Origin of the sequence: Janthinobacterium sp. SUN206, assembly GCF_030587305.1 — a bacterium.
Taxonomy (GTDB): Bacteria; Pseudomonadota; Gammaproteobacteria; order Burkholderiales; family Burkholderiaceae_D; genus Janthinobacterium; species Janthinobacterium kumbetense.
This window is the reverse complement of record NZ_JAPWIB010000001.1, coordinates 1,371,003-1,425,318: the sequence shown is the minus strand read 5'-3', so window position 1 is coordinate 1,425,318 and position 54,316 is coordinate 1,371,003. Positions and strand designations below refer to the sequence as shown.

The following is a 54,316-nucleotide window of genomic DNA, read 5'->3' as shown; positions in this document are numbered from 1 at the left end:
GTACCGAGGATATTGGCGGAGCACGACAGGTCGACGGGAAAGACATTGCTTTCGGTGCTTCCGTAGCCGCTCCAGTGGCGCGCAGCGTTGAGCGCCCACGTGGCGATGGTTTGGACACGCTGATTGCCGGTACGCTGCAGGCGAACGGAAAAGCTGCAGGTAGCGCCACGCAGCAAGATGCCGATGCCGGCATGCTGATCCCCATGGCATTTGGCGGCAACAATCTTGCCGGTGAAATTCATGTTGCCACCGCCTGCCGCGCGCATGCCGGGCCACACCTCGATTTTGAGAGCGAGACATTCCTGGTTCAGCAGGTGGCGTATCCAATCCAAAACGCTACCCGCGGCAAGGATCAAAACGGCCTGGGTATCGGCGACGCCGGCGCACCGATGTACACGCTAGACAACGGGTCGCAACACGGCGTGGCGCTCGCGCCAATCGCCTTTAGCAGCAAGGACTACGGTGGCGACGCCTGCTACGACCTGTCACCGACGCTACGCGCTGGAAACCACGCCGGCAGTCATGCCAACTCCGGCATCCCACCGGCTATCGCCTTCGACGCGCGCCAGGATTGCGTGAGCAGTACCAGCGTCTTTGGCGCTCTGGGCACGTCCAGCCCGCAAGCGCAGGCGGTCTGCGTCACCGGCGACATCACCCACACTCTTAAGGCGGAAGGCTTCGATGCTAGCGAGGATGGCACTGGGCGCGGGCAGCCAATTGTGGCTGCATTCGCCGAGAATAGCCGCGCCGAAATCCGCCTGGAAGGTGGCGACGGCAGCCGTACTGGTGCGCTGTCGACCGGCGGCGGCAAGCCTGGCCAAGGCACGCCAATGGTGCTGGCGGGCATGGCAGTCCGCCGTCTCACGCCCCGCGAATGCGAGCGCCTGCAGGATTTCCCTGACGACTACACCCTCATTCCGTTTGGCCGCGCTATCCGCGCGGAAAAGCTTGATCAGGACTGGATCAAGTATCTGATACGCGGCGGCGTGATGACACGCGACCAGGTTGCACGCGCAGCAGCCGACGGCCCGCGCTACAAGGCTATCGGCAACAGCTGGGCAGTGTCGAATGTGGCTTGGCTCGGCCACCGCATTGATGTCGCTATACGCGCCAACTTAGCGCATGAGCGCGAAATTGCGAGGTTGGCATGAATTTATCGCAATATATTCAGTTGACGCGTGATTTCGTTATCGACCGCCTTACTGCGGTCGGAGTCGTTGCTGGCATGGGGCGGCAGTTCGAAGCGAGTCCAGTCTATGACGGGCTGCCGATCCTCAACCACTCGATACGTGGCATACCACTTGCCGTCGATTGCAAAAATCATGGTATGCGCAACTCTTTTCCCATTGATCGAATGCGATACGACAAGTTCATTTTTTTCTGCCCACTCCAGCGCGTGCATGAGAGCGGCGGAATCCGCCATAGCCTCGTCTTGGCTGCTGCGCTTGACTGCGCACGTGACATCACTAGCGCGAGCGGAGACTCGCCCGCGAAATCCATCGCCATCAGCGAACCAGCTAGACATCTGATCCATCTTGAAGGGGCGCTGAATGCCGTTTGGATTGTCTTTGTTTTCCATTTTGTCTCCAAATTTAAAGAGGGGATCCTATCATGATGTACGACTTGGCAAGAAGCGAACGTGCCCATATCGCAAATCAGTCCGCGCCCGCCTATTCGCTGATCCGTAAGGCCTGCAGCTGCGGCAACCGCACCACCGCCAAGCAGCTGACCCAGCACGGCAAATGCGCCGCCTGCGCGCTGGCGGCCATCCGCGCCGCGATCATGCCTAGCGACTTCGCCAAGCTGCAACACATGCTGGGCGCCGTGCAGCAATATCCGAAGTCCAAATGGGGCTGGCGCAACTATTTTGCCGCCGGCAGCGGCCAGCAGCTCGAGGCCATGCAGCGTCTGGTGGATGCCGGTCTGGCCACGGCCGGCCGTGCCGCCAACGAAATGACCTATTTCTATGCGACTCGCCTGGGTTGCAAAGCTGCTGGCCTCGACGCCGCTGGCATCAAGCGCGCGATGGAGGATTGAGAATGCCTACAGATACTCCAGCCAAATCCGTACGCCAGCTGACTCAATTTCCCCAAAGCAATGCCGTGGACCTTGCGCAGCGAGAGTGCAACATCACATTGATGGCAGTAGGAAAAATCGGCCACCAGCGCGCAGTTAATCCGTTAATTTGCGAGCTCAAGGTTGAGTGCATCGACAAGCTCTTTAATACTTGTCATCGCTTCAATATAGGCCTCACGCAGCGCGGCGGCGTATTGAACGGCGATCTGAACTCTTCCTGCAAGGTGATTCCTATGCAGGTCGTCATTAAATTTATCGGCAAGGTAGGTGCACTCTTCGATTTTCGCTACAAAAGTGTTATTGAGCCGCATGCTTTGCACAAAACTCATTGCCTTGGTGTAACCGACGACGATTTTCTGCCTCAAAACAGGATCAGGAATTTCACCCAACCTGTTGACGCATGCGCTGTAGATAGGGAATGGATGTTCGGTTGCCGGGACAATATAGCTGAAAAAATCGCCGGGCTGCAAGCCAAGGAGCAAGGCGCCATTTCGGGTATTGAACCCAGACACTACGATGGACATTTCGTCATTCAGGCTGCTAAGCAATTGCTTAATTCGAGCCTTTTCGGCCGCAGCCGCTTGCCTTATGGAGCTTCGTTGTTGCCAATAAGGCACCCATATCGCAATTCCGATTGCAATAATGGAGCCGATCGCCTGTACCCAGGCGGGGGTATTGGTGCTAGACCACGGAATAATGCAAAGGCCGTAACCACTCCCAAAGGAAAGCAGACCCAACGCGGCGAATTGAAAAAATGCTTTCATGAATTTCCTTGTGAATATTGGCAACATAATAACATGTCGCTCCTCTGGCGGACGGCATGAAGCGCTCCTCCATGAAGTCAGGCAAGCCCCTAGCGCGCACGCCATTCAAGCGCACCTCGCCCATGCCCAGCACCGGCATGCTCTCCATGCAGTCGCACCAGCGCACGGCGCCGAAGCGCAAGGCCGGCTTGAAGACCAAGGGCCCGCGTTCGACGCCGATCCGGCGCGCCGCGCGCGGTCAGGACTGCACGCTGCGCCTGGCTATCTGCAACTTCGACCCTGACACCACCGTGCTATGCCACAGCAATTTCCTGGCAGACGGGAAGGGCATGGGCCTGAAAGCGCCAGACACCGCCGCGGCGTTCGGCTGCAGCGCCTGCCACGACGTGCTCGATGGCCGGCGCCCGCGCCCGGTTGATCTGTCGCAGGTAGCCTTGGAAGCGGCCTTTCGCGCGGCCGTGAGCCGCACACACGAAATCTTACGGTCGGCGGGACTGCTTGATGCAGAGCCTGCCGCCACACTTAATTTGGAGCATCCATGAGTGCATTTAACGCTCAAGAACAGGCCGCAGTCACCGAAGCAGCCGAATGCGTCGTCATTGGTGATGCCAGGCTGTATCGCGCTGATTGCATCGCGCTGATGCGCACGCTGCCAGACAATAGTGTCGACAGCGTCGTAACCGATCCACCCTATGGCATTTCCTTCATGGGTAAGGCCTGGGATGGCGCTGACATCGTGGCGCGCACTGAGCGCCGGCGCGGCTTCGCATCGCATGCGCCAGACGCCGGTCCGAATGGCGGCCACAAGTCGATCGCAGCCGCAGCTGGCAAGTATGACCTCGCACCAGCCGCAATGCGTGCATTCCAGGACTTCAGCGAGGACTGGGCGCGTGAGGCGTTCCGCGTGCTCAAGCCAGGCGGCCACCTGCTGTCGTTCTCGTCTGCACGCACGTATCACCGCATGACGTCCGGCATCGAGGACGCCGGCTTCGAAATCCGCGATCAGATCATGTGGGTATTCGGCAGCGGCTTTCCAAAATCGCAAAACGTCAGCAAGGCGCTCGACAAGGCCGCTGGCGCCGAGCGCGCGGTGCTGAGCGAAGGGCGCGCGGTCAAGCGCATGATCCTCGGCGCCGACCAGGATGCGACCGGCAGCTGGACCAAAGACAGCGGGCGCGAGTATGTGCCGCAGGTGACAGCGCCGGCCACGGATGATGCTGCGCAGTGGGATGGCTGGGGCACCGCCCTTAAACCAGCGCACGAGCCGATCTGCGTAGCGCGCAAGCCGCTGGCCAAGGGGCATACCGTGGCGGCCAACGTGTTGGCACATGGAACCGGGGCAATCAACATCGATGCTTGCCGTGTCGAACCAACTGGCGAGAGTCGCGCGCGCATCGGTGAAGCATCTCACGGACAGCGTTACGCCGACGCCGGCGGCACCGACTTCGCCGCCACGCCTGGCGTCTGCGGCGGCGCGCAGGACGGTCGATGGCCAGCAAACCTTATTCACGATGGCAGTGCCGAGGTGGCGGCTCTATTTCCGGAGTCGACCAGCGGAGCGATGAGGGCAGGTACTCAGCGCGCATCGCAGGACGAGCCTGGTAGCGTCTGTTTTGGCACCTTCGGCGGCGGCGTTGTGAGCACTGATATAGCGGCCAGTACCGGCTCTGCCGCGCGCTTCTTCTACTGCGCCAAGGCCAGCCGCGCTGATCGCAACGCCGGCTTGGTCGACCCTGGCCCTCAGTTCAAGCACGGCGCCACGCTGCGCAAGATTGAGGACGCGCCGAAAACTGGCAACATTCACCCCACCGTCAAGCCCACCGACCTGATGGCTTACCTGTGTCGCTTGGTCACGCCACCCGGCGGAGTGGTGCTGGACCCGTTTATGGGGAGCGGGAGTACCGGCAAGGCCGCCATGCGCGAAGGCTTCCGGTTTATCGGCGTCGAGCTGTCGGCCGAGTACTTCCCGCTCTGCTTGGTCCGTATCCAACACGAGATCGACTCTGTCGCAGCCACTGGCGTCGTTGAACCGACACCGCAATTTGACCTGTTCTCGGAGGATGCATCGTGACGCGTATTAATTTCTGTAAATTCGTGCTGGACGCCATGCCCGGCACCAAAGCCGATATCGTCATCAAGTCAGGCGTCAGCCAGGCGGCAGTGCTGCGCTGGATTCGCTTGCTGCACGTTGATCGCAAGATTTACATTGCCAGCTGGAAGCCGCACCCGCGCGCCGGCGCCGCCATGGCCGTGTATGCCGTCGGCAACCTACCAGACGCGCCGTGCACTTTACCGCGCCTGACCAAACGCCAGATTCGCCTGCGCTTCGAGGCCAAGGCCAAGAAGGATGGCCGCTATGACTCGATGAAGGCGCGTTGGCGCAGCAAGTACTGGATCCGCAAGGCGGGCGCCGTGGGCGATCCGCTGGTGGCTGCACTGTTCGGCGCGGCGCGCGCACAGGAGGCTCGCTGATGGGCCGCATTCGTACTGTGAAACCGGAGCTGTTTAAGCACGAGGATCTGTTCGACCTGGAAAAGGAAACTGGCCTGCCTATCCGCACGGCCTTTATGGGGCTGTTCACCTGCTGCGATAAAGAAGGTCGGTTCAAGTGGCGCCCGCGCGCGCTCAAGCTCGACATCTTGCCATACGACGAACTTGATTTCTCACGCGTGCTTGACGCGTTGCTGACGCGTGGATTTGTAGTGAAATATGAGGTTGAAGGCGATTTTTTCGGCTTCATTCCGACATTTTCCAAGCACCAAGTCATAAATAACCGTGAATCTGACTCAGAATTGCCAGCGCCGGACGAATCCCTATATATATCAATGACTTCGACGCGTGCGGCACGCGTGGATGACGCGACAGTCACGCCCCTTAAGCATGCTCAAGTGGAAGGGAAGGGAAAGGAAGGGAAAGGAAGGGAAGGGGAACAGGAAGGGAAGGAGACTCTTGTCGAGCAAACCCAGCTCGACCCCGTGACGACGATCTTCGCGTTCTGGCAAAAAGTCATGGACTCGCCCAAGTCGGTTCTGGACGAAAAACGCAAGCGCCTGATCGTCAAGGCGCTCAAGGGCTACTCACCGGCCGACATTTGCAAAGCCATCCGTGGCTGCTCGAAAACGCCGCACAACATGGGCCAGAACGACAGCAAAACGAAGTACAACGGCCTGGGCCTGATCCTGCGCGATGCCGACCACATCGACCGCTTTATCCGCAACGATGCCGGCCAGGCCCGCGCCAGCGCCGGTAGCGAGACGATCGAGCAGACGAATGCCCGAGTGATGCGCGAGTTGATGGGCACGGCGCCGGCCGGCGACGTCATCGACATGGTGCCGGCATGAATACCGCCGACACGCCGCGTTTCATGCAGTTGCTGGCCGAGACGCTGGCCGCCTACGGCAAGCCGCTGCCGGAGCCTGCCATGGCTCGCGCCTGGCTGGCAAACCTTGAACCGTTCCCGCTGCCCACGGTGGCGGCCGCCTTGCAGGCCTACCGGGACGAGAACGGTGAGTTTGCGCCGGTACCGGCCGGCATCGCCAAGCGCTGCAAGCTCATGGACGGTCGCCCAGGTGCGGAGGAGGCCTGGGCCATCGCTTTGACCAGCCAGGACGAAATGGCCAGCGTGGTATGGACGACCGAGATCGCCGAGGCCTTCCGCATCTGCCGGCCAGTACTCGACTCCAGCGGCGCCATCAGCGCGCGCAAGCCGTTCCTGGAGGCCTACGAGCGCATCGTTGCGACGGCGCGCGCAGCACGGCACCCGGCCGAGTGGGTGGCGTCCGTGGGCTGGGACAAAACGCGCCACGTCGAGGTGCTGGGCAATGCGGTGAGGGCAGGGCTGCTGCCGGCGCCGGCCGTGGCGGGCCTGCTGCAGGGCAAGCAGGACCAGACAACGGACGATGCCGCGCGCGCGCAACTCGCTGCGATCAAAAAAATGATTGCTGACGGTGCTGCGGCGAAGGAGGTGGCGCGCTTGGAGGGCGTCGAGCAGCAACGCCTGGCGGACGAAGAATTCAAGCGGTCGACTGCCGAGCGTGTCCAGCTTTACATGGCCGGCGGCAGAAATGCAGCTGGCCCGGCAAGCGCGAATGCCGCTCATGATTTGCCAGAGGCACCGCCGCACTGCGCAAGGGTCATGGCCGCTACGAAGTGACGTACCCATCAGAAAAAACGGCTTAAAAGGCTTTAAATGAAAAATCAAGAAAACAAAATCGCAGCAAATGAACGCCTGGCCGAGTTGCTGGGCTGGTCCAACATTGTCGAGGTGGGCGGCGCCCTGGTCGGCACGCCGCCGGCGGGCGCCGCCGAAAGCCGCGGCCAAGCCATGGTGCCGGACTGGCTGGGTGACTGGACGGCGGCCGCGCCGCTGCTTGTGCAGTTCGAGATCCGCCTGACGCCCGCGTCGACGTGCGTCGATGCCAGCGGTTTCCTGGCGCGGTATCGGTGCTATCCGGACAGGGATGCTGCGGCGCGCGCCGCAATCGTCAAGGCGGTCACGCATCGCCTGGAGAAAGCGCGATGATGGCGCGTGGCTTGCAGGCACTGGGCCGCCTCAAGGTCGGCGCCATGAACAAGACCGAGGCCGCGTATGCGCAGACGCTGGAGCTGCGCAAGGCCTCTGGCGAGGTGGCCTGGTACAAGTTCGAGGGCCTGAAATTCCGCCTGGCCGACAACACTTTTTACACTCCGGATTTTGCCGTGCTGCTGGCTGGCGGCGCGCTGGAGGCGCACGAAGTGAAGGGCTACTGGCAAGAGGATGCGCGCGCGAAGATCAAGATCGCGGCCGATATGTACCCGCTGCGTTTCATTGCCGTGCAGGCACTGCCGAAAAAGCTGGGCGGCGGCTGGAAACTGGAGGAATTCTGATGGCTGCGAACAAGAAGCCGCGCAAGCGGTACGTCCCGAAGCCAGCCGTCCTGCCACCTGGCGCACGCCGCGACATTGCTTTCGAAATGCCAGGCTTCCAGGCCAGCGAGGCCATGGGCAAGGGCCACTTCCAGGAGCAGCACGTCTACGACCTGCTGAGCAACGCCGACATGGCGCGCCGCATTGCGCCAGCTGGCCATGCCATCCTGCCTGTGGCCCAGGCAATGGTCGAGGCGATTGCCGAGATCCAGGTACGCGCCCAGCGTACGGGCACCTTCGGCGTCAACGGCGACGAAATGCGCGTGCTGCGCGAGGGCGTCGGCAAGACGATGGTCTTCCTGCGCCGCGCGTCGAATGTCGAAATAGCGCGTGCTGGCTTGGCCGCCGTGCGCGAATTCAACCGAACCGGCGTGCTGCGGGTATGAGTGGCCTTGACGATTGGTAGGGCTGGCACAGGACAACAAAGGGTGTTAACGTTGACGTACGGAATGAAAGGGAATTCATGGGCTTCGCAGAAAAGTATATCGCATCGATCAACTCGTCCAACCTGAAAGACGATGAGCGGCATCACCTCACGGAGGCGCTTGCGGCTGCGGCACTGGCTGATCGGTCGGGCGCTGGCCTGGGCGCCTTGCTGTCGCGTGTGAAGTACGCGGACGGTGCAGCGCGCCAGCTCTTCGAAAGTGGCTCGTCGAATTTGGCTCAGCTGCTGCGCATCTGGACTGCGGCTGTAGCTGAGAAAGGACGTTCACGGGGGTGGGTGAAGGCGAATACTGCATGGGACCAACAGGCTGCCCAGGCACTATATCGACGCGTTGCCCACGCTTCACTCGCACACTGGCTTGACGGCAAGTGCGACTGCTGTCACGGCACTGGCGTGACAACAAATCGTCAGTTCTGTGTGCCATGCAAGGGTGGCGGCAAGGGGAAAGTGGAATGCGCAGGCGGGTTTGAGCGCGAGCGTATTGTGGACATGGTCAGCGAATTGGAGGGGCTGGTGCAAACGCATCATGCTCGTGCGAGTCGACGGTTGAAAAGTATGTGAACTACGGATTTTTTTGGTTGCTATCACTTTTAAAATGGACATGCTTAAAAGTATTGAGTAGACTTGTATTTTTGACAGAATTTTGGAATGCAAAATGGAATTTACGACGGCCGTAAGCGTGGTGAGATTAGGTAAGGCCAGCTATGACCAACGTCATATTATTCAGAAATATTGGACTGTCTTGAAGGCTTGGTTCGATAAGGGTGAGACTCAAATTTTAGTGACAGGTCACAGCGGTGCAGGGAAATCGGTTCTGACTGGGCAACTTCACGGAAGTGCTCGGGATCTGTATTATGAAGCGCCATCGGAGTCACAGACGGTTGAGGTTGAGGCCATTACAATTGGTGAATGGACAAAACTTGTTAGAGTTCTTCCGGGGCAAAAAGGACGGCGGACAGCTGGTGAGATCGACTCGCTTCAGGAAAATGAGTCGCTTGACGGGGTGATACACGTTGTGGATTTTGGGTATGTCGCACCGCGCGATCCAGTAGTTGCTCAAGCACTTGTGGAGGAAGATGGAATAGTCACGCTTCAAGAATTGAGGGAGCGTAACTTAAAGCTTGAAGTTGAGGATCTAAAGGATTTGATTGCAAGCATCCGAAGATTGCATCATCAGCATAAAAGACCTAAATGGCTAATAATTGCGGTTAATAAAGTAGACCTTTATCCCACTGAGAGAAGTATGGCTTTGGCGCACTATCATAGCAAAGGTACATCTCCCTTCTCAAAAGCACTTCGAGAGTTGCAGCAAGAGATTGGTGAGAATAATTTAGCAATTTACGTTGTTGAAGTTTGCTCTCATGAGGCGGACTTTATTTGGAATGGTTTTAATGTTCCTTCTGCGTTGGCCCCAAGGGAAGATAATACTATTTTGCGTAACTTCTCTTCTGTATTATCAACTGTAGTAGCAAAGCACGCATGAACTTTGATCAAAGTGAACTTCCTGAGCTTCCTGAACTCCGCGAACTAAACGAAATGTTGGAGTTGGCAGGATCAATTACTGATTCAATTGATCGATTGGCATTGTTGCGCAATCGCCTTAAAATTCAAGTTTACACTTCCGCATTGTTAGCTTTGTTTACGATGTTGGTAGTTATTATTTTATTAGTTTATGTATCATCAGCAGGAAAAAATTTATTCATTAGCTTAAATATCGAATGGTTGATGTCCATCGTTGTTTTATTTTTTGCTTTAATGGCTACTTTTTCCTTAATGACAATACGAAATACTCAACTTGTGAATGTGACGCGAGATTTGCAGGCAGAAATATTTGTGCATCAAAAGGTCACTTCGCTTATTGATGAGCAAACTCGACGCGTTCGGAATTCGGGTCCATTGTCACCTTTAAAAGTAGCAACGCTCGAGGTGCGATTAGCGCGGTTGGATAGGTCAAATTTAGCAAAAATTCTAGGTGTCAATTAATTTTCTTTGCAATTTTTCCGAACTTTGTTTATGATAAAAATACTCCATGTACTCGTAATGACTGCGGAAGCGGCACCGATAGCAGGGATTCGCAGAGCACCCATCAGCCGATGGATTCGCTCGCGGTAAATTTGTGTAGCTCACCATGCAGATTGTCATGGGAGTAAAAACGAAGCCACCCTTTAGGTGGCTTTTTCTATTGCGCGTCCACTTTTGAGGCGATCATGGCCGCAACCGAGTTTCTCAACCGCATCCGTTGGCGCCGCACGCCGCAGGAAATGGCCGCCATCGTCACTGACGTGGTGCTGGCCGAGTCGCCCACGCAGCAAGAAGTTCTCGACCAGCTAGATATCGACGTGGTGCGCCATTTCCAGCGCATGCTCGACGTCGAAGCCGAATAGCAACGCCAAGAATTTGAACGGCCGGATGCGCGCGCGACCACGCCGCCGCAGGCCTGAAAAGGAGGTGCGCCGTGAAGTAGTGATCCAGCAAGTAAGCCGGTCATTCAGTCGGGCACCGCCGTGAGGCCGCGCGCCAAACCGACGATGGGACGCTGTCACCCAGCACCAACAATCCAACGTGATATCTCAGCTACCATCTTCGCAATCGCGCAAAGTTGAGCTGTGCGCTGTATGTAGAGCCAGAAAAAATCGTATTTGGTCATAGGCGCCTCATTGGTTGTTTGTTCAATCATGAGGGCAATGCAAATATGGTTCCTCTGGTGGGTTTTCCAAAACGCGGGCGTAGCTCTAGTGGTAGAGCGCTGGCCTTCAAAGCCGGCGACGCGGGTTCGAGGCCCGTCACCCGCTCCAGTTCTCCTTGCCCGGCACGCCGGGTTTCGCCGCCGGCCGCATCACTGCGCTGGCGGGCTTTTCTATTGAGGTTGACCATGAAGCAGCAATACCGTGAACTCATCGAATCAATCATCGAGAAGAAAAAAAAGCTTGCTATCGCAGTCGCAATGAAGCGGGATGCTGAGCAAGCCTTAATGCAGGCAACCTGTTGCGTGGACTTCAATACTGCCAGTCTCGAAGCGAGCGAGCAAAAACTTTACGAGATCGAACTTTCGATTTTTGTCTCAGAACCCGAGTGCTGAAGCCAGGCTGTTGGGATACTTTATCTCGCCTTTTGTTGCCTGTTCCTGGTTTTTTACATCGACGACAAGCATGATGTCCTTTGACGGATCAAATTCAGTATTCAGGTAGAGATCGTAGCAGAGACCTTGAGCGGTATTTTTTGCCTCGATCGCATAAAAAGATGATGTTTCTTCCCAAACTCCGCCAATGCCATTAGAAATAGCCTCGACCCTTTTTCTAAAAGAGTCATATCTGCTCTGGTAATCGGAATCGCTTTTAATGCGGAAGCTAATAATGAAATGAGCCATGTTTCGATCCATTCTTGCGGTTGTGGGAATTGCAACAATAGCACGAAGCATTGCTATATGGATGTGACGCATGTTCGATATCCACTTCCGCCGGATGATCATCATCACCATCGCCCTGGCGGGCGCGCAAATCGGCGGCGCCATACTCGCGCTCTTGCTGCTGGCATGGCCCTGGTTATGGGCGATTGCCAAGCCAGCTCTGCACACCTTGACCACCTGACACTTGCGACTGCCAGCGCGCTCCAGTGGCAGGGCTTACAAAACGGGCGCAGATCACCGACGTAGCAATGATCCAGAGGATTCCAGCCGCGATGCACGGCGGCGCCTGCTGGGAGCGGGCGGTGTTCAGATTAATCTTCAATCTCATCTTCAAGACCATCATGATCGCCTTGCGCGAACTGACGGCAAATCTCGATATGGTTTAGATCGTACATGCGCGACCCGTCGCTCTTGATGAAAGTTAGAGTCACATCGCCATCCTTATCGAGGCGGCCAAAACCATTCGATAACTCAAATTGTTCGTCAATCACTGCATCGCGGATTGCTCTTGCTTCAGCATCACTAAAACTGTGGGCAAAGGAGAAAAAGTCTGTCTGCTGCATCTGAACGTAGTAGGGCATGTTTGGGTCTCATAAAGACTGAAATTTCACTACGCCAATATTATCAGAGAGTAACGTATGGGGCGCAAATCATCGCTGACAGAAAAACAATGGTCGGAGATTGGCGTGCGCCTTTTAAAAGGTGAGGCGGCCCGAGCGCTTGCTCGGGAATTCGGCGTATCCGAAGCCGCGATCAGAAAACGCTTTGGTGCGCAGACGAAACAAATAAAAGATGTTGCAAATCAATTGGTTGCGGCAGAGTCGGCATTTAGTGCGCTACCGATTGGTGCGCAGATAAGTGCGCGCACTTTGGCCGATGAGCTGAAAGAAATCTCAATGCATTTGGCGGGCGCCGCACGATATGGCGCCGCTACCGCGCACCGGCTCTCCGGCATCGCGCACAACAAGGCTGGCGAGATCGATGACGCCGAGCCGCTGGATGACAAGAGTCGCCTGGCCTTGGGCGATATCGCCGTGCTGACTAGGATGGCCAACGGTGCCGCCGAGATCGGCATGAACCTGCTGAAAGCCAGCAAGGACGTGAAGCCGGACGACGACGCGCCCACACCTGTCGCCATCACCTTCGGCGTGAAAGACGCCAAGCGCCATGACGAAAATCCAGTTTGACCTGAACGTCCCGCAATCGAGCTTCCTGCAGCTGCCGCATAAGTTCAAGGCCTACGTGGCCGGGTTCGGCTCTGGCAAGACGTTTGTGGGCTGCGCCGGCATCTGCGCTCATTTTTGGCAGTGGCCGGGCATCAACCAGGGCTACTTCGCGCCGACCTATCCGCAGATCCGCGACATTTTCTATCCAACGATGGAAGAGGTGGCCTACGCGATGGGCCTGCGCATCAAGGTGAAGCAGGGCGACCACGAAGTCGAGGTGTACGAGGGCCGCCGGTACCGCGGCACGGTCATTTGCCGCTCGATGGAGAAGCCAGAAACCATCGTGGGCTTCAAGATCGGCCACGCGCTGATCGATGAACTGGACGTGATGCCGCTGAAGAAGGCGCAGACGGCCTGGCGCAAGATCATCGCCCGCATGCGCTACAACGTGCCAGGCCTGATTAACGGCATCGACGTGACGACGACGCCCGAGGGCTTCAAGTTCGTCTATCAGCAGTTCGTGAAGGCCATCCGGGACAAGCCTGAGCTGGCCAGCTTGTACGGCCTGATCCAGGCCAGCACCTTTGAAAATGAACTGAACCTGCCGGACGACTATATTCCGTCGCTGATGGCCAGCTATCCGCCGGCGCTGATCGACGCCTACCTGCGCGGCAAGTTCACCAACCTGACCAGCGGCAGCGTGTATGCCGACTTCGACCGCATGCTGAACCACACGAACGAGATCATCCTGCCCGGCGAGCCGCTGATGGTGGGCCTCGACTTCAACGTGCAGAACATGACTGCTTGCATCAACGTGGTCCGGGAAGGGCTGCCGCGCACGCTGGCCGAGCGCGTGCAGGTGCGCGATACGCCGGCCATGGCCAAGCTCTTGAAGGAAGACTTCAAGGACAAAGGTCACCAGGTGAAGATTTTCCCGGATGCTTCCGGCCAGAACACCAGCAGCAAGAACGCAAGCGAGTCCGACCTGTCCATTTTGCGCCAGGCGGGCTTCCTGCTCGAAGTGAACCACTCAAACCCTGCGGTCAAGGATCGGGTCAATGCCTGCAACGGCATGATCCTGAATGCCCAGGGCGAGCGCCGCTGGAAGATCAACACCGACCAGTGCCCGACCACCACCGAAGCGCTGGAGCAGCAGGTGTGGGGCGCCGACGGCCAGCCGGACAAGAAATCTGGTCATGACCACGCATGTTTCACTGCAGACACGGTAGTGCAGACGCGTGCCGGTTGCTACCGATTCGATGAGTTGCCCTTCGCTGGCGAGGTGCTCGGCCCTAATGGCGAGTGGGTTGCTTACCGTGGCGCAGGTAAGACTGGTGCAAAGCTCACGGTTAAGATCACCATTGCGAATGGCTACGTTATAAAATGCTCGCAAGATCATCTTTTTCTTGTGAGGAGCGGCGAATGGATTCAAGCGAAAGACCTGATGGGCCACGAGTGCATGTCGTTAGTACAACCTGCCAAGAATTTGAGGGTAGGCGCTACTACCTTTGCGGGAAATACTTCCAAGACTCAGCGTCCGACGGCGAAAAGCGACTCCACCGGGCAGTCTGGACTGTGTGGCACGGACCAATTCATGAAGATCATCACGTACACCATTGCGACGGCGACCGCAGCAACAACCAGCCTGAAAACTTGTTTTGCTTGCCCGGTGATGAGCATAACCGCGGACATGGCTATGAGCGGGCTGATGAAATTGCTGAAATGGGCCGGACCTACCAGGCTCGCACCAAGGCTTGGCACGGATCCGATGCCGGCAAGAAGTGGCATGCAGAGCAGTATGAGAAAACCGTCGCTGCGCTTCGGGCAACACATTCTGCGAATTGCTCATGCTGTGGAAAGCAGTTTGAGGCAAGTAGTACCGTCAAGAATGGCGATGTCAAATACTGCTCCAAGGCATGTAAGGCGCATTCAAGGCGGCAGAGCGGCGTTGACGACGTTACTCGCGTCTGCACGAAGTGCGCAATCTCGTTCCTTGCCAACCGTTACAGCACGAGGAAGTTTTGTGACGGATGTTTCCCCGCAAGGCGTTCGCGAGGTGTATTGCCTGACAGTGCCTGATATCGGCTGCTTCAAGCTTGATGCGCAGTCGCCAATTGTCTCGAACTGTGACGCTAACGGGTATTTCCTCGTGAAGCGGTACCCGATCGTGAAGAGCACGACGACCACCGCGCCGCTGCGCATGTAACAACAAGGATTTCCATGACCGACGCCGTACGCAAACAATCAGCCGAAGCAGCAAAGCTGAACGAGGATTGCGCTCTGGTTGCCGCGCTGTTGGGCGGCACCAAGGCCATGCGGGCCGCCGGCAAGACGTATTTGCCGCAGTGGCCGGGCGAGGATGATGAAGCCTACAGGCTGCGCCTGGCCGTGGCCACGCTGTTTCCTGCCTATGCGCGCACCATCGATGTGCTGTCGGCCAAGCCGTTTAGCAAGCCGGTGACGCTGGGCGAGGATGTGCCGGAGCGGCTCAAGCCCTGGCTACAAAACGTTGACCTTTCCGGGCGTGATCTGCACAGCTTCCTGTCGGAGATCACCCAGGAGGCGATGGGATACGGCTTCGCCGGCATTCTGGTTGACTTCCCCAAGGCTGGCAACCTGATCACGAAGGCCGACGAGCAGGCCGCAGGCGTGCGTCCGTACTTCGTCCAAGTGCATGTGCAAAACATCCTGGGCTGGTTGCCGAAGAATGCGACTAGCCTGAACGGGCTGACCCAGTTGCGGCTGCTGGAAAGCGTGTCCGAGCCGAATGGCGACTTCGACACCAAGGAAATCGAGCAGGTGCGCGTCCTGGGGCGCGGCACCTGGCAGACCTGGCGTCAGCGCGAAACCGGCAGCAGGAAGGAATGGGCGCTGTACGAGGAAGGTGTCACCACGCTGGAGACAATTCCCTTCGTGCCGGTCTACGGCAAGCGCCTGGGCTACATGCAGGCCACGCCGCCGCTGCTTGAGCTGGCGCACAGCAACATCGAGCACTGGCAGAGCAAGAGCGACCAGCAGAACATCTTGCACATTGCGCGCGTGCCGATCCTGTTTGCGAAGATGCTCGAAGGCAGCGATATCGCAGTCGGCGCCGGGACGGCAGTAAAGTCGGATTCGCCCGACGGTGACCTGAAATTCGTGGAACACGGCGGCAAGGCCATCGAGGCCGGCCGCATGTCCATTCTCGACCTGGAAGACCGCATGCGCCAGGCTGGCGCTGAACTGCTGGTGATCAAGCCAGGCAACGTGACCGAATCGCAGACCCTGGCCGACAACGAACAAGGCGCATGCGCACTGCAGAAGATTGCAGGCAACGTCGAGGACGCTGGCGACCAGGCGCTGCAGTTCATGGCTGAATGGGTGGGGGAGGCCGAAGGCGGCCACATCACCATTTTCAAGGACTTCGGCGCCGCGTCGCTGGCCGAGGCCAGCGCCGAGCTGCTGTTCAAGAGTGCCGCCGGCGGGAAAATCTCGGGCGAGACGTATTTCAACGAGTTGCAGCGCCGCGGCATCCTGTCACCGGATCTGGACTGGGAAACGGAGCAGGAGCGCATCCAGTCGAGCGGGCCTGACCTGACGGGGGTATAGATGGGCGCGCTAGAAGAGTGGATTGCTGAGATGTTCCTCGTGCACTCCTTGAACCTGCTGCGCTTCTCGGCGGATGTGCAGGGCAAGATCGTTGCGCTCATGGGCGCCATGTCGAAGGAGCTGGCCGCCAAGTTGGGCGAAGGCGAGGTGTCGACCTATGGCAAGCAGCGGATGGCTGCGCTGCTGCGCGAATCGAACGCTGTCATCGCCTCGCATTACAGCGGCATGGAAGCGGAAGCCATGCGCAACGTGTTGGGTATGACCCGAATCGAGGCGGACTACACGGCCAAGGTGCTGACCCAGGGCCTCAAGATAGAGCTGGGCGCCAAGCTGCCGTCTGCTACCTATCTGGAAAAGCTGGTGGGCGATACGCTGATCAAGGGCGCCTCGTCTGCCAACTGGTGGAAGCGCCAGGCGCTCGACACACAATTCCGCTTCGCCAGCCAGGTCCGGCTCGGCGCGGCACAGGGTGAAACGACCTCGCAGATCGTGGCGCGCGTCGTCGGCACCAGTGCCAAGGCCGCAGGCAGTGACGTCGAGGTAATGCCTGGCATCCTGAAGACATCCGAAGCAAACGCCCGCGCGCTGGTGCACAGTTCGGTGCAGGCCGTGGCCAATGCCGCGCGCCTGGCGTCGTTCCAGCAGAGCGGCGACCTAATCGAGTGCCTGGTGTGGCTGGCCACGCTGGATTCGCACACCTGCCTGCTGTGCGCCATGCGCGACCTGCACGAGTATTCGCTGGACGATCAGGAACCGATCAACCACACCCACGAGTGGGCGGGTGGGCCGGGCGGCATTCACTTCAGCTGCCGTTGCGTGCTCAGCACGCGCACCAAGTCATTCAATGACCTGGGCATCGAGCTGGACGAGCCGGGTGGCGGCACGCGGCCGAGTGACGGTGGGGCAGTCAGCAGCAAGATGAACTTTGCAAGCTTCCTGGCCAGTAAGGACGCGGCGTGGCGGGCCGAGTACTTGGGCCCGGGCCGCGCGGAGATGTACGAGGCTGGCAAGATCACGCTGAATGACCTGATGAACCTCAAGGGGCGGAAGTTGACGCTGGAGCAGTTGAGCAAAAAGTACAAATAGTATATTTCTTAATTGCTACGTTTCTGTTTTTTCTGTAGATTTGATGTAAGTCCTGTTTCTAGATTGACGTAAACTATTTTTGTGGCGATACATCATTCCAGGTGGGAGGAACTATGAGTACTGGACAGAGCTCGGACGTCTCCATTAGTGATAGCCAAACGAATCACGAGTATGAATTGCAATTGGCTGCAATAAAATCTCATGATCGTCATATGGATCATGTATATAGACTGCGCTGGGGCGGGCTTGCTTTAGCAACTTTTACAGTCCTATTAGGAGCCGTTATGGTTTTTTTGGGGCTTCAGGGTTCATTTGGTTGGGCTATTGAAGCTCCAAATTCAATAGGGGCGAAGCTTACAAATGCCTCGCCTGGAATTGTATTTGCTACGATTGGATTGATACTCGGTTTCATTGTTGCAGTTCAACGGCCGCTCACCTATCGAACCGATGCTCGAAACGGTGCCCAATCACTTCATCCTAATAGTTGGCGGCGCAGTTAATTTTTTCAGTTGTAGCTATTTCCTAATTTTCCACAAAGCCGCCTGGGTAATCAGGCGGCTTTTTTTATGCCGCAAGCGGACGCGACGCGGTGCAGGGCCGGAAGGCCATTCACATGGGCGGATGCCCAGAAAGCCACCAAATGAAACTCAAACTCGATGCAAATGGCAATGTCGTTGTCCAGGATGGCAAGCCAGTCTATGTACATGACGACGGGAAGGAAGTCCCGTTCGATGCGGCTGCCGCTGTGCAGAAGATCCAGGGCCTGAACGGTGAGGCAAAGTCTCATCGCGAAGCAAAGGAAGCTGCTGAGGCGAAGCTGCAAGCGTTCGCTGGCATTGACGACCCTGCCGCTGCAGCGAAGGCGATCGAACTGATGAAAAACGTCGACGAAGGCAAGTTGGTCGCGGCCGGCAAGGTTGAAGAAATCAAGCTGGCAGCGAAAAAGGCGGCTGAAGAGCAGGTCGCAGCCGCCAACAAGGCCCATGCCGACGAGCTGGCCCGTACCAAGAACGAATTGGACGCCATTACCGGCAACTTGTATTCGGAAATGATCGGCGGCAGCTTTAATCGCTCAAAACTCATCGCCGACAAGTTTGCCATTCCGGTTGACCTGGTCCAGGCGCGCTTCGGCCAAGCCTTCAAGGTCGAGGCCGGCAAGGTCGTGGCCTACGACGGCGCAGGCAACAAGATTTTCTCGCGCACGCGCCCAGGCGACCTGGCTGACTTCGACGAAGCACTCGAAACCCTGGTGGATCAGTATCCCTACAAGGATCAGATCCTCAAGGGCTCGGGCGCATCCGGCGGTGGCGCCCATCAAGGCGGTGGTGGCGGCCAAAAACAAACGGGCAATCTCGGCGGGACGCGCGAAGAGCGTGCCGCTGCTTTTGCTGCCCAATATCCCGAATTAGCGAAAGGCTAAAAAATGTCTCTCTCCCAAATGCAAGTCTTCAACAAGTACATCATGCCGGCGACCATCGAAACGCTGGCGCAGATGGTGGACAAGTTCAACGCAGCCAGCAATGGCGCCATCCGTCTCACCACCGAAGGCTTCGAAGGTGACTTCCTGCAAGAATCGTTTTTTGCCGCAATTCACTCCGCCCAGCGCCGTGTAAATCGCTACGGCGCCAATGGCGTGGCGGCGTCAACCGACCTGACCCAGTTGAAGCACAACTCGGTGAAGATCGCCGGCGGCTTCGGCCCGATCCGCTTCGAGCCATCGCAGATGACCTGGTTGCACAAGCCGACGGCTGAAGGCATCGAAGTCGCCTCGCGCAATTTCGCCGAAGCGATGCTGGCGGACCAGCTGAACACTGCCATCCTGGCGCTGGTGGCGGCCATCAGCAACAACGCCAACACGGTCAACGATGTGAGCGCGACGCGTGGTGTGGACTACATCGCCATGAATGAAGCCCATGGCAAGTTTGGCGACCACAGCGGCAATCTGGTGGCGCAGATCATGAACGGCACGACCTTCCACAAGCTGATCGGCGCCAACCTGGCCAATGCTACTCAGCTGTTCCAGGCCCAAAACGTCCGCGTGGTGGATGTGCTGGGCAAGCCGGTGGTGGTTACCGATGCACCGGCGCTGTACTCGGCAGCAGTCGGGCCGGCGCCTGGTCCTGCGGCACCCGCGAAGTTGCGCGTGCTGTCCTTGGCCGAAGGTGCTGCAACCGTTACCGACGGTTCGGACATTATCAGCAACATCGAAACGACCAACGGCAATCAGCGTATCGAAACCACGATGCAGGTCGACTACACCTTCGGCCTGGGCTTGAAGGGCTACACCTGGGACGAAGCATCGGGCGGCAAATCGCCATCCGACGCCGCGCTGGGCACCGGCTCCAACTGGGACAAGGTGGCCACCAGCGACAAGCATACGGCTGGCGTGATCACCATCGGCGACGCGACCAAGTAAGCCCGCGCCGCGCCTCTCAACGGGGCGCGGCTTCTTCCATCAAGTTTAAAAAACGGAGTTCCAAATGGAAAATGTACCGGCAAACATCTGGTATCTGCCAGGGCCGATGTTCCAATACAGCGAGGACGTCAAGGCGCTCGCGCGCCAGGCTGGCCTTAAAATCATCGATGCAAACATGGTTGTTGGCCGCGCCAATGCCGCTGAAAATGTACCGGAAGTCACGATCAAGGCTGAATACATTGATCAAGGCGCGGGAGAGCGCATGCCGACCATGGCCGAGTTGACGGCTGCCCGTGCTGATCTGCTGGCTGCGCACGATGACCTGCAGCAACGCGAGTATGACCTGGCGGCCGAAAGAGAGCGCGTTGTCGAGCAAGCGCGCGAAAACGAGGCGGCTGCCATCCGTATCTCGGAGCAGGCCGCAGCCAATGAAGCCGAGGCGAAACGACTGCGGGACGAGGCCGCCCGGGGGGGAGTGGCCCAGGTCGCCGGCGCTACTCCTACGCCGGCCGACAAGCCAGTCAAAGCGGCCAAGACCACGTAATCAGTCGTATCACCGGGCATGCTGGTATACGTTGATCCGCTATGCTCGGCGCCCTTGCAGCAAGTCGCCCCACCTACGACCGGAGAGCTCGAATCTAAACTGGTCGTCTACCCACTGGAAGTTAATTAGCCCAATTGCTGAAAGCCTAAGAAGTCTTTCCAATGTTTCTTGTTCAGACAGTTCGTATAGCTTCGCTGCCCGTTGTAGTGAAAAACTATTCATTTTTTCATTTGGTTCAAACACCTTTAACCAAGTTTTTGGAACACCATGGTGTTTGGCGAAATCGTCCTGAATTAATGAGCCTACAGTACGATTTTCAGGCATTTTTTCGATGGGACCAGTCCAGAGCTCTGCTTCTATTGGAAGAGCAACTAGGAGAAGTGGCTGCGATGCCAAGAGAAGTGAAGACGCAGAAATCCCTGCCTTATTGCTGGAATCGATTCTTGCAGTGGCTAAGCGGTCACGATCTTCTGTGACTTTGTTTAACATCACCTCTATGTTTGCTTGGAGTTCGCGGGATTGCTTAAGCGTCAATACGCGAGTTTTGAGTACAAACGCTTTCGCTACTTCATTTAAATTGTCGTACAACCCGTTCACTACAGTGCCAAATGTCGCAAGTAGTGGGAGGACAACTACATATGTCCCAGAGGCGATTAGTGGTATCCAAATGAGCCGCCAGTTCGGATTAGTTGCCGTTGCGTACAACGTTTGATCTAGGTATGCAATTTTTACCGTGTAGTGGTCATCACTCATTGCTACAAGAACTGCCTTCCAGTTTGCTACAAGCCAAGAAATTGCGAACGATACTAAAAACGGATTGCTGAGTCGCTTCGTGATGGAATCTATTGCTTCGTAAATTTTTTCCATAGATAACCCTAGCCATTTTAATAATTGCCAGAAGGGTATCATAATTTCATTGTGGATATTTAATGACACTCCCCATCGAAATCGGCGCCGGCCTGGCCAACGCCGAATCCTACGCCAGCGTCGCCGCAGCGGACGCGCGCTGCGCCAGCTTGGGCCTGACAGCCTGGTCGGCGCTGGCCGAGGCCGACAAGGAAATCGCCCTGCGCAAGGCCATGATCTTCATGGCCACCTACCGCACGCGCTGGGCCGGCCGCAGGGTGCATCAGCACCAAGCGTTGGACTGGCCGCGCTACAACGTGGCGGTCGACGGCTTCGTCGTGCCCAGCACCATTGTGCCGCTCGACATCGTCAACGCCTGCATCGACCTGGCCGTGCGCGCCGGCAGCGGCGAGGATCTGCTACCCGACCTCGATACCGGTTCGAACGCCATTAAACGTGACAAGGTGGGGCCAATCGATACCGAGTACTTCCAGAACACCACGGACGCGCGCGAACGCTTCGTGGCCGTGGATGCGCTCCTGGCGCCTTACTTCGGCTCGGCCGGCGGCGGCAATTCGATGAAAGTGGTGCGAGCATGAGCACATTCCCGGTAGTACAAATCGAGGGCTGCGCTGCGCACGAGAACACGTACAGCCATAACGGTAAGGTGTGGACGGTCACAAATCTCATCGCCCGCTCCAAGGATCTGGAGCCGTTTGACCTGCCACTGGCGGCTATCTATCTCGGCACCGAAGTCTGGACGCCAGAAGGCTCGCCGTTTGGCATGGCGCACCACATGCGGCGTGCGCTGGACGTTGACACCCGTCATCCGGTGATTTTGAGCCAAGAGGGCTTCATCATGGACGGCTAGCATCGCGTGCTGCGCGCGCTGATCGACGGCAGGGCCGTCATCAAGGCGGTCCGCTTCAGCAAGACCCCGCCGCATGACTATCTGAAGGCTGACTGATGACCGACTACACCAAAACTGCCGCGCGCGCCGACCAGTCCCTGCGTCGCAAGGGCGGCATTGTGGTGCTGCGCCGGGTCGTGACCGATCCATATGATCCAGACCTGGGCACAGCGCCCAGCACGACCACCGATTACGAAGGCACGGGCGTCAAGATCAACTACGAGGCTGAAAACATCGACGGCACGCTGATCCAGGCGGGCGACCAGAAGCTGTTGCTGTCGCCGCTGCAGCGCAATGGCCAGGCCATGCCGGCGCCAACCACAGCCGATCTGGTGCTGTTCGGCGGCGCCAGCTACACGGTGAAGGCCGTCGAAACGACGGCGCCGGTCGATGTGGCCGTGCTGTACACGCTGCAACTACGGGGGCTTTGATGGCAAACATGTCGTTTTCGATGCAGATCGCCGAATTCATCGCCAAGAGCAAGGCGAACCAAGATCTGGTGGTGCGTGCCATCACTATGAAGGTCGACAACAAGCTGGTGCAGCGCTCGCCGGTTGGCGACGCCAAGTTTTGGAAGCACAAGCCGCCGCCTGGCTACACGGGCGGCCGCTTCCGGGCCAATTGGCAGCTTTCCATCGGCTCGCCGGCCGCTGGTGTGAGGGACCTGATCGACAAGGACGGCAGCGCCACGCTTGCCGCGCACGGCAGCACGATCAGCGCGGCGAAGGCGGGCGACGTGATCTATCTCGTGAACAACCTGCCTTATGCGAAGCGCATCGAGGAGGGCTGGTCCCGCCAGGCGCCCGTCGGAGTGGTGATGCTGACGGTCGTGGAATTCCGCACCATCGTGGACAACGCGGTGAATGGCGTGCGCGACGGGACCACCGCAAACGAGTTTGCACAAGGCTATTCAACATACAAATTATGAGTCAACCGAAAATACGCGCGGCGCTGGAAGCAGCGCTGGCCGGCCTCGCGCCAGCCATCGACACCGCTTGGCAGAACGTGCCGTACACGCCTATCACCGGCCGGCCGTACCAAGCAGCCTACCTGCTGCCGGTGGCGCCCGAGAACTACTCCATGGGCGACGGCGCTCACCAAGAGCGCGGTATCTTCCAGGTCAGCTTGCTGTATCCGCCGGGGCAGGGGACTGCTGCCGCCGGCACGCGTGCTGAAATGATCAAGGAGCTGTTCCGCCGCGGCGCTAGCTTTACGAAGGGCGATGTGACCGTGCAGATCGAGCGCACGCCTGAAATCGCTGACGGCCGCGAGGACGGCGACCGCTGGATGGTCCCGGTCAAGATTCGCTGGTTCTGCAACCTGTAATCCGCATCACCCCACACAGATCGCCTCGGCGGTCTTTTTTTTCGACCAAAGAAAGGCAATCCACACCATGACCACTGCAAACGGCATCGACAGCCTGCTCGTAATCGGCAAGCAACCGGCGGAAGGCACGAAGGCCCTGGTCGCCGCCGGCCGCCTCTATCCGCGCGTGACAGCGACGTTCGATACGGACGCCGACAAGTACTCGAGCAACGAGATCGACCCGAGCCAGCAACAGAGCGACACGCGCCTGGGTAACTTCCGCACGTCGGGCGCTATCAAGGGTGAGGCCTCGTGCGGCACCTACGCCGTGCTGCTGGCCGCGCTGCTGCGCCGCGACTTCACCGCCGGCGGTACCACCGCGGCGCAAAATACCATCGCCTCGGGCGCAACAGGCCTGACGCGCAGCGCTGGCTCCTGGCTGGCCGACGGCCACCGCGCCGGTACCGTCGTGCGCATCGGTGGCTTCCTGACCACGGGCGCCGCCAACAATGGCAAGAATTTCTTCGTTACGTCCGCCACGGCGCTGAAGCTCACGGGGCAGTTCATGGACGGCAGCGCGATGACGGTGAAGGTCGAGGGCGACCCGGTGACCGTGACCGCGACCGGGAAACGTAGCTTCACGCCCCTGACCGGCCACACCACGGACTGGTTCACCGCCGAAGTGCAGGATCCGGGGATTGCCGTGAATCGATGCTTCATCGACCAGTTGGTCAGCAAGGTCGACATCGCCGTGCAGCCGAATGGCATCACGAGCATGGACTTCACCCTGATGGGCAAGCTGGAGGGCCCGACCACGCCGGCGGCGTACTTCGCGGCACCGGCCGCCACGCCCGGCACCGGCAAGTTCTCCGGCGCCACCGCGATGCTGTCGGTCGCCGGCATTCCGTCGCAAATCTGCACGGGCATGTCGCTGTCCTTGGACGGCCAGGTCAAGATCGATCCGGTGATTGGTTCGAAGTTCGCCACGGCCGCCTCGCGCGGCAAGGTGCTGGGCAGCGGCCAGTTCACGGTGCTGATGCAGGACTCGGCATACATCGACTACTTCAAGCAGGAAGTCGAGCTGTCGCTGGCCTACGCCATGGCGGCCAGTACGGCGCCGCTGGCTGAGGTCATGACGATCGCCATGGGCCGCATCAAGATCACCTCGGCAAAGGTCGATGACGGCGAGAAAAACAAGATCGTCACGTGCGCTTTCGACGTCCTGCGCTACCAGGGCGCCGACGCGCAGCACGAAGCCACGACCGTGGCGTTCCAGGACACCAGCCTGGTGTAACCCTTCCGTCCGGCCACGCGCCGGGCTTTCTTTTTGGCGCATGCGCCACCCCAGCACCGACCGGTCGCTGTCGCCTTCGTGGGCGCGGCGGCCGGCACGGGCATTGCTTACTACCCACGAAAGGCACTACCCATGAACACCACCCAAGCACCTGCAACCCTGAACACCGCTCAAACCCTGGCCGTCGCTGGCTTCGATATCGCCAACCTGTCCGCGCCTGCCGCGCACGTGACCTTCGACGTGCCCGTGATCTTCGACGCCGACGGCGAGCCCGTGGCGGGCATCAAGATTGTCGGCAAGAATTCCGACGAGTACCGCAAGGAAAGCCACGCCGTGCGCGCCGAAGGCTATCGCAAGTCCGCCAAACGTAAGACGGCCATCGACGCCTCGACCGATGAAGGCTCCAATCAGCTGGTGAGCGTCATCGACGACAACCAGAAGCGCCTGGCGCTGGCCGTGGCCGTTGACTGGTACGGCTTCACCAGCAATGGCGCGGCCGTGCCGTTCGACAAGGGCATGATTGCCGCGGCGTTCGACAAGTACCCGACCTGGCAGGAGCGCGTCACAACCGCCTTGGAAAACGACGCCAATTTTTTGAAGGTCTGACCCAGGCCTTGCTGCTGTACGCCGATCACCTGTTTGATCGAGCGTCAGTAGCAGGCGATGGCAACGCCAAGGGCGATCACCTGGACACCGCCCGGCAAAACCCGCTTTATCGGGCGCCCGAGGCGCCGGCGGTTCCGCAGCTGCCGCCCGAGCTGGCCTATATCTGGACCTGGTTCACTCAGTTGAACCAGAAACGCCAGTGCGGCATGGCCGTGAACTCGCTGACCAGTGCCGAGATACTGGCCTGGCAGGCCCGCCACGGCGTCCGCTTCGATCCGTTCGAAGAGGGCGTAATCGATCGCCTGGATGCGCTGTTCATTTATCACCAAAACAAGAAGGACAAATAAATGCCTGATATCGCCGAACTTGGCCTTTCGATCGACACGCGCCAGTTGGAGCAGGGCGCCCAAGCAATGGACCGCCTCGGTGCCGCCAGTGAAAGTGTCGAGAAAAAGGTCGACAGCGCGACGACGGCTATTGACAAACTTGGCAAGGCGAGCGCGGACGCCAAGGGAAAAACTGCGGAAGGCGCAGCGGCTGTTGATGCCGTCGGCGAGGCCGGCGCTCGCGTGGTGCAAAAGGTGGATGCCGCGACGGCCTCCATCGATGCGATGGGCGCCACTGCTACCCGCATCCGCACGGTATTCCTGGGCGGCAGTAATACGCTCGATGGGTTCATGGGCTCATCTATGGGCGTCTGGCGTAGCAGTGAGGCCGCCGCCGCTGGGATTGATAGTCTCGGCAATGCCACCGAGCGTACTTGGAAGAAGCAGGCTGACTACAACGGTGCGATGGCCGACACGACCCGCATCATGCGGCAGGCCGCCGAAGCTGCGCGTACCTTGGAAGAGTCTAACCACCGAATGTTGCTTGAGCTGCAGCGCGAGATCGACACTTTCGGCATGGCGCGCGGCGAACTGGAACGCTATCGCGCCGCCGAATTGGGCCTGGGCAGCGCAGCTCAGACCAAGGCGGCAGCCCTGGGCAATAGCATCGATGCGATGCGCCGCGAGGAGCGGGCTGCCCGCGACGCTGCTGGCGCACAGGATCGGGCAGCAGCCGCTGGCGATCGTTTTATCAAGAGCTTGCAGGACCAAGTGGCCACGCTGGGTATGACGACCCAGCAGCTACAAACCTACCGCGCCGCCCAGTTGGGCGTATCCGACGCCGCTTCACCGCTGATCAACAAGCTGGCCGAAGCCGGCGCCGGCGCGAAGTCGGCGGGCGGCCACATGGAGGGCCTGAGTTTTCAATCGGCGAGCGCCAAGCGCGAACTGCTAGTGCTTGCCCATGAGCTGAGCCAGGGGCAGTTCCAACGCTTCGGCGGCTCGATGATGGTTCTCGGCGAACAAACTGGTGCCGCCAGCCTGCTGTTCAGCGCCGCCGGCCTGGCTGCGCTGGCCTTTGCTGGCGCACTGGGCACGGTTGCCTACGCGATGATCAAAGGTGCCAGCGAGCAGCGCGAAATGAATAATGCCCTGATCTCGACGAACAACTATGCAGGCGTCACCAGCGACAAGTTGAACGAAATGGCGCATGCGGCGACTGAGGCGGGTGGGAGTATCCGTGAGGCCAAGAAGGTCGTCACAGAGTTGGCCGGCACCGGCAAATTTACGGGCGATCAGATCGCCTACATTACTGATGCCGTTATTGCTCTTGAACATGCCACTGGTGAATCTGTCAAAAAAACAATCAAAGAATTCGAATCTCTGGCCGTTCAGTCGACTGGTAGCACCAACCGTGCGACCGAGGTGATCACGCGCGCAACCGTCAAGTTGGATGACACCTATCACTTCTTGACGCTTTCCGTATATGAGGCAATCCGTGCCTTGGAAAAAGACGGTGATGCCAAGGGTGCATCTGCAGTCGCCACTGAGGCGTTTGCAAAGGCAACCAAGGATGGTGCAGAGCAGATGATTGCCAACCTTGGTAGTGTGGCGCGCGCTTGGCATGGCGTAAAAGAAGCAATCGGCGGCGCTATGGATGCCATCGGAAGCTACGGCGCCAAGGCAACGCCAGCGGCCGATGTAAAAAAATACAGTTTCCGCCTGTCGGAATTCGATAAGGGGCTGGCTGATAGCAATCTGCGCTTGGGGCGCGCACCTGATGCCATTACGCCTGAACTCCAGGCAACCCGTACGCAGATTGTCCTTGGCCTGACCGATGCTGTAGACAAATTGAACAAAGCTGATGCCGTAGCTATGGCCCAGGGAGAAGTGGCGACTAAAAATTCGCGTGCAGTTCATGCCGCCGCGATGATCCACGCGGAAGATATCCGCCTGCAAAAGAAAGGAATGGGGGAGCTGGCGGTCGCCCTGGATGCGTACCAATCGAACATCGATGCCATCCGGGCCGCCGACCCTAATTCGCCCCTCATTACTCCAGACGCGATCGCCGCTGGTATTGCTGCTCGGACCAAGGCGCACACAGAGAAGGCTAAACCAAAGGCTGATCAGATCGAAAACACAGCGATGGCGGATCGCTTGGCCCGCATCCAGGATGATGTGAATCTGGAAAAGGAAAGAATCGGACAACTTTCCAAGATTAACGAGATGTTCCATAAGGCAGGACGACTTGGCGACGAGGAGTACTTTAAGAATAAACGTGACAATGCGCGGGCCGCTGAACAAGAGGAAATTAATGGCTATACCAGGCAAATTGCAGTCCTCAAAGATCACCATAACGCTACTGGCGTAGAGGCAGAAAAAAATAATAAAAAGGCAAATGATTTAGATGCTAAACGCGCAGCGGCAATTTTGCGGGCAGCTGATGCCGTCGAACTTACGGAAATGGAGGAAATGCTGCGTAAGGACGCGCTTAGTGAGGCGGCTGTACTGGCAACCAATAAAGAGATTGGCGCGATTAATGCGCAGATCGCTGTCACAGATGAGCAAATCCGCACCTACGGCTTGTTGCCGGCGCAAAAGACCGCTTTGGCTGTCGCCGACCTTGAAGAGCAAAAAGCTGCTCTCGCAAGTTTCGAGGGCAATGAGAAGGTCATCGATGGTATCAATCGCAAGATCGAAGCGATGAAACGCCTTGGCATCGTGCAAGGCAAGGCTTCGACGCAAGAGCAGGGCGGCGACGTGGCCAAGGCCAAAGAGCTGCTGGATATCCTGACGGCTGTCGATACCGCAACGAAGTCAGCAGCGCAAGGCATGGCCGCGTCGTTCGGCGCGGTTGGCACTGCCATCGGCGGGTTGACGACGGCCTTGTCTGGCTATGCCGTGCAGCAGCAGGCTATCGCTGCCCAGTTGGCCGCTGCCACTAAGGATGCCTATGGCGACCCGACCAAGGTCGCCAAGGCCCAGGCTGCTGCGGCCCAGCAGGGCGCGCAGGCCCAGATCAAATCCTATGGTGATATGGCCAGCTCAGCCAAGGGCTTTTTCAAAGAGAACACCGCTGGCTATCGGGCAATGGAAGGCGCTGAAAAAGCTTATCGTGCCGTGGAAATGGCTATGGCGATTGAATCGATGGTGAAGAAGTTGTTTGCCGTCGAGGTTGTGACGACTGCAACATTGGGGGCGGAAGCTGCCAAAGCGGTGGCCGTCCAGGCCGGCACAGCAACGCAACTTGCTGCTGACACGGTGAAAGGCACATCCGCTGCCGCCGTGGCGGTCGCTACACAAGCGCAGGGTGATCCTTACAGCGCTTGGATTCGCATGGCAGCGATGGCTGCGGCGATGGCCGCCCTGGGCTTCGCAGTATCTGGCGGCGGTGGGTCGGACACGACTGCCAAGGACCGCCAGGCCGCCACCGGTACCGGATCCATTCTGGGCGACTCATCCGCGAAATCGGAATCGATCGCACACAGCCTGGCCATCATGGAAAAAAACTCCGGCCTGGGCCTGGCACACACCATTTCGATGGATTCGTCCTTGAGGAAGATGGTGTCCGGCATTGGCAATTTGTCCAGTCTGTTGGCGCGCTCCGGCGTGACGGCTGCTGGCGGTGGCGCGGCAGCGGGTGTACAAACGGGCACGACCACACTGGGCGGTAGCCTTGGCATGGCGGCCGGCACGCTCGCTGGTGGTGTCGGTGGCGCTGCACTCGGCACTTACTTGGGTATGGGCATGGCCGCAATTGGCGGGCCACTTGGCCTTGCCGTTGGCGCCGTGCTTGGATCCGTGCTTGGTGGCGTCGTGTCGAAACTGTTCAACACCTCGACCTCGATCAAGGACCAGGGCATTACCGGAAAAGCCATGTCATTGGGGAATGTTGATGCCCTAGGCTTCACGGCCCAGGCTTATGCCGATGTCAACACGAAGAAAAAGGCATTCGGTTTCACCTATAAGGACAAGGACAGTACACAAACCGCCGCGCTATCGGGGGAAATGAATAACCAGTTCACCATGATCATCAGCAGCATGGGGCAGACGATCCGCAGTGCTGCTGATGCGCTGGGCATGGGCGGCGCCGCATTTAATGCCCGGCTCAGTTCGTTTGTAGTCGACTTGGGCAAGATTAGTTTGAAGGGTCTGTCCGGCGAAGAGCAACAGAAAGCGCTGGAAACAGCATTTTCTAAGGTCGGCGATGACATGGCCAAGTTCGGTGTGGCTGGGCTGCAGGAATATCAGGCTGTGGGCGAAGGCTACCTGGAAACGCTGGTGCGCGTTACGAACGACTACCTGCAGGTGTCCGACGTGCTGGCCGTGCTGGGCAAGTCTTTCAATGCAACAGGCCTGGGCGCCGTGGCGCTGAGCGAAAGCTTGATTGCGACGGCCGGTGGCCTTGACAAGCTGACCGGAGGAACCAGCTTCTTCGTCGAAAACTTTCTGTCGGAAGCGGAGCGGATGGCGCCGATCACGAAATCGGTGAACGATTCCATGGGCAAGCTGGGCGTATCAGGTGTGAAGTCTGTCGATCAGTTCAAAGCCCTGGTTTTGGCGCAGGACTTGAACACGGCCGCCGGCCAGGCGATGTATGTGGAGTTGATTGCCCTTGCCGAGCCGTTCAAGAAAGCAGCCGATTACGCTGCCGAAGTGGCTGCGGCAACAGGCGAATATGCAGCAGTTCTCAAAACGGCCAGCGAAATCGCCAGCGAGCGCATGGACCTGCAAAAGCATCTCAACGAGCTGACGAAAAGCGAAATGGAACTGCTGGCGATCCAGCGCTCCGGTATTGCCGCCGTCAACCGCGCGCTGTTCGACCAGGTGCAGGCAGCCAGGGCGGTCGTATCGGCCAAGGATGCGCTGGGCAAGGCATACGAAAGGGAATCGGCAGCGGCCCAGACGGCGCTGGATAAGTCGAAATCGTGGGTGTCCACGCTCAACGGCCTGAACGCCAGTATGGCCCTGGGCAATCAGTCCATCCTGACGCCGGAGCAACGTTACGCCGAGGCGCGCGCCCAGTTCGAGAAGACCCTGGCAGCAGCAAACGCCGGTGACACGACGGCACAGTCCGGCTTGTCGGCTGCCGAGCAAGCGTTCTTGACGGCTTCTCAGGTGGTGAACGCGTCGGATGCCAAGTATGCGGCGGACTATGCGCGCGTCATCGCTGCCAACGAAGACGCCGCCAAGTGGGCCTCGGTTCAGGTCGACGTGCAGCAGGCCAGCCTGGATGCCCTCAAGGCCCAGGTATCGGGCCTGATTACCATCAACGACAGCGTGCTGACGGTGGCGCAAGCCATCGCCAACCTGCGGGTCGCGATGGGCGCGGCGAGCGGTTTGGGCGTGCAGTTCGACGGTTCCCATGCCGGCGGCCTGGTCAGTACGCCCTATGACGGCTATATCGCCGAACTGCATGCCGGCGAGCCGGTGATCGACGCACCGGCTGCCGCTGCGCTGCGCCGCTACTTTGGCGGAACGGGGCCCAGCTCCGGTAGTGGCAACAACGACGCCTTGGTGGCCGAGATCAAGAGTCTGCGGGAAGAGGTCAAGGGGCTGCGTGCCGATCAGGCCAAGCAGACCGGCGCCGCAATCAAGGCCACGGTTGAATCGAACGTCGTTGCCGCGAAAACCGTGGTGGATGGCGTTGACAAATCTGCTCGAGCAGCCGCTCGGGTAAAACAGGTGGAGTACAGTAAATGATAGATGCACAATTTCTGGAATGGCTGGAGACACCGTCAGCCATCCGCATGGTGCTTATCGAGGTGCAAGTGAACGTGGCCGGCCAGGAGGTGACGCGGTATATCGCCTCCCGGCCTTACCTCACCGGATCGCTTGATGTGCCCGCGAATACCGAGTATCTGCCGCTGGCTACCGGTGGCCTGGCCTTTACCGAGCAGGTCAGCCTGACGGGCGAGGCGGGATTGTCCGGCGGCGATATCGAGCTGGACAATGCCGATGGCGCGCTCGATGGCTGGCTCGCCGACGTCTGGCGAAACCGGGCGATCAAGGTCTGGTCGGGCGACTTGCGCTGGCTGCGCGCGGATTTTCGCCTGGTCTTCGACGGCATCGTTGCCGACATTGGCAGTACGGACCGCAATTCATTCAACCTGGCGCTGCGCGACAAGATGCAGCGCCTGGATACGCCTATGACCGAGGTCAAGCTGGGCGGCGTGTCGACGAACAAGGATGTCACGTTGCCCATCCCGCTTGGCGAATGCCACAACGTGGCGCCGCTACTGACGAACCCGGCGACGCAGGAATACGGGTTTCTCGGGGCTGTCGAGTCGATATTCGAGGTGCGCACCAACGGCAAGCCGGTCCCGATTACGATCGACAATGCTGCGGGCCGCTTCAAATTGACCATCAACCCGCTGGCCAACGTGGTGACGGCCAGCGTGCAGGGTGACAACGCTGGCGGCTATGCGCCACGCATCGGACCGCTGGTGCAGCGCATCGCCACCGGCTACGGCAAGGTAGGCGACCGCTTCACTGCCGCCGACCTGGACCTAGCCAATCTGGCCGCCTTCGATGCTGCCCATCCGCAGCTGGTGGGCCTGTACGTAGCGGACCGAACCAACCAGGCGCAGGCTATCCAGCAGTTGGCTGCCAGCGTGGGCGCGCAGGCGTTGATTTCGCGCACCGGCAAGCTGCGTCTGATCCAGATCGCGCTGCCGGCCGCTGGCGTACCGGTTGAGATCGGCCCGGACCAGATGCTGGAGGATTCTTTGCATCCGGCGCAGCGCCTGGCCGTGGTGGCGGCCGTCAAGATTGGCTACGACCGGAACTGGACTGTGCAGGCCAACCTGACGACCAGTATCCCGCCCGCGCATGCCGACCTGTACGCCACGGAATGGCTGACGGAAACGGTGGTCGATGAGGCGGTCAAGGCGCGTTACCGCTTGACGGATGACCCGCCGCAGATCGATACCTGCCTCAAAACCACGGAAGACGCCCGCGCGGAAGCGACGCGGCGTCTGGCGCTGCACAAGGTGCAACGCACGATTTACGAGTTTGATGGAGAGCCGGAGATGATGCTGTTGGAACTTGGGCAGCCCGTGGTGCTGCGCGATAAACGTTTTGGCCTGCAAGACGGTGCGCCTGGCGTGGTGGTGATCCTTTCGCCGTCATGGCTGACCGGCCGCATCACCGTCGGGGTGTTGGTATGACCTCTATCGGCGGTACTCGTGACCGCTTGATCATGAACACCGTCCCGCGCTTCGAGCCGGCCAACGACCGCGTGCTGCTGCTGGCAGCGACGGCACAGGCGTTCAAGGTGGCGGCTACGACAATCGCGGCGCCGGTCAGCATCGATTTCACGGCCGGCCTGGTGAATATGCAGGGCCAGGTGGCGTTTTCCGCCAGCAATGCCAGCGTGTTGACGCGCGTCGGGAACGTGGCCAGCATGACCTATGGTGGCATGGTGGGCGACAGCGTGACGGTGACGGCCAGCATCGTGGTCGACGGCTTGACCTATACAGCAAGCCAGACGGTCAGCAAGATTTTCGACGGAGTGACGGGCAATTCAGCACGGATCTGCTACAGCAAGACCAGTCTGCTGTCCCTGGGCAGCGCACCGGCGACGCTCAGCACGGAGGGGGCAGCATCCTATCCGCCGATTGATACCTGGGGCGCCGGCACGGTATGGGAGGGTTCGCCGCCTCTGTTTGGCGCTGGTGAATCGCTGTACCGGTCCGATGGCATTTTCAATCCAGCCAGCGGCACCACCAAATGGGCCGCGCCGTACCTCAGCGCACTTAAAGTAGGTCAGTTGAGCGCAATCAGCGCCGACCTGGGCAAGGTGACGGCAGGCGATATCTTCAGCGCGACGCTGCATGGTGGCGCTGGGTATCCGACTAACAATTACGGATGGCCCAGCAACGGCGGCAGCGGCTTTCATTTAAGCGACAAGGGTTTGCTTATCGGCAACATCAATGTGCCAGGTGGATTTTTCCAGCTGTCGAGTACGGGCCTTCTTGAGATGCCAGGACTTACCGTGACGCCTGGAACACCGACAACTGCTCCGGTCGCGAGGTTCTCCGGTGAACTGGTGGCGGCTACTGGCACGATTGGCCTGCTGCGCAGTCGCACCAGCGGCGCGCGCGTGGAAATCCGTGGCGATGTGCAAAAGGTAATCGGCATCAACGCAAGCGGCGCCGAGGTCGTGGTTGTGCAAATCGGGGACCTGGACGCATGAGCAGCCATGGAGTGTTGTGCAAGGACTTGAATAGCAATGCCATTACGTACGATTCAAGAATCGAGTCCACTCTGTTCTGGCTTGTCCAAGAGGTGATCCCTCGAGGGCAGAACGTGTCGCGGACCTTTTCATATCCTGCGTACGCTGGAAAGAAAATCAGTGCGAGTCTGATCTCGCCCTATCAGGCACCAGGGCTGCCGGCAGGCGGTGGGCAGAGTGATGGATATGGGCTGGACGATGGTGGTGGCGTATTGAGTTGCAAGGTTTCCTACCCCTCCGGGATACCTACCGTCACTGTCTTTTCGGACAACGAGGATGACCGGCTTCCCATGGCTAGCAATGGGCTGTTATCAGTTTTTTACACAGGGGCAAAGCTTTGAGAGTCGGGATCGAGACCAAGAACCTAGCGGTGGGGAACATCACCATCGATGCCAGTCATCGTGCGTTCGTTTATTTAGGCAAGAAGGCCATCCCGACCGGAAGCGGCGCCCGATTTACGTCGGTCGACTTTTCCTGCAACGGCGTGCCTCAAGTGTATTTTGATGTTCCCTATAACGTCGTCGGAACTGCTCCTGGTGCGCCCAGGACCGGAATCGCTTTGTGTCGATTGGAGAATCTTGGTGGCTCGTCCTGGCGGGCGACGTTCATCTATAGCCCCCGTATCGTTCTTTTGGGAGCAGGGGGCGTAGTGGAAGATATGGGGCTCTTCCTGCGGATATTTGGACGCCTTGATCTCAACCCGCCAACGCCCCCATATGGCAAGGGGATTATGGTCCGGGCGCTGGATGGATCGATGCTTTTCTGCAGTACCGTGCGCATGCTACGACAGGCAGGGAACACCTACGATACGCAGGCAGTGCTGAAAGCGGATATTCCGGCACAGAATGGGAATGATCCTGAAAATGTGGGCGACACCTTCGTTGATACACCTTTCAACTTGGTGGGCAAGTCTATCCTGGCCAACACTCGCGGGACGATTAGTGGCGCGTACTACCAAGGCACCTTCAATAACGGGGAGGGTATCTTCGAGGATTATTACGACATTCTCAAGTTCAATGCTCTGTACTGGGCATCTGGCTCGCGGCTCTGGGTTCGACGGATACCGACTGATCGCTATCAATACATCACCCAAGCGGGATCGGTTTACTTTATTGATAACTCCAGGCGCTTGCCGGTGTACTCGCGGCTTTCAGTGATCGACAACTCCCAATTCCCATAATATGACCAATCTTCGCATCATCTACGACAACGCCGGCGACCGCGCTGTGATCACTGCCTCCAGCCAGGCTGGCCTGCTGGGCCCGGCCAACCTGCAGCGCGAGCGTAAGTCTTCAGTGCTGCGCTCGGTCGGCACGGTCCTGACCATTACCGCGACGCTGCCGCTGGGCGAGATCGTCGGCGGCGTGGTCTTGCCGTTTTGCAACCTGACTTCGAATGCCAAAATCCGTGTGCGTGGCTATACCGAGCCAGGCGATACCGTGCCGGCGATTGATACCGGCCTGATCCTGGCCTGCGGCTATGCGCCGCTGGGCGCCTGGGACTTTGGGGCCACAGCACTGGCAGCCAATGCTTTTTCATTTGGCGGCGGCGCCTATGCGCGGGCCTGGTTCCCACGCAGGACCGCGCGTCATTTTGTAATCGACCTCGCCGACCCTGGCAATCCGGCCGGCTACGTCGAGTTCTCGCGCCTGGTGATGGGGAACTACTGGGAGCCGGAGAACAACGCCAGCTACGGCGCCAGCGTGACGCCGCTCGATACGTCGACGCTCTACAGGACGGCCGCTGGTGAGCAACGGGTTGCCGCCGGCAGCACATACCGCAAGTTGTCGTTGTCGCTCGAGCACATGACACCGGTGGATCGCGCCGCGGTGTGGCGCCTGGTGCGCGGCAGCGGAAAGCGCCGGCCGATTCTGGTGAGCTTGTTTCCCGAGGATGCCGATCCTGAGCTGGAGCAAACACACCAGTTGTACGGCCGCCTTGCTGAACTGGCCGCCGTATCGACACCGTATTTCCAAACTTATGCCACATCGCTTGATATCGAGGAACTGTAATGGATGATATTTTTTACCCAGACATGCCGGATTGGCTCGACAAGCTGAACTTGCTGGCGAAAGGCCAGCTGGAGCCGATCAGGGCTGACTGGGCTGCAGATCCAGGCTCCATTCGGGGAATCCTCAACAAGCCAACGTTGGCCGTCGTGGCTACGTCAGGCAAGAAAGCAGACGTGGGCCTGAGTAAAGTAGACAATACCAGCGACACAGAAAAACCTGTGTCGATAGCGCAGGCAAACGCGCTTGATCTTAAAGCTCCCATCAATAATCCGGTCTTCAAAGGCGTCGTGCGCAATCCGGCCGGCGGGATGGATTTTGGTACTGCCGGTTGCGGCATGTATTCGCCAAGCGTCAACGTGCTGTCGATAGTGACAAATGGCATAGGCAGTATCACGGTATCGCCCGCTGGGGTGACGTTCGCCGGCACTGTGTCAGGCGTTACAAAAGGGATGGTGGGCCTGGGCAACGTGGATAACACCAGCGACGCATTGAAGCCGGTATCAGCGGCCCAAGCAACTGCCATCGGGCTGATGGCGCCAGTCGACAATCCGGTCTTTACAGGGACTGTCCATATACCAGCGAGTGGGATGGATTTTGGCACCAATGGAACCGGCATTGGTGCCCCGGCTGCAGGCATGCTGGCAATGACGACAAACGGCGTCGAGCGCTACCGCATCTCAAATACTGGCGATGTTACCTTCACTAGCGTCCCCAAAATTACAGCCTCATCCGCTGCTACGTGCGAGATTATTTCGCAGGGGCTAAATGGCTATGGCGTATTTTCTGCGAAGTCCTCCGCTCAGTTGCCGTCCATTTGGGATTCGTATAATGCGAATGGGCTGTGCGGTCGTCTGCTATGCGACAACGCTGCCGCCAATTCCACGTTCACGTTCTCGATGCGGAAAGACGGGGTAATGGCGGACGTCCTGGGGATGAATCGCGGCCAGATTTTCCCTTCCGTCGATGGAACTACGGCGCTTGGCGGTGCGTCACAGCGCTGGTCGGTAGTGTTTTCTTCGACAGGCGCGATCAACACATCCGACGCCACGCTGAAGACACCTATCCGCCCGATGCTGGAAAATGAGATCGCAGCAGCAATCGAAATTGCCGACAGCATCGGTACATACAAGTGGCTCGAGTCAATTCAGGCCAAAGGTGCGGACGCGCGCCGGCACGTAGGCCTGACGGTGCAGGGCGCGATTGCCGTCATGGAGAAAAATGGGCTTGACCCGTTTGAATACGGCTTCATTTGCTACGATCAGTGGGAGGAAGAGCTGGGTTATCGGGCTGCAATCCCGGCTCAGCCTGATGTGGTCGACGCTGACGGGACTGTTATTGTCCCGCAAACCGATGCCGTGGAGGCATCTCAAGTAGTGATCAAAGAGGCCGGTAGCCTCTATTCTCTGCGCACTGACCAGATCAACATGTTCGTGGCTCGTGGCCTGATGGCCCGCCTCGCCAAAACAGAGGCGCGCCTTGCTGCTCTGGAAGCCATGTAGTTCATATCTGTCATTTTCACCACAAACCCGCTTCGGCGGGTTTTTTCATTTCCACCACCTGAAAGGCATCCATGGCTATCGAAACAACCGCCGCCGGCGGCGCACTGATTAAAATTTTTGGCATCCCGGTCCTGGCCGGCGCTGCCGCAACCTCACTGGGATTCATGTTCATGTGGCCAAAAACAGCCAAGGAAGCGGGCGTGCGCTTCTTCGTCACCATTCTCTTTTCTGCCCTGATGGGGCCGGCCCTGGTCGTGGTCGTGCGCAACTGGATGCCGGGCCTGTTCGACAGCGCGCGCGCCGTGGCGGTGCTGTACGGCAGTGACCCGGCGCTGGGCTTCTTGTTCATCGCCGCGCCGCTGATGGTGGCCGCCGGCTTGCCCGCCTGGTGGGTGCTGGGCGCCACGGTGCGCTGGCTCGACAAGCGCCGCGACAAGGACATTGGCGAGCTGGCGCGCGATGCGGCCGCCGTCGTCAAGGACGTGCGGGGTGGCCTGTGAACCTGAGCCCACATTTCAGCCTGGCCGAAATGGTCGCCTCGCAGGTGGCCACCCGCCAGGGCATCGACAACGCGCCGGCGCCCGCCATCGTCGCCAACCTCACGCGCCTGGCTGCGCTGCTCGAGCAGGTGCGCGCGCTGGTGGGTGCGCCCATCACCATTTCCAGCGGCTACCGCTCGCCCGCGCTGAACAAAGCCGTGGGCGGTGCCGGCAACAGCGCCCACGTGCTTGGCCTGGCTGCCGATATCGGCACGGCCAAGTTGGCGCCCAAGGCCCTGGCCCTGCTGATCCGGCAAAGCGGTATCGTCTTCGATCAGCTGATCTACGAGGGCACGTGGGTGCATATTGGATTGTCGGCTGGCGCGGCGCGGCGCCAGGTGCTGACGGCCAAGTTTGCCGGCGGCGGCGTCAGCTACGTGATTGGCATCGTATGAGCGCCCTGGGCATGTTGGTGGCTGGCGCCGTCAACGGCATCTGGAAGGCGGCCGCCATCGTGCTGGCCGCCGTGCTGCTAGTGGTGGCCAGCTCCACTGGCACCGGCTGGTGGCTGGCCGCCAGCGATCGTGACGCCGCGCGCGCTGCGCTGGTGCGGGAGCAGGGCGTCAGCGCTGCGCTGCGGGCCTCGATCAGCGAGCAAAACCGGGCCATCGATGGCATGGCCAAGGCAACCTTGGCAGCACAGGAGCGTGGCGCGGTGGCGCAGGCGGCATCTGCCGCCAAGGGCAAGAAGTACGACGCAGCCCTGGTGAAAATCACGGGCGCGCGCGCCACGACTTGCGACGAGGCCATGCCGGCCGTCAGGTTTTTATTGGAGGGCGTGCGATGAAATGGATGCTTGTATTGCTGCTGACCGGCTGCGGCAGCGCGCCGCCAGCGCCGCAGCGGGTAGAAGTTCCCGTCTTTACGCCATGTGTAAAGTCGGTACCGCAGCGACCAGCATATGAATTCGACCAGTTGGCACCGGCAGCAACGGATGGCGAGATCGTCCTGGCGCTGGCGCGAGACTGGCCGCGAGGTCGGAAGTATGAGGTGGAACTGGAGGCAGTAGTTGCGGGCTGCGCTCAGTCAGACAGAAAAGCAGAGCGCTGATTGTCGCTGCATGAACAGCGGCAATCAGCCTCGGCACGCTGGCCAGGCCAGGCCAGTGAACCAAGTAGGCTCGTGTTCTTGCGTTTTTAGATGGCCCTACCCTTTGCATCCGGATCAAATAATTCAATAATTTTATCTTTGAGATAGGAAATTATTTCATTTGTATTATTTTTAACTGAGGTTAATATTATTTCCAATCCCGATGGTGGTTTTTTTTCTTCAAATGATTTTATTGTGAGCGACTTCCCAAAGGCTAATTTGCTGATGACTATAGATTTGTCAATAGGATTAAATAAAAAAGTAATATCATTCACCTGCGCTAAAATCCTAAAATATTCTGTAGGTTTTTTAATTTCTCCAATTGCTAAATTTTGTGGTCCATCGGTTACATATTTAAATTCCGTTCCATTTATAATTCTTAGGCAGTTTTCCCTTCCAACTGAGAAGCTTACAAGAATAAAAACTATAACAACATATAGCAATGAATATTTAAAATGACTCGGAAGCGGTAAATCATTAATGAATTTTGTTCGTATGGCGAAGTAATATATTGGAGCGCTTACCAGAACTGGAACTACTTTCCATTTTATTTCAGGGCCATTCATGGCAAAGATAATTACCATGCATGTGTAAATTATAAATAATTTTTTTTGCTTATTTCGAATGATGAAGTGATATTTATAGTGCTTTTCGGCTTTATTTTAAGATCAAATTTCCTTACTGTATTCGTCGCGAAAAGATTGTTGAAGAATATAACAAAAAAGAATGTCCCAAGTGTTAATGCTAAAGGCTTTACGGCATATTTTACTATGTCTGTTAATGCTATGAACTCGATTATATTGAAGTCCAATATTGACCAATAGCCGAAATTGTAAAGAACGCTACTTAATATTGAATATAATGTAATGAAATAGATTATATTTTTTAATGACTCTATTTTAATGCCATTTATTTTTTCAAATATTTCATCATTGGTGTTATTATTTATTTCTCTGTTGCGGTGATATATTATTCTGTTTGTGTTTGATATTTTTATTCTATTTCGAAATGGATTTATTGTCATCGTGTTTTTGAGGTGGAATTTTAAATTCTTTGTGGTGAGATACCAAGTGTGACTGAATTTTTTGATGCTATTCTAGTGGCAGACATGACTCTAGTGTTAGCTAAATTGGAATGAAGATTAGGAATGTGCGCTGACTACACCCCCAGCCGTAAAGAGCAGATCGAAGAGAGTTTCCGGACTCGGTACCCGCTGCTCGACCTCCCGCCCGAGGCATGGCCCGGCTACATGGCCCCAATCCTGCGCGACTCACACGAAGCACCCGGCGAACTGGAAACCGCCCCAGCCATGTTCGGCATGGTGCCTCACTGGGCAGACCACAAGCTGGCCCGCCAGACCTACAATGCCCGCACCGAGACGGTGGCCACCAAGCCATCCTTCCGCAGCGCCTGGAAGCGCAAGCAGTTCTGCATCATCCCGGCCGCCAATTTTTTTGAGCCCAATTACGAAACCGGTAAGCCCGTGCGCTGGCGCATTGAGCGCGCGGACGGCGGCCCGGTGGCCATTGCCGGGATATGGGAGTACCGACCAGCTGATCAGCTGCTGTCGTTCTCGATGCTGACGATCAATGCCGACGATCATCCGCTGATGCAACGCTTTCACAAGCCGGACGATGAAAAGCGCATGGTGATGATCCTGGAGCCAGACCAGTACGAAGGCTGGTTGGATGGCTCCCTGGTGTCCGAAGAGGATGTTTATCGGCAGTATCCTGCAGAGCTGCTCGTTGCGCAGCCCGATCCGATGCAGCCGCGAGCCCGTGCGAAAGCGCCTGCGCCATTTACGCCCTTGGAGCAGGGCGGACTCTTCTAGTTACAAATTCCGCTTTCTGGTTTCCTAAGCTTTGTAATGAGCTATGTTTTTATACAGTATTTTTAAAGTGGATGATGAAAATTTGGGAATCAAGGCGGCGAGAGGAGGGGCCGTGCTGGCGGCCCAGTAGCGCGGCGCAGGCTGCTGCAGCTGACGCTGGAAAAGCGCTCGTGGTAATCGCGCTCGTGACGCCAAGTTTCTTGTGAGATAGCCAGCGCAGCTACTACAAGCTGCGAACAAAAGCGCTCAATGAAGATTTCCAGTTGGAGGAGTTGATTTTTTCAAAGTATAATTTTGATAATTTTATCTTTTCCTCAACATATAAGATATCGGAGAGCTGCTCTGTTCTTCGGCCGAGAGTGTCAAACAAATAATAAGTCAGTACAGTATTTTTGTGTGTTCTGCGATTGATTATCTCCCAAGTTATCTGGTCGTCATTCGCTTGAAAAACATCGCTGCTGTTAATTTGGGGCATTAACTCCCAACCTGCCTGCTCGAGAGCTTCTCTCAACTCAATCATGCGTGTCTTGGTCACTATAAATCCTCTCATAATCATGTAGGGGGTATGGTGCCGCCATGCTCGCTATTCCTGTCACTTGGCTGGTCTTGCTGGCTACCTAGCTGTTGTACGCATTGAGGTTTAAGCCGCTGCAATGGCATCGCCAACATCTGGCGGTACGCCGATGTGTACCTCCTCGGCTGCGGGCCAACCTGCTCAAAACTTAGCACGTTGCACCGCTGCCTATCTCCGGCTGAAAATTTAGCTGACGACCATAGTCTCCAATTTTTCTCCCAAAGCCGCCCGAGCCGTCCGCTTCCCGTCCGCATCATCGTTGCGCCAGTGTGGCGCAGGTCGTGCGGCGTCCAGTCGCCGTCCTTGCCGCCGGCCAGTTCTGCGGCTTCATCGATTCTCCGTTACTTCACCGACATGCGCGGCGCAACAGCTGTGACTTTACGAGCATTTGTTTACTGTACAACATACATCAGTTCGATATACTGTATATATGTACAGTATTTTTGAGGCAAATGATGAAGGTGTGGGCAAAGCGACGACGAGAGGATGGGGCAGTGCTGGCAGCCCCTGCACCGGCAGTAGAGGGCGCCATGCTGCTCGAACTGTTGGTGGTCGATGTAACGCTGGAGGGGAATCGTCGCCCGTCAAAAGTAGCGCGCTTGCAGACGATAGGCGCGCCGCGCATTTTGGCGCAGCTTGCCAGGCCCAAGCTGGTGCGGGCACAGGGATGGAATCTAGTGCTGAGTGGCATTGAGGCAACGAGGGATGAGTCCGGCCACACCCGCGAGGTCGCCCAGACCTGGGTATGCAAACTTTTCGTACCGGAAAACGCTATCGGATTCCGCGCCAGGGAACTGTATCGATCCGGAGTGGCGCTGCCGAAAAAACTTGCGCGTGAGAGCGGTGGCTCGCGCGGGTTGCTGGCGGTGGCTGACGATTACTCAGATGTGCTTCAGCGCCACGCCACGTGCGCTGAGCTGCGCACCCATCAGATTTCCACATTTCCGGAGGGCCGCCTGATTGACTGTTTTATCGAGTGGATGTCAGAAGAGTCGTTTGAACTGGGCGGCCTGCAGTTGCGCTCGAGTTTCGAGAGCTGTCCGGAGCAGCTGCAACGCGGCGGGTGGCTGGTCTACATCGACGTGAAAGAACGCGAGCTGACGAAGAGCGAGGCGCGCATGATTCGATAGAATACGGATCAACTTAACGCGCGAGGACGATCTGGCCTCGGGTAAATGAAAAGTTATGAGCAAGATTCGAAAACCCCTCAGCATCGAGCAGCTGAAAGAAATCCAAGATCGCAACGACTCGGCCGACGTGCGCGCGCTTTTGTGGGAGGTGCGGCGTCTGCGTGAGGTTGCAGCGGCGGCCGATGAATTGGAGCGCAGCTTGGGGCCGCGCGTCGGCCTGTCCGGGCTGATCCGTGCCTCGCTTCGGGTGCAGCTGGACGGCGAGCCTTGCACCGTCTCGATGCTGCCCTCCACATGAACGTAGTCGTTCAGCGTGTCGGGCAGGATCGTCCGGCGGATGCCCAGCCGGCCACGCGCTGTTGCTGGTCGACCAGTACGATGATTTGGCAGCCGGCCGCTGCGCTGCCATAGTTCAGCTGCAGGTACTCACCCTGGTGTTGATAGCCAGCGGGCGTGCCATAGCGAGCGGCGAGGGCGAAGCTGTTCATCCCGATGGCATCTGGCGCTTTGTTGTCGTCCTGGTTGTCTGTCGCGCAGCCTGCCACAACGCACAGCAAGGCAAGCGGAAACAACAGGCGCATGATTGATCTCCTCGTATTGGTGGGTCAATTAATGGTAGCGCGCGATGTTGACGTAGCCCTTGCGAAAGTTCAGGCCAGGGCAAAAAAATGGCAGACTGCCCCAAGAAATTGACGATCCAGCTGAGTTTGAGAGCGCGCGTTACAAGTGCGTCGGAGATTTTTTGCGGAACAAAGTCAGTTTTGCGGAACAGGCGGGAACAAGAAAAATAGCGAGTGCTATCTTTGTGAAGTACATGTGCGCTGGTGCCCGGAGCCGGAATCGAACCGGCACGCCCTTACAGGCGGGAGATTTTAAGTCTCCAGTGTCTACCAGTTTCACCATCCGGGCAGCGCGGCGAGATTCTAGCACAGGTGATGCCCATAATGCCATCTTGTGCCTGAGCCAGGCTGTCCGGTTTGCGCCGGACAGCCTGGTTTCATCTGCCTGCCGTCAGAACGTCGCCTTGAACTGCACTCCATACGTGCGCGGTTCGTTGATGATGCCCGTCAGGTTGTCAAAATCGATGGCGCCCAGCGACTGGATCTGGTTGGTGATGTTGCGGCCGTACGCGGAGATTTCGTATTTGTCCCATTTGTAGCCGACGCGCAAGCCGCCTTCCAGCAGTTCCTTGGCCTTGTATTCCTTCGCTTCATACAGGAAGAAGTTGTAGCTGGTGCGATAGGCCCAGTCCGTGTAGGCGTAGAACTCGCCATTGGCGAGGGGAATGCTGTATTTCAGGGTGAAGTTGGTCTGCCATTCCGGCGCGCGCGGCAGCGGGTTGCCGTCGATGTAGGCCGTGCCCTTGAACGGACCGACGGGGTCGGTGACGGTACAGCCGCTGGCCGGGTTGTTTTGCGCATTGCCGCAACTGAGGACGAACAGTTTCTTGTCCTGGATTTCCGTGTGGTTGTAGCTGCCGCCCAGGGTCATGCTGAGCGAATCGCTGAGATTCGCCTGGAAATCCAGTTCCACGCCGCGGCCGGTGGCCTTGTCGGCATTGATCAGCTGGTTCATGTTGACGGCGCCGCTGCCGGCCGTCAGCTGCTTGTCCTTCACGCGGTACTGGAACACGGCCACGCTCAGGCGCGCGCGCTTGTCGAACAGGTCTTGCTTGATGCCCGCCTCGACGGACAGCGCTTTCTCGGCGCCCGCAAACGAAGGGCGGTCGGCCAGGCCGTTCAGGCGGCCCTGCATCGACGGCGCGCGGTAGCCGGTGGCGATGCGCGCGTAGGCATTGGTTTCCGGCGTGAGCACATAGGTGCCGCTCAAGTCCCAGCTGACGTTGTGCGAGGTGTCGTGCAAGTTGAATGGGCCGGCCGTGGTCGCTTCCACGCGCTTGGCCGAGAAATCCTTCTTGTCGCTCGTGTAGCGCAGGCCGGCGCGCAGTTTCAGGGCGTCCGAAACCGTGTAGTTGAGCGAGCCGAAGGCCGCGTACGACTTCGAGCTCTGGTTTTGCGTGGCGTAGGCGCTGTTTTGCGGATTGCCGGGCGCCAGGCTGTCAAAGCTGATGCTGTCGATCTGGATATCTTCCTTGAAGTAGAACAGGCCGCCTATCCATTGCAGCGGGCCGCGGGCAGACGATTCGGCGCGGAATTCCTGCGAAATCTGCTTGTGGTTGGGGATCACGTCGGCCGTTTCCACGACGAAGGGGATGAAGCCGGGACCCATCGGCGGGGCGTACACGGCGCCATAGCCGCCGTCGACGTCGGCGCGGCTGAAGAAATCGAGTTTTTCGTAGCCGGTGATCGAATGCAGGGTGACGCCGGGCAAGTCCCATTTCAGGCGCATGCTGCCGCCCTTGGTTTTCAGGTGCTGGCGGTTGATGCCGTCGGTCGGGTAGGAGCCGTAATCGAAATTGTCGACCAGGTCATTCGTGCCCTGTTTCAGGATGTTGGCGCGGAACAAAGTGGCCGTGCCGTCGAGGTTACGCGCATGCACGTTGAACAGGGCCGTGAAATCGCGCGTGGGCTTGACCAGTACCTGCAGGCGGGCGGCGCTGTCTTCATAGCCTTCGAAGTCGCGCGTGCCGGTGGGACGCGGGTTGTGCACGCGGTCGTCGCGGCGCTGGGTCTGGCCGGAAAAGCGCAGGGCCACCGTGTCGCTGACGGGCACGTTGAAGGCGCCTTCCAGGTTCTTCATGCCATCCTTGCCGAAACCGCCGCTCAGGTAGCCTTCCGTCTTGAAGACGGGCTTGGCGGAGTCGAACTTGATCACGCCGGCCGGCGAGTTACGGCCAAATAGGGTGCCTTGCGGGCCGCGCAGCACCTCGACCTGATCCACGTCAAACACGGGAAAACCCTTCAACATGGCGTTTTCCTGCACCACGTCGTCCATCACCAGGCCCACCGGTTGCGAGGCGTTCAGGTCGAAGTCGGTATTGCCCAGGCCGCGAATGTAGAAACGGGGAAAGGTGCGGCCGTAATCCGATTCGACGGAGACGCTGGGCGAACGGCTGTTGAGGAAGCGGATGTCGGCGCCGCCGGCCGTCAGGGTGTCGAGCTTGTCGCCCTTCAGGGTGGCGATGGACATGGGCACGTCCTTGATGTTTTCCGCGCGCCGCTGCGCCGTCACGATCACCGTTTCCAGCTGGCCAGGACCGGCCTGCGCCACCGGCGCGGCAGGCGCGTCGGTGGCTGGCGGCGGGACGCTGTCCTGCGCCATCGCCTGCAGGGGGAAGGCGGCAGTGATTGCCAGGGCAATCAGGGTGTGGCGTATTGTGCTGGCGCGTGTGCTGGCATGCGGTGTCATCATGAAACGGCTCCTGTCGGTGAAGGTTGTTGGGGCGCTGCAAGCTGGCGCTGGCCAGCTGGACGAAAAATCATGCTAGCACGGAAAGTTTTGGTATTCATGCCATTTTTCAGGCCTGCTCATTCAGATGTTTTTCGACTGAATACGCGAATAAAATCGTATTTGTCGTCAATATTAGGCGGGTGCATAGTGGAGTGCCGGCAGGCTTGCGCGAGCGCAAAGTGGCCTGGCGTGGCGATGGAGGTTTCCTGCGGAAACGCAAACAGAGGGAGGGCTGTTGCCGTGCGGCCAGCGCCCAGTCACTGGAAATACAACAGCTGCCGCGGATTTTTTTCGGCAGGGGCGTGTTGTTGCTGCGCGACAGAGGATAGTACCGGTGGCGGCTATCCCCGTGTGCGGATCAGCCGGGAATGGGCGTGCCCTGGTGAAAAATCATTTGCCAGCGGCCATCGCGCCACTTCCACAGCGAACTGCGCAAGCTGGCGCTGGCGGGCAGGGCGCCGCTGGCGTGGCGCTGCGAGCGATAGGTCACCAAGGCCACATCCTCGGCCAGCAGGCGGGCTTGAAAATCGCTGATGCTGCGCGGACAAAAATCTTCTGCCGGCAAGTCCGCCAAGGTCGCGGCGCGTGTCCAGAGCTTGCCCGAGCTGCCGAATTCGACGAACTCGTCTGCTAGCAGCGCTGCCAGCCTGGCGCTGTCGGCGCGCACGGCCCGGCTTTGCAGCGCCGCTTCCAGCGCCTGCAGCTGCGCCGCCAGGCGTGTGCCGTCCTGCGTCTGCTCCTGCGTGTGGTCCATTGCCAAGGTCTTCAGATGGGAAACGCGCCCGCGCCCGACACATTCAGGCAGGCGACCTTATCGCTGGAAAAATACTTGATTTGCCCCAGGCCGATGGCGTAGCAGCCGTCGCTGAGCGGGGAAATGGGGCCTGTGAGTTTTTCACCGCTGATCAGGGTAACCACCCAGGGCGTGGTGGCCGGTTTGCCCGCGTGGGCCAGTGCGTGTTGTACCAGGTCTGACATGGAGCCTCCGATGGAAATCAAAGCTCGATGATAGCAGTGCCGCGCGGGCTTGGGCGATGCCGTGCCGGCCTGGCGCATGGGCTGCGCCATGGCCGCCGCGGCAGGCATGACCGGGCGTCATTATTTATTTGCATAATGGCAATTAAGTGATATAGTTGACAAGCACCCCTGGCGAAAAAGCTTGGCAAGGCAATGTTGATTGATCCTTTTCTGCCGTGCAGCGTTTGTTCCGCCGGCGCCGCGCGCACTACTTTTGAAAGCCGCACCATGTCCAGCCAGTACCCTGACGCCCCGCCCCGCTTTTCCATGCCCCCGCCGCCGGTCACCAATACGCCGCTGGAATTCATGCCCACGCACGATCTGTCCTTCTGGGACAGCGATGTGACGTCGGGCTGCATGGTGTCGCTCGATGCCGCCGTGTCGTTCAAGGATGGCTACCCCTCCTTGCGCATCGACCTGCCAGCCGGCTTGCCTGCCGGTACCGTCGTGAAAGTGGGCACGACAGGCGCTGCCGGCAAGGGCCAGCCGCGCATCCCGTTCAACTGGGATTTGCAACGCTTTTCCTTCGCCCTGCGCTCGACGAATGCCGCCATCATGCAGACGGGGGGCATGATTTACCTGGGCAACAGCGATTACAGCAGTTTCTGGTCCGGCTTCCTGAATGCCTTGCATTACGGCGGTTCCGCCGCCGCCGACACCTTGATGTTCGTCAACAATGAGTGGTGGGTGCCCAAGCTGGCCACGCCGCTCGATAGCGAGGGCACGCCCACGGCACAAAACCTGTCGCGCGGGAAATTTACCGTGCAGCTGACCGCCGCCACGACGCAGCCGGAAACCATCTGGCTGGGCATGGTTGCGGCATTGCCGAAGCGTAAATTGCCCACCGTCATCTTGTCCTTTGACGATGGTTATGCCTCCTGGGATACGTATCTGATGGAGCGGCTGAAATACTATGATTTGCCGGCCTCGTTTGCCATCGTCACGTCCCTGCTGGGGCAGCCCGATTACATGTCGGCCGAGCGCATGAAGGCGCGCTTCGACGATCCGTCGCGCCTGTTCGACTTTACCCTGCACCAGAGCGTGCACGACAATGTGGCGGTACAGGGTTCGGCCCAGTACGTCACCGCGCTGCAGGTGGGGCGGGACAAGATGCGCGCCGCCGGTATCGGCGGCGACGGGCCATCGCACCATGCGTGGGTCGAATCGCTGTGGACGAATACGGCCATCAACGCGATGCGCGCTGCCGGTTTCCTGTCGGCGCGTGGCGCCGGCTATACGGCCGAGCGCGGCTTTGACCAGATGTTTTTCACTGGCAACGACAAGGATGCCTACATCCTCAACACCTCCACGGTCAACCTGACAAACGACGCCAGCTTTGCGCAAGTCCAGGCGGCGATCCAGACGGCGGTGGGCGACGACAGCTTTGTGTTTGTCAACGGCCACGATATCGTCAGGACGCCAACGTCCGATTACCAGACTTCGTATGCGGTCATCGATGAATTGCTGGCATGGCTGGCGGGGCAAGTGGCTGCCGGCGCGCTGCAAGTGGTGTCGCATAGCCGCTGGTTTGCCGATACGACGGGCAGGGTGACGGACCGGCGCTGATCGCCCCGGGAGCAGGGCTGCGCCGGCGCCTCAGGCGTCGGCCAGCAAGTTCTTCGGCAGGGCCACCGATACCAGCTTCCAGTGCCACAGGCCGTCGCGCGCCAGCGTCAGTTCGCCGATATGGCTTTTGCTGTGGGCGCGCTGCACCACGACGCTGTCCCAGGAGGTGTAGCGCAGTTTGTAGTCGGGCTTGGTATTGCGCTTGCGGCCGCTGATGTCGCTGACCTTGGCGAGCGGTTTTTCGTAGCGGTCATTGAGCTTCATCAAGGCGACGATGCCCTCAGGCATCAGCATGGTATCGAGCAAGGGGTCGATGACGTCGGGACTGATGTCGTCGGCCACTTCGGGCGCCGAAAACAGGGTGTGCAGTTGTTGCCCGAGGCTGCCGCGCAACTGGGGCAGGTCGATATGCGCAGCGAGGGCCTGGGTATCCTCGTCCATCGTTGCCGTGCGAATCTTGTTCATGGTGAAATACGGGCTGCCATAGAAGACGCCGGCCAGCGCGACCAGTGCCACTACAGCGAGAAGCATCATTCTTTTCATCGTGCGATCTCTCGGATGCCTGGCGACCCGGTGCGCCTGAAGTGTTGGCATTCTACATAATATTTCCCAAAATCAATATAGAGGTTTAAGTAAGTGTTGTTTTAGATCAAGTTTCTTCAAAGTAATTCCGGCGGCAAGGTGATGTCCGTCAGTTTCCAGTCCCAGATGCCATGGCGGCGCAGCAAAAACTGGCTGGCGGCGGGCCCGGCGCCGCTGCGCCGCAGCACCACTTCGTTCCACGAGCGGTACGCCATGCCGAAGTCGTGGCGCTTGCCGTCCGCCCCGTGCTTGCCATGCAGGATCAATACCGTGATGCCGGGCGGCGAGACGATGGTGTCGAGCATTTCCTTGAAATCGTCCTCATTGGCCGTTTCGCCGGCCGCCCGCAGCTGGCGCGCCACGCTGGCGCGCACGGCGGGCAGGTCGGCCTGCTGCGCCAGGTTTTCCAGGCGCACGGATTTCGCCGCGATACTGATGCGGTACATGGCGATATAGGGGCTGACCCAGGTGAAGCCGATGGCGGCAACGGCAAAAATGAGTGCGGTGGCGTACTTTCTTTTCATGGTCCGTGTTTTTGTATGAGCTGTGCCGCCGTGATTTTACCCGGCCAGGGGCGGCGGATGGTGTAGCATTCGTGCCGGCGCGGACCATCGCGCCGCAATATTGAGGACAACCATGAATATCACTATCAATCAGGTGCTGCAGTCGTATATCGACCCGCTCACCGCCAGCGAGTACGCGGCGCTCGAGCGCAGCCTGCTGGCCGAAGGCTGCCGCGATGCGCTGGTGCTGTGGAACGACGTGCTGATCGACGGGCATAACCGCTATGCCATCTGCCGCCAGCACGGCATCGAATTCAAGACCATCCAGAACACCAGCTTTACCTCGCTCGACGATGTCATGCTGTGGATGATCGACAATCACCTGGCGCGCCGCAGCGTGTCGGACTTCCAGCGCGGCGTGCTGGCCCTGCGCAAGAAGGAAATCGTCGCCGCGCGCAGCCCGGCGCCCGTCAGCGCCCAGGATGCGCCGGACGGCGAAAACGCGCCGAAGCCGCCCATGAGCACGCGCGAAGAGGTGGCCAAGGCGGCGAGATTGAGCAGCAACCAGATCAGCCAGATCGAGAAGATCCAGAAGGCGGCGTCGCCGGAACTGGTGGAAGCCGTCCGCTCGGGCACGATCTCGATCAATGCGGCGGCCACCGTGGCATCCCTGCCGCCGGAAGAACAGGTGGCGGCCGTCGCCGGCGGCAAAAAACTGCTGCGCCAGGCGGCCAAGGAAATCCGCGAACAGCGCGCTGCCACGCGCACGCCGCGCGAGCCGAAGGTGCATGTATCGCAGGATACGCCGGAAACGGGCAACGAGCCGTGGGCGGATAACGCGGCCCAGGCGCCGTCCGAAGCGGAACGCCTGCGCGGCGAGATCGCCAGCCTGAAACAGAAGGTGGCGCAGCTGCAGGCGGAAAATGTGGAGTTGAACCAGCGCATCGCGGCCCTGATTGACGCATCCTGATCTGGAGTTTTGGCATGTTACATCGCAGTGCCCTGTTTGCCTCAGTTGCTGTCGCCAGTATTCCCGTGCTGGCCGCACCCGCTGTTTCTGTCAAGGACATGGCCCGCTGGCAGGCGCAGGCGGCCAATGTCAGCATCGCGCGCGATACGTGGGGCGTGCCCCATGTGACGGGCAAGACGGATGCGGATGCCGTGTTTGGCCTGATGTATGCGCAGGCCGAAGACGATTTCCCCCGCGTGGAACTCAATTACATCAACGCCATGGGGCGCCTGGCGGAAGTGGAGGGCGAACGGGAGCTGTACCGCGACCTGCGCATGAAGCTCTTCATCGACCCGCTTGAGCTGCAGGCGCAGTACCGCGCCAGCCCGGCGTGGCTGCGCAAGTTGATGGACGCCTTTGCCGATGGCCTGAACTTTTACCTGGCCACGCATCCGCAGGTCAAACCGCGGCTGATCGCGCATTTCGAGCCATGGATGGCCTTGAGCTTCAGCGAGGGCAGCATCGGCGGCGATATCGAATCGATCAACCTGGCGCAGCTCGAAGCGTTTTACGGCCAGCAGGCCAGTCCTGCCGCCGTGGCGCTGGCCAGCATCGAGACCGGGTTGGACCCCGAGCCCAGCGGCTCGAACGGCTTCGCCATCGCGCCCGCCATCACCAAAAATGGCCATGCGCTCTTGATGATCAACCCGCACACCTCGTTCTACTTCCGTCCCGAAGTGCAGGTCACCAGCGGCGAAGGCTTGAACGCGTACGGCGCCGTCACCTGGGGCCAGTTCTTCGTCTACCAGGGTTTTAACGAGCGCCTGGGCTGGATGCATACCTCGGGCGGCGGCGACGTCATCGACGAATACCTGGAAAGCATCGTCGACAAGGACGGCGCCTGGTTCTACCGCTATGACGGCGGCTTGCGGCCCTTGAAAACCGTGCCCATCACCTTGCCCTACAAACTGGCCGACGGCGGCATGGGGGCGAAAACCATCACCGTCCACTACAGCCACCACGGACCCATCGTGCGCGCGCAGGACGGTAGATGGGTGGCCGTGCGCCTGATGCAGGAACCGTTGAAGGCTTTGATGCAGTCGTACGCGCGCACCAAGGCGCGCGATTATGCTGCGTTTTATCAAACGATGGAATTGCGCACGAATTCGTCGAACAACACGGTGTATGCGGATGCGGATGGCAATATCGCTTACTTTCATGGCAATTTCATCCCCGTGCGCGACCCGCGCTTCAACTGGAAGCAGCCTGTCGACGGCAGCGACCCGGCCACGGAATGGCAAGGGCTGCACACGGTGGCGCAAACCATCACCCTGTTCAATCCGAAGAATGGCTGGATCCAGAATACGAACAACTGGCCGTATTCGGCGGCCGGCGCCAACAGTCCGCGCCAGAGCGACTATCCCGCCTACATGTCCGTGTACGGCGAAAACGCGCGCGGCCTGCATGCCGTCAAGGTTTTCCAGAACCAGAAGGATTTCACGCTCGACAAGCTGATCGCCGCCTCGTACGACAGCGAACTGACGGCCTTCGAAGCGCTGTTACCGCCCCTGTTCGCGGCATACGATGCATTGCCGGCGGGCGACGCGCACAAGCTGGCGCTGGCCGACAAGGTGGCCTTGCTGCGGGCCTGGGACTGGCGCTATGCGCTGGACTCCACCGCCACCTCGCTGGCCGTGTTCTGGGGCCAGGAGTTGGCCGAGCTGGCAGGAAAACAGGCGCGCGAGCAGGGCGTGCCCGTCGTCGATTTTCTGGCGACGGACAAGGTCACGGCGGCGCAGCGCCTGGCTGCACTGGCGACGGCGGCCGATAAACTGCAGCGCGATTTCGGCAACTGGCAAACGCCGTGGGGCGAGATCAACCGCTTCCAGCGCCTGACGGGGGATGTGGTGCAGCCGTTTGACGATGCGCAAGCCAGCCTGCCCGTGCCTTACGCGTCGGGCAACTGGGGTGCGCTGGCCGCGTATGGACAGAGCAGCAAGAGCACCACGCGCAGGATTTACGGCGAGCGGGGCAACAGCTTTGTGGCGGCCGTGGAATTCGGTCCCCGCATCAAGGCGAAAAGCATCCTCGCCGGTGGCCAGAGCGGCGACCCGAAGTCGCCGCACTTCCGGGACCAGGCGGCCATGTATGCGCGCGGCGAATTCAAGGACGTGCTGTTTTATCCCGAGGACGTGGCGAAGCACCTGGAGCGCAGGTACCACCCCGGAAAATAGCCGCCGGGCGTATCAAATCGCGTCGAGCGCCGTGCGCAGGTCATGGCGCAAATCCTCGATATCCTCGATCCCCACCGACAGGCGGATCAAGCCATCGCCGATGCCCAGCCTGGCCCGCTGCCCGGCCGGGATGCTGGCATGCGTCATCAGGGCAGGGTGCTCGATCAGGCTTTCCACGCCGCCCAGGCTTTCGGCCAGGGCGAACACCTCGCAGCGTTCGAGGAAGCGCCGCGCGCCCGCCAGATCCGTATCGAGGTCGATCGAGATGATGCCGCCGAAGCCATCCATCTGGCGCCGCGCCAGCGCGTGCTGCGGGTGCGAGGCCAGTCCCGGATAAAACACCTTGCGCACTTCCTTTTGCTGTTCCAGCCACTGCGCCAGGGCCAGGGCGCTTTCGCAATGGCGCTGCATGCGGATGGCCAGGGTTTTCACCCCGCGCAGGGCCAAAAAGCTGTCGAACGGCCCGGCAATCGCGCCCACGGAGTTTTGCAAAAAGCCCAGCTGCTCGCGCCATTCCGCCTGACGTTCTTCCGCGCCGACGATGGCGATGCCGCCGATGATGTCCGAGTGGCCGTTCAAATACTTGGTGGTCGAATGCACGACGATATCGAAGCCGTGCTCCAGGGGGCGCTGCACCAGCGGGCTGGCAAACGTGTTGTCCGCCACGGCGAGGATGCCCCGTTCGCGGCAGATGTCGGCAATGGCCCGCAAATCCGCCAGTTTCAGCATGGGGTTGGTGGGCGTTTCCACCCATACCATCTTCGTTTCCGGGCGCAGCGCGGCCAGCAGGTTTTCCGGATTCGTCAGGTCGACATACGTGAATTCATGACCGGCCGAGCGGCGGCGCACGCGCTCGAATAAACGGTAGGTGCCGCCGTACATGTCGTCGCCGGCGACGATGTGGCTGCCCGCGTCCAGCAATTCCAGCACGGACGAGATGGCGGCCAGGCCCGAGGCGAAGGCGAAGGCCGCACTGCCGCCTTCCAGGTCGGCCACGCAGCGCTCCAGCGCCCAGCGCGTGGGGTTGTGCGAGCGGCCGTAGTCCAGGCCTTTATGTACGCCGGGGCTGTCCTGCACGAAGGTGGAGGTGGCGTAAATGGGCGGCATGATGGCGCCCGTCGACGGGTCGGGCGACTGGCCGGCGTGGATGACGCGGGTGGCGAGGCGGCTCTTGCGGGGCGTTTGTTGGCTCAAGATAGTGTCCTGCGTAAGTGGTTGAGAAGGTCGAAGCGGGTGATCAGGCCATAGAAGGCGCTGTCGTCGGCGACGACGGCCGTCAAGCCCCGGTCCAGGGTGGCGCGCAGGGCGGGCAAGCCGCTGGACGGCGCCAGGGTTTCGATCTGCGTCGTCATGGTGGCGCCCACCAGACCCGCGAAATGCGCGGCGTCGCCGGAGACGTGCAGCAGCAAGTCCGATTCGTCGAGGATGCCGACCAATTGGCCGCCGTCGATCACGGGCAGCTGCGCCAGGTCGCTGGCGCGCATGCGGTTGAAGGCCGTGAGCAGGGTGTCGCCCGGCGCC

Annotated in this window: 63 protein-coding genes, 1 tRNA gene and 1 pseudogene (2 of these 65 only partly in view); 48 read left to right on the top strand and 17 right to left on the bottom strand. The window is 59.2% G+C overall.

All coding sequences use genetic code 11. The features are described from left to right. On the top strand, positions 1-1,151 hold the 3' portion of the coding sequence (locus tag O3300_RS06275; RefSeq protein ID WP_305052447.1) for a DNA cytosine methyltransferase. Its footprint begins 781 nt before the window's first position; 1,151 of the gene's 1,932 nt are visible here — the last part of the coding sequence; its start codon lies beyond the left edge, outside the window; the stop codon is at positions 1,149-1,151. Between the two features lie 2 nt (positions 1,152-1,153). Here O3300_RS06275 and O3300_RS06270 read toward each other — a convergent pair whose 3' ends face one another. After that, on the bottom strand, positions 1,154-1,579 hold the full coding sequence (locus O3300_RS06270) for a hypothetical protein (protein ID WP_305052446.1): 426 nt from the start codon (positions 1,577-1,579) through the stop codon (positions 1,154-1,156). Positions 1,580-1,611: 32 nt separating this feature from the next. On the opposite strand from O3300_RS06270, the gene O3300_RS06265 reads away from it, so the two are divergent. Continuing rightward, positions 1,612-2,037: a hypothetical protein gene (locus O3300_RS06265; RefSeq protein ID WP_305052445.1), complete on the top strand. Its 426-nt coding sequence runs from the start codon at positions 1,612-1,614 to the stop codon at positions 2,035-2,037. A gap of 143 nt (positions 2,038-2,180) precedes the next feature. Here O3300_RS06265 and O3300_RS06260 read toward each other — a convergent pair whose 3' ends face one another. Further along, positions 2,181-2,840 (bottom strand): hypothetical protein, encoded by a 660-nt coding sequence (locus tag O3300_RS06260; protein WP_305052444.1) that lies wholly within the window; start codon positions 2,838-2,840, stop codon positions 2,181-2,183. Positions 2,841-2,896: 56 nt separating this feature from the next. Between O3300_RS06260 and O3300_RS06255 the strand changes: the two genes are divergently transcribed. From O3300_RS06255 to O3300_RS06195, 13 genes are all read left to right on the top strand, one after another. Beyond that, positions 2,897-3,382 carry a nuclease domain-containing protein gene (locus tag O3300_RS06255; protein ID WP_305052443.1) on the top strand — a complete coding sequence of 162 codons (486 nt, stop codon included), beginning with the start codon at positions 2,897-2,899 and terminating at the stop codon, positions 3,380-3,382. After that, entirely contained in the window at positions 3,379-4,911 is a 1,533-nt protein-coding gene (locus tag O3300_RS06250; RefSeq protein ID WP_305052442.1) for a DNA methyltransferase, read from the top strand. The genes O3300_RS06255 and O3300_RS06250 overlap by 4 nt, the downstream gene beginning before the upstream one ends. Then, positions 4,908-5,312 carry a hypothetical protein gene (locus tag O3300_RS06245; protein WP_305052441.1) on the top strand — a complete coding sequence of 135 codons (405 nt, stop codon included), beginning with the start codon at positions 4,908-4,910 and terminating at the stop codon, positions 5,310-5,312. Before O3300_RS06250 ends, O3300_RS06245 begins: the two co-directional genes overlap by 4 nt. After that, the gene (locus tag O3300_RS06240) at positions 5,312-6,181 is read left to right on the top strand and encodes a hypothetical protein (RefSeq protein WP_305052440.1); all 870 of its coding nucleotides are present in this window, start codon (positions 5,312-5,314) and stop codon (positions 6,179-6,181) included. Before O3300_RS06245 ends, O3300_RS06240 begins: the two co-directional genes overlap by 1 nt. After that, positions 6,178-6,993 carry a hypothetical protein gene (locus tag O3300_RS06235; protein ID WP_305052439.1) on the top strand — a complete coding sequence of 272 codons (816 nt, stop codon included), beginning with the start codon at positions 6,178-6,180 and terminating at the stop codon, positions 6,991-6,993. The genes O3300_RS06240 and O3300_RS06235 overlap by 4 nt, the downstream gene beginning before the upstream one ends. Before the next feature lie 36 nt (positions 6,994-7,029). Beyond that, positions 7,030-7,362 (top strand): hypothetical protein, encoded by a 333-nt coding sequence (locus tag O3300_RS06230; RefSeq protein WP_305052438.1) that lies wholly within the window; start codon positions 7,030-7,032, stop codon positions 7,360-7,362. Continuing rightward, positions 7,359-7,706 carry a DUF1064 domain-containing protein gene (locus O3300_RS06225; RefSeq protein WP_305052437.1) on the top strand — a complete coding sequence of 116 codons (348 nt, stop codon included), beginning with the start codon at positions 7,359-7,361 and terminating at the stop codon, positions 7,704-7,706. The genes O3300_RS06230 and O3300_RS06225 overlap by 4 nt, the downstream gene beginning before the upstream one ends. Beyond that, entirely contained in the window at positions 7,706-8,131 is a 426-nt protein-coding gene (locus tag O3300_RS06220) for a hypothetical protein (protein WP_305052436.1), read from the top strand. The genes O3300_RS06225 and O3300_RS06220 overlap by 1 nt, the downstream gene beginning before the upstream one ends. 77 nt (positions 8,132-8,208) lie before the next feature. Continuing rightward, the gene (locus tag O3300_RS06215; RefSeq protein ID WP_305052435.1) at positions 8,209-8,751 is read left to right on the top strand and encodes a hypothetical protein; all 543 of its coding nucleotides are present in this window, start codon (positions 8,209-8,211) and stop codon (positions 8,749-8,751) included. 94 nt (positions 8,752-8,845) lie between these two features. Then, the gene (locus O3300_RS06210) at positions 8,846-9,673 is read left to right on the top strand and encodes a hypothetical protein (RefSeq protein WP_305052434.1); all 828 of its coding nucleotides are present in this window, start codon (positions 8,846-8,848) and stop codon (positions 9,671-9,673) included. After that, on the top strand, positions 9,670-10,173 hold the full coding sequence (locus O3300_RS06205; protein WP_305052433.1) for a hypothetical protein: 504 nt from the start codon (positions 9,670-9,672) through the stop codon (positions 10,171-10,173). The genes O3300_RS06210 and O3300_RS06205 overlap by 4 nt, the downstream gene beginning before the upstream one ends. Before the next feature lie 224 nt (positions 10,174-10,397). Then, a complete protein-coding gene (locus O3300_RS06200; protein ID WP_305052432.1) occupies positions 10,398-10,574 on the top strand; it encodes a hypothetical protein in 177 nt (58 codons plus the stop codon). A 215-nt stretch (positions 10,575-10,789) separates the two neighbouring features. Next, positions 10,790-11,269: a hypothetical protein gene (locus O3300_RS06195; protein WP_305052431.1), complete on the top strand. Its 480-nt coding sequence runs from the start codon at positions 10,790-10,792 to the stop codon at positions 11,267-11,269. Here O3300_RS06195 and O3300_RS06190 read toward each other — a convergent pair. Continuing rightward, on the bottom strand, positions 11,252-11,629 hold the full coding sequence (locus tag O3300_RS06190) for a hypothetical protein (RefSeq protein ID WP_305052430.1): 378 nt from the start codon (positions 11,627-11,629) through the stop codon (positions 11,252-11,254). The two genes, O3300_RS06195 and O3300_RS06190, sit on opposite strands and share 18 nt — an antisense overlap. Between O3300_RS06190 and O3300_RS06185 the strand changes: the two genes are divergently transcribed. Continuing rightward, positions 11,628-11,777 (top strand): hypothetical protein, encoded by a 150-nt coding sequence (locus tag O3300_RS06185; protein ID WP_305052429.1) that lies wholly within the window; start codon positions 11,628-11,630, stop codon positions 11,775-11,777. The two genes, O3300_RS06190 and O3300_RS06185, sit on opposite strands and share 2 nt — an antisense overlap. A gap of 130 nt (positions 11,778-11,907) precedes the next feature. On the opposite strand, the gene O3300_RS06180 is transcribed toward O3300_RS06185, so the two are convergent. Next, complete coding sequence (locus tag O3300_RS06180; RefSeq protein WP_305052428.1) at positions 11,908-12,177, bottom strand: hypothetical protein; 270 nt, start codon at positions 12,175-12,177, stop codon at positions 11,908-11,910. Positions 12,178-12,234: 57 nt separating this feature from the next. Here O3300_RS06180 and O3300_RS06175 point away from each other — a divergent pair, with 57 nt between their 5' ends. From O3300_RS06175 to O3300_RS06140, 9 genes and pseudogenes are all read left to right on the top strand, one after another. After that, positions 12,235-12,783 carry a helix-turn-helix domain-containing protein gene (locus O3300_RS06175; RefSeq protein WP_305052427.1) on the top strand — a complete coding sequence of 183 codons (549 nt, stop codon included), beginning with the start codon at positions 12,235-12,237 and terminating at the stop codon, positions 12,781-12,783. After that, positions 12,764-13,957: pseudogene (locus O3300_RS28420) on the top strand (terminase large subunit domain-containing protein); the annotation flags it as partial. The gene O3300_RS06175 and the pseudogene O3300_RS28420, both read left to right, overlap by 20 nt. Positions 13,958-14,145: 188 nt before the next feature. Next, on the top strand, positions 14,146-14,841 hold the full coding sequence (locus O3300_RS28415; protein ID WP_369812287.1) for an HNH endonuclease signature motif containing protein: 696 nt from the start codon (positions 14,146-14,148) through the stop codon (positions 14,839-14,841). A 141-nt stretch (positions 14,842-14,982) separates the two neighbouring features. Further along, positions 14,983-16,350: a DUF4055 domain-containing protein gene (locus tag O3300_RS06165; protein ID WP_305052425.1), complete on the top strand. Its 1,368-nt coding sequence runs from the start codon at positions 14,983-14,985 to the stop codon at positions 16,348-16,350. A gap of 30 nt (positions 16,351-16,380) precedes the next feature. Continuing rightward, a complete protein-coding gene (locus tag O3300_RS06160) occupies positions 16,381-17,436 on the top strand; it encodes a hypothetical protein (RefSeq protein ID WP_305052424.1) in 1,056 nt (351 codons plus the stop codon). A gap of 113 nt (positions 17,437-17,549) precedes the next feature. Then, a complete protein-coding gene (locus O3300_RS06155; RefSeq protein ID WP_305052423.1) occupies positions 17,550-17,936 on the top strand; it encodes a hypothetical protein in 387 nt (128 codons plus the stop codon). 140 nt (positions 17,937-18,076) lie between these two features. Continuing rightward, on the top strand, positions 18,077-18,856 hold the full coding sequence (locus O3300_RS06150; RefSeq protein WP_305052422.1) for a DUF6651 domain-containing protein: 780 nt from the start codon (positions 18,077-18,079) through the stop codon (positions 18,854-18,856). A gap of 3 nt (positions 18,857-18,859) precedes the next feature. Continuing rightward, positions 18,860-19,852, top strand: coding sequence for a major capsid protein (locus O3300_RS06145; protein ID WP_071077693.1), 993 nt, complete (start codon positions 18,860-18,862; stop codon positions 19,850-19,852). 64 nt (positions 19,853-19,916) lie between these two features. Continuing rightward, positions 19,917-20,396: a hypothetical protein gene (locus O3300_RS06140; RefSeq protein WP_305052421.1), complete on the top strand. Its 480-nt coding sequence runs from the start codon at positions 19,917-19,919 to the stop codon at positions 20,394-20,396. A gap of 39 nt (positions 20,397-20,435) precedes the next feature. Here the strand turns inward: O3300_RS06140 and O3300_RS06135 are convergent, their stop codons facing one another. Further along, complete coding sequence (locus tag O3300_RS06135; protein ID WP_305052420.1) at positions 20,436-21,305, bottom strand: hypothetical protein; 870 nt, start codon at positions 21,303-21,305, stop codon at positions 20,436-20,438. Between the two features lie 20 nt (positions 21,306-21,325). On the opposite strand from O3300_RS06135, the gene O3300_RS06130 reads away from it, so the two are divergent. From O3300_RS06130 to O3300_RS06065, 14 genes are all read left to right on the top strand, one after another. Continuing rightward, entirely contained in the window at positions 21,326-21,841 is a 516-nt protein-coding gene (locus O3300_RS06130) for a DnaT-like ssDNA-binding protein (RefSeq protein ID WP_305052419.1), read from the top strand. After that, positions 21,838-22,113: a hypothetical protein gene (locus O3300_RS06125; protein ID WP_305052418.1), complete on the top strand. Its 276-nt coding sequence runs from the start codon at positions 21,838-21,840 to the stop codon at positions 22,111-22,113. The genes O3300_RS06130 and O3300_RS06125 overlap by 4 nt, the downstream gene beginning before the upstream one ends. Positions 22,114-22,208: 95 nt before the next feature. After that, entirely contained in the window at positions 22,209-22,583 is a 375-nt protein-coding gene (locus tag O3300_RS06120) for a hypothetical protein (RefSeq protein WP_305052417.1), read from the top strand. Then, the gene (locus O3300_RS06115; RefSeq protein ID WP_305052416.1) at positions 22,583-23,080 is read left to right on the top strand and encodes an HK97 gp10 family phage protein; all 498 of its coding nucleotides are present in this window, start codon (positions 22,583-22,585) and stop codon (positions 23,078-23,080) included. Before O3300_RS06120 ends, O3300_RS06115 begins: the two co-directional genes overlap by 1 nt. After that, the gene (locus O3300_RS06110; RefSeq protein ID WP_305052415.1) at positions 23,077-23,478 is read left to right on the top strand and encodes a phage tail terminator-like protein; all 402 of its coding nucleotides are present in this window, start codon (positions 23,077-23,079) and stop codon (positions 23,476-23,478) included. Before O3300_RS06115 ends, O3300_RS06110 begins: the two co-directional genes overlap by 4 nt. Before the next feature lie 67 nt (positions 23,479-23,545). Next, entirely contained in the window at positions 23,546-24,751 is a 1,206-nt protein-coding gene (locus tag O3300_RS06105) for a phage tail tube protein (RefSeq protein WP_305052414.1), read from the top strand. Between the two features lie 132 nt (positions 24,752-24,883). After that, the gene (locus O3300_RS06100) at positions 24,884-25,357 is read left to right on the top strand and encodes a hypothetical protein (protein WP_305052413.1); all 474 of its coding nucleotides are present in this window, start codon (positions 24,884-24,886) and stop codon (positions 25,355-25,357) included. Positions 25,358-25,365: 8 nt separating this feature from the next. Next, positions 25,366-25,704, top strand: coding sequence for a hypothetical protein (locus O3300_RS06095; protein ID WP_305052412.1), 339 nt, complete (start codon positions 25,366-25,368; stop codon positions 25,702-25,704). Then, the gene (locus O3300_RS06090; RefSeq protein WP_305052411.1) at positions 25,705-31,386 is read left to right on the top strand and encodes a phage tail length tape measure family protein; all 5,682 of its coding nucleotides are present in this window, start codon (positions 25,705-25,707) and stop codon (positions 31,384-31,386) included. Next, entirely contained in the window at positions 31,383-32,852 is a 1,470-nt protein-coding gene (locus O3300_RS06085; RefSeq protein ID WP_305052410.1) for a hypothetical protein, read from the top strand. Before O3300_RS06090 ends, O3300_RS06085 begins: the two co-directional genes overlap by 4 nt. Next, positions 32,849-33,880 (top strand): hypothetical protein, encoded by a 1,032-nt coding sequence (locus O3300_RS06080; protein ID WP_305052409.1) that lies wholly within the window; start codon positions 32,849-32,851, stop codon positions 33,878-33,880. Before O3300_RS06085 ends, O3300_RS06080 begins: the two co-directional genes overlap by 4 nt. A gap of 409 nt (positions 33,881-34,289) precedes the next feature. After that, the gene (locus tag O3300_RS06075) at positions 34,290-35,099 is read left to right on the top strand and encodes a hypothetical protein (protein WP_305052408.1); all 810 of its coding nucleotides are present in this window, start codon (positions 34,290-34,292) and stop codon (positions 35,097-35,099) included. Position 35,100: 1 nt separating this feature from the next. Beyond that, complete coding sequence (locus tag O3300_RS06070; protein WP_305052407.1) at positions 35,101-35,931, top strand: hypothetical protein; 831 nt, start codon at positions 35,101-35,103, stop codon at positions 35,929-35,931. After that, on the top strand, positions 35,931-37,430 hold the full coding sequence (locus O3300_RS06065; protein WP_305052406.1) for a tail fiber domain-containing protein: 1,500 nt from the start codon (positions 35,931-35,933) through the stop codon (positions 37,428-37,430). The genes O3300_RS06070 and O3300_RS06065 overlap by 1 nt, the downstream gene beginning before the upstream one ends. A gap of 16 nt (positions 37,431-37,446) precedes the next feature. Here the strand turns inward: O3300_RS06065 and O3300_RS06060 are convergent, their stop codons facing one another. Next, positions 37,447-37,602: a hypothetical protein gene (locus tag O3300_RS06060; RefSeq protein ID WP_305052405.1), complete on the bottom strand. Its 156-nt coding sequence runs from the start codon at positions 37,600-37,602 to the stop codon at positions 37,447-37,449. On the opposite strand from O3300_RS06060, the gene O3300_RS06055 reads away from it, so the two are divergent. From O3300_RS06055 to O3300_RS06045, 3 genes are read left to right on the top strand one after another with little or no spacing between them, the layout of a single operon-like run. Further along, positions 37,601-37,930, top strand: coding sequence for a hypothetical protein (locus O3300_RS06055; RefSeq protein WP_305052404.1), 330 nt, complete (start codon positions 37,601-37,603; stop codon positions 37,928-37,930). The two genes, O3300_RS06060 and O3300_RS06055, sit on opposite strands and share 2 nt — an antisense overlap. Beyond that, positions 37,927-38,364 (top strand): D-Ala-D-Ala carboxypeptidase family metallohydrolase, encoded by a 438-nt coding sequence (locus O3300_RS06050; protein WP_305052403.1) that lies wholly within the window; start codon positions 37,927-37,929, stop codon positions 38,362-38,364. The genes O3300_RS06055 and O3300_RS06050 overlap by 4 nt, the downstream gene beginning before the upstream one ends. After that, a complete protein-coding gene (locus O3300_RS06045; protein WP_305052402.1) occupies positions 38,361-38,756 on the top strand; it encodes a hypothetical protein in 396 nt (131 codons plus the stop codon). The genes O3300_RS06050 and O3300_RS06045 overlap by 4 nt, the downstream gene beginning before the upstream one ends. 349 nt (positions 38,757-39,105) lie before the next feature. On the opposite strand, the gene O3300_RS06040 is transcribed toward O3300_RS06045, so the two are convergent. Further along, positions 39,106-39,624, bottom strand: a complete 519-nt coding sequence (locus O3300_RS06040) for a hypothetical protein (RefSeq protein WP_305052401.1) — start codon at positions 39,622-39,624, stop codon at positions 39,106-39,108. Positions 39,625-40,205: 581 nt separating this feature from the next. On the opposite strand from O3300_RS06040, the gene O3300_RS06035 reads away from it, so the two are divergent. Then, complete coding sequence (locus tag O3300_RS06035; RefSeq protein WP_305052400.1) at positions 40,206-40,889, top strand: SOS response-associated peptidase; 684 nt, start codon at positions 40,206-40,208, stop codon at positions 40,887-40,889. Between the two features lie 223 nt (positions 40,890-41,112). Here O3300_RS06035 and O3300_RS06030 read toward each other — a convergent pair whose 3' ends face one another. Further along, positions 41,113-41,424, bottom strand: coding sequence for a hypothetical protein (locus O3300_RS06030; protein ID WP_305052399.1), 312 nt, complete (start codon positions 41,422-41,424; stop codon positions 41,113-41,115). 569 nt (positions 41,425-41,993) lie between these two features. Here O3300_RS06030 and O3300_RS06025 point away from each other — a divergent pair. Next, on the top strand, positions 41,994-42,593 hold the full coding sequence (locus tag O3300_RS06025; protein WP_305052398.1) for a hypothetical protein: 600 nt from the start codon (positions 41,994-41,996) through the stop codon (positions 42,591-42,593). 55 nt (positions 42,594-42,648) lie between these two features. After that, entirely contained in the window at positions 42,649-42,891 is a 243-nt protein-coding gene (locus O3300_RS06020) for a hypothetical protein (protein ID WP_305052397.1), read from the top strand. Positions 42,892-42,901: 10 nt separating this feature from the next. Here O3300_RS06020 and O3300_RS06015 read toward each other — a convergent pair whose 3' ends face one another. The 5 genes from O3300_RS06015 to O3300_RS05995 form a co-directional block, all read right to left on the bottom strand. After that, a complete protein-coding gene (locus O3300_RS06015; protein ID WP_305052396.1) occupies positions 42,902-43,174 on the bottom strand; it encodes a hypothetical protein in 273 nt (90 codons plus the stop codon). 241 nt (positions 43,175-43,415) lie between these two features. Next, positions 43,416-43,502 (bottom strand) — tRNA-Leu (locus O3300_RS06010). Between the two features lie 102 nt (positions 43,503-43,604). Then, complete coding sequence (locus O3300_RS06005; protein WP_305053134.1) at positions 43,605-45,902, bottom strand: TonB-dependent receptor; 2,298 nt, start codon at positions 45,900-45,902, stop codon at positions 43,605-43,607. A 400-nt stretch (positions 45,903-46,302) separates the two neighbouring features. After that, positions 46,303-46,698, bottom strand: coding sequence for a nuclear transport factor 2 family protein (locus O3300_RS06000; RefSeq protein ID WP_305052395.1), 396 nt, complete (start codon positions 46,696-46,698; stop codon positions 46,303-46,305). Positions 46,699-46,709: 11 nt separating this feature from the next. Beyond that, complete coding sequence (locus O3300_RS05995; RefSeq protein ID WP_010399127.1) at positions 46,710-46,922, bottom strand: hypothetical protein; 213 nt, start codon at positions 46,920-46,922, stop codon at positions 46,710-46,712. 267 nt (positions 46,923-47,189) lie between these two features. Here O3300_RS05995 and O3300_RS05990 point away from each other — a divergent pair, with 267 nt between their 5' ends. Then, entirely contained in the window at positions 47,190-48,527 is a 1,338-nt protein-coding gene (locus O3300_RS05990) for a polysaccharide deacetylase family protein (protein WP_251348255.1), read from the top strand. A 30-nt stretch (positions 48,528-48,557) separates the two neighbouring features. Here the strand turns inward: O3300_RS05990 and O3300_RS05985 are convergent, their stop codons facing one another. Further along, complete coding sequence (locus O3300_RS05985) at positions 48,558-49,061, bottom strand: DUF2939 domain-containing protein (RefSeq protein ID WP_180278753.1); 504 nt, start codon at positions 49,059-49,061, stop codon at positions 48,558-48,560. Positions 49,062-49,186: 125 nt separating this feature from the next. Continuing rightward, positions 49,187-49,633 (bottom strand): DUF2939 domain-containing protein, encoded by a 447-nt coding sequence (locus O3300_RS05980; protein ID WP_251348257.1) that lies wholly within the window; start codon positions 49,631-49,633, stop codon positions 49,187-49,189. Between the two features lie 112 nt (positions 49,634-49,745). Here O3300_RS05980 and O3300_RS05975 point away from each other — a divergent pair, with 112 nt between their 5' ends. Then, the gene (locus tag O3300_RS05975) at positions 49,746-50,582 is read left to right on the top strand and encodes a hypothetical protein (RefSeq protein WP_099667468.1); all 837 of its coding nucleotides are present in this window, start codon (positions 49,746-49,748) and stop codon (positions 50,580-50,582) included. Between the two features lie 14 nt (positions 50,583-50,596). Continuing rightward, positions 50,597-52,795 (top strand): acylase, encoded by a 2,199-nt coding sequence (locus tag O3300_RS05970; protein ID WP_305052394.1) that lies wholly within the window; start codon positions 50,597-50,599, stop codon positions 52,793-52,795. A gap of 12 nt (positions 52,796-52,807) precedes the next feature. Here the strand turns inward: O3300_RS05970 and O3300_RS05965 are convergent, their stop codons facing one another. Continuing rightward, positions 52,808-53,989 carry a PLP-dependent aspartate aminotransferase family protein gene (locus O3300_RS05965; protein WP_305052393.1) on the bottom strand — a complete coding sequence of 394 codons (1,182 nt, stop codon included), beginning with the start codon at positions 53,987-53,989 and terminating at the stop codon, positions 52,808-52,810. After that, positions 53,986-54,316, bottom strand: partial view of a pyridoxal-phosphate dependent enzyme gene (locus O3300_RS05960; protein WP_369812263.1) — the end only. The gene runs 1,061 nt beyond the window's last position; the window shows 331 of its 1,392 coding nt (coding positions 1,062-1,392); its start codon lies beyond the right edge, outside the window; its stop codon occupies positions 53,986-53,988. Before O3300_RS05960 ends, O3300_RS05965 begins: the two co-directional genes overlap by 4 nt.

Excerpts from the sequence above, each read along its gene's own strand:
- O3300_RS06270 (WP_305052446.1), bottom strand. The coding sequence starts at position 1,579 with ATGGAAAACAAAGACAATCCAAACGGCATTCAGCGCCCCTTCAAGATG.
- O3300_RS06265 (WP_305052445.1), top strand. The coding sequence starts at position 1,612 with ATGATGTACGACTTGGCAAGAAGCGAACGTGCCCATATCGCAAATCAG.
- O3300_RS06260 (WP_305052444.1), bottom strand. The coding sequence starts at position 2,840 with ATGAAAGCATTTTTTCAATTCGCCGCGTTGGGTCTGCTTTCCTTTGGG.
- O3300_RS06255 (WP_305052443.1), top strand. The coding sequence starts at position 2,897 with ATGAAGCGCTCCTCCATGAAGTCAGGCAAGCCCCTAGCGCGCACGCCA.
- O3300_RS06250 (WP_305052442.1), top strand. The coding sequence starts at position 3,379 with ATGAGTGCATTTAACGCTCAAGAACAGGCCGCAGTCACCGAAGCAGCC.
- O3300_RS06240 (WP_305052440.1), top strand. The coding sequence starts at position 5,312 with ATGGGCCGCATTCGTACTGTGAAACCGGAGCTGTTTAAGCACGAGGAT.
- O3300_RS06235 (WP_305052439.1), top strand. The coding sequence starts at position 6,178 with ATGAATACCGCCGACACGCCGCGTTTCATGCAGTTGCTGGCCGAGACG.
- O3300_RS06230 (WP_305052438.1), top strand. The coding sequence starts at position 7,030 with ATGAAAAATCAAGAAAACAAAATCGCAGCAAATGAACGCCTGGCCGAG.
- O3300_RS06225 (WP_305052437.1), top strand. The coding sequence starts at position 7,359 with ATGATGGCGCGTGGCTTGCAGGCACTGGGCCGCCTCAAGGTCGGCGCC.
- O3300_RS06220 (WP_305052436.1), top strand. The coding sequence starts at position 7,706 with ATGGCTGCGAACAAGAAGCCGCGCAAGCGGTACGTCCCGAAGCCAGCC.
- O3300_RS06215 (WP_305052435.1), top strand. The coding sequence starts at position 8,209 with ATGGGCTTCGCAGAAAAGTATATCGCATCGATCAACTCGTCCAACCTG.
- O3300_RS06210 (WP_305052434.1), top strand. The coding sequence starts at position 8,846 with ATGGAATTTACGACGGCCGTAAGCGTGGTGAGATTAGGTAAGGCCAGC.
- O3300_RS06205 (WP_305052433.1), top strand. The coding sequence starts at position 9,670 with ATGAACTTTGATCAAAGTGAACTTCCTGAGCTTCCTGAACTCCGCGAA.
- O3300_RS06200 (WP_305052432.1), top strand. The coding sequence starts at position 10,398 with ATGGCCGCAACCGAGTTTCTCAACCGCATCCGTTGGCGCCGCACGCCG.
- O3300_RS06185 (WP_305052429.1), top strand. The coding sequence starts at position 11,628 with ATGTTCGATATCCACTTCCGCCGGATGATCATCATCACCATCGCCCTG.
- O3300_RS06190 (WP_305052430.1), bottom strand. The coding sequence starts at position 11,629 with ATGCGTCACATCCATATAGCAATGCTTCGTGCTATTGTTGCAATTCCC.
- O3300_RS06180 (WP_305052428.1), bottom strand. The coding sequence starts at position 12,177 with ATGCCCTACTACGTTCAGATGCAGCAGACAGACTTTTTCTCCTTTGCC.
- O3300_RS06175 (WP_305052427.1), top strand. The coding sequence starts at position 12,235 with ATGGGGCGCAAATCATCGCTGACAGAAAAACAATGGTCGGAGATTGGC.
- O3300_RS28415 (WP_369812287.1), top strand. The coding sequence starts at position 14,146 with ATGCTCGCAAGATCATCTTTTTCTTGTGAGGAGCGGCGAATGGATTCA.
- O3300_RS06165 (WP_305052425.1), top strand. The coding sequence starts at position 14,983 with ATGACCGACGCCGTACGCAAACAATCAGCCGAAGCAGCAAAGCTGAAC.
- O3300_RS06160 (WP_305052424.1), top strand. The coding sequence starts at position 16,381 with ATGTTCCTCGTGCACTCCTTGAACCTGCTGCGCTTCTCGGCGGATGTG.
- O3300_RS06155 (WP_305052423.1), top strand. The coding sequence starts at position 17,550 with ATGAGTACTGGACAGAGCTCGGACGTCTCCATTAGTGATAGCCAAACG.
- O3300_RS06150 (WP_305052422.1), top strand. The coding sequence starts at position 18,077 with ATGAAACTCAAACTCGATGCAAATGGCAATGTCGTTGTCCAGGATGGC.
- O3300_RS06145 (WP_071077693.1), top strand. The coding sequence starts at position 18,860 with ATGTCTCTCTCCCAAATGCAAGTCTTCAACAAGTACATCATGCCGGCG.
- O3300_RS06140 (WP_305052421.1), top strand. The coding sequence starts at position 19,917 with ATGGAAAATGTACCGGCAAACATCTGGTATCTGCCAGGGCCGATGTTC.
- O3300_RS06135 (WP_305052420.1), bottom strand. The coding sequence starts at position 21,305 with ATGATACCCTTCTGGCAATTATTAAAATGGCTAGGGTTATCTATGGAA.
- O3300_RS06130 (WP_305052419.1), top strand. The coding sequence starts at position 21,326 with ATGACACTCCCCATCGAAATCGGCGCCGGCCTGGCCAACGCCGAATCC.
- O3300_RS06125 (WP_305052418.1), top strand. The coding sequence starts at position 21,838 with ATGAGCACATTCCCGGTAGTACAAATCGAGGGCTGCGCTGCGCACGAG.
- O3300_RS06120 (WP_305052417.1), top strand. The coding sequence starts at position 22,209 with ATGACCGACTACACCAAAACTGCCGCGCGCGCCGACCAGTCCCTGCGT.
- O3300_RS06115 (WP_305052416.1), top strand. The coding sequence starts at position 22,583 with ATGGCAAACATGTCGTTTTCGATGCAGATCGCCGAATTCATCGCCAAG.
- O3300_RS06110 (WP_305052415.1), top strand. The coding sequence starts at position 23,077 with ATGAGTCAACCGAAAATACGCGCGGCGCTGGAAGCAGCGCTGGCCGGC.
- O3300_RS06105 (WP_305052414.1), top strand. The coding sequence starts at position 23,546 with ATGACCACTGCAAACGGCATCGACAGCCTGCTCGTAATCGGCAAGCAA.
- O3300_RS06100 (WP_305052413.1), top strand. The coding sequence starts at position 24,884 with ATGAACACCACCCAAGCACCTGCAACCCTGAACACCGCTCAAACCCTG.
- O3300_RS06090 (WP_305052411.1), top strand. The coding sequence starts at position 25,705 with ATGCCTGATATCGCCGAACTTGGCCTTTCGATCGACACGCGCCAGTTG.
- O3300_RS06085 (WP_305052410.1), top strand. The coding sequence starts at position 31,383 with ATGATAGATGCACAATTTCTGGAATGGCTGGAGACACCGTCAGCCATC.
- O3300_RS06080 (WP_305052409.1), top strand. The coding sequence starts at position 32,849 with ATGACCTCTATCGGCGGTACTCGTGACCGCTTGATCATGAACACCGTC.
- O3300_RS06070 (WP_305052407.1), top strand. The coding sequence starts at position 35,101 with ATGACCAATCTTCGCATCATCTACGACAACGCCGGCGACCGCGCTGTG.
- O3300_RS06065 (WP_305052406.1), top strand. The coding sequence starts at position 35,931 with ATGGATGATATTTTTTACCCAGACATGCCGGATTGGCTCGACAAGCTG.
- O3300_RS06055 (WP_305052404.1), top strand. The coding sequence starts at position 37,601 with ATGTGGCCAAAAACAGCCAAGGAAGCGGGCGTGCGCTTCTTCGTCACC.
- O3300_RS06060 (WP_305052405.1), bottom strand. The coding sequence starts at position 37,602 with ATGAACATGAATCCCAGTGAGGTTGCGGCAGCGCCGGCCAGGACCGGG.
- O3300_RS06045 (WP_305052402.1), top strand. The coding sequence starts at position 38,361 with ATGAGCGCCCTGGGCATGTTGGTGGCTGGCGCCGTCAACGGCATCTGG.
- O3300_RS06040 (WP_305052401.1), bottom strand. The coding sequence starts at position 39,624 with ATGAATGGCCCTGAAATAAAATGGAAAGTAGTTCCAGTTCTGGTAAGC.
- O3300_RS06035 (WP_305052400.1), top strand. The coding sequence starts at position 40,206 with ATGTGCGCTGACTACACCCCCAGCCGTAAAGAGCAGATCGAAGAGAGT.
- O3300_RS06025 (WP_305052398.1), top strand. The coding sequence starts at position 41,994 with ATGCTGCTCGAACTGTTGGTGGTCGATGTAACGCTGGAGGGGAATCGT.
- O3300_RS06020 (WP_305052397.1), top strand. The coding sequence starts at position 42,649 with ATGAGCAAGATTCGAAAACCCCTCAGCATCGAGCAGCTGAAAGAAATC.
- O3300_RS06015 (WP_305052396.1), bottom strand. The coding sequence starts at position 43,174 with ATGCGCCTGTTGTTTCCGCTTGCCTTGCTGTGCGTTGTGGCAGGCTGC.
- O3300_RS06005 (WP_305053134.1), bottom strand. The coding sequence starts at position 45,902 with ATGACACCGCATGCCAGCACACGCGCCAGCACAATACGCCACACCCTG.
- O3300_RS06000 (WP_305052395.1), bottom strand. The coding sequence starts at position 46,698 with ATGGACCACACGCAGGAGCAGACGCAGGACGGCACACGCCTGGCGGCG.
- O3300_RS05995 (WP_010399127.1), bottom strand. The coding sequence starts at position 46,922 with ATGTCAGACCTGGTACAACACGCACTGGCCCACGCGGGCAAACCGGCC.
- O3300_RS05990 (WP_251348255.1), top strand. The coding sequence starts at position 47,190 with ATGTCCAGCCAGTACCCTGACGCCCCGCCCCGCTTTTCCATGCCCCCG.
- O3300_RS05985 (WP_180278753.1), bottom strand. The coding sequence starts at position 49,061 with ATGATGCTTCTCGCTGTAGTGGCACTGGTCGCGCTGGCCGGCGTCTTC.
- O3300_RS05980 (WP_251348257.1), bottom strand. The coding sequence starts at position 49,633 with ATGAAAAGAAAGTACGCCACCGCACTCATTTTTGCCGTTGCCGCCATC.
- O3300_RS05975 (WP_099667468.1), top strand. The coding sequence starts at position 49,746 with ATGAATATCACTATCAATCAGGTGCTGCAGTCGTATATCGACCCGCTC.
- O3300_RS05970 (WP_305052394.1), top strand. The coding sequence starts at position 50,597 with ATGTTACATCGCAGTGCCCTGTTTGCCTCAGTTGCTGTCGCCAGTATT.